Raw genomic sequence first — 44,781 nt, 5'->3', positions numbered from 1 at the left:
GTTTTTGCCCTAGTTGTTGACACCAATGGGCACCCACCAAAAAGGGGGGGACAAGAAGTTGCTCTTGCGTCCCCCTTCTTAAGGGGGATTTAGGGGGATCTCCGGGGAATTAACAGTGTTAACTGAACCGTATTGTTCGATCGCGGTGAAAAGGGGGGGACAAGAGTCGGCTCTTGCGTCCCCCTTAAGAAGGGGGATTTAGGGGGATCTAGGCTCCGCGACAAACGAGAGATATAAAGGTTTTTGCCCTAGTTGTTGACACCAATGGGCACCCACCAAAAAGGGGGGGACAAGAAGTTGCTCTTGCGTCCCCCTTCTTAAGGGGGATTTAGGGGGATCTCCGGGGAATTAACAGTGTTAACTGAATCGTATTGTTCGATCGCGGTGCAAGATGTATCAACAAAAATTCAGCGGTGGTAGCATTCCCCAACAGGGCGCTATCTCAGATAAATCTGGATAGATAGGGGTCGGCATTTCTTGATTTCCCGCTTCCTGCAATTGGTTAATTTTTTCAATTATCAGCGGGGGCAAATCAAGAGTAATGGGACAGCTTCGATATCCTTCTTTGATGTCTTGAATCCACTTATTTATCATTTGATTCAGGTGATTATTGTTGATTAGACATTGACTTTGGTTTTGCAAGCTGGTTCGCATACTTTGTTTGATTTCTGAGGTGAATATTTTGTCTGGGTTGTTTTCCTGGTGCAGATTGAGGCTGAGACTATATTGATACTCCTCGTTAGGGTTTGGGCAGTCTTTAACTTTCAGAGCAAGGGTGTATTTGATCATGTTTTTATTTCATTGAGTTACCTACAAATATCTTGCAAACTGCGCGGGTTCCCAGAAACCGGGTTTTTTACGAAAATACTTCATTGCTACCCACAAATTAAGTAAAAACCCGGTTTCTTTGGTCGGAGTCGGTAAATCTTGAATGAATATCCGAAATTTAGTCCGATCGCCTTTTTTACAATTCATGGCAACTTCTCCATAGCAGTTTTTACTTCAATCATCACCTCTCCGATTTTTCTCCTGTCGCCGTTGGCTAGTTCGTGCCTTAAAACTTTCATGCCTTTTAGTGTTTGCATTTCCTCATCAAACTGCATAATGATTTTTCCTGATTCCAGGTAGATTTTGGCTACAACAGGCGGATAACCTAGGTCTTTTCGCAAGTAGATGTGAGCATCTTCAGAACTGCCAAAAATTACAGGTGTTGTACCTAAATTGATGCAGGGCTGTTCTGTGGCTGTCCAATGGACGATTAGCCACGCTCTTCGGCTCAAATCTTCAATTAGGCCGATCGCCAAACCAATGAAAAAACCGACGATCGCAGCACCTACCAGTCGCCCTACCAAATCTCCAGAAGTGGCAGAAACTAATAGGAAACCGATCGCCCCAGCAGCACCACCAATACCTCCAGCTTGTAGGGCGCGACGAATTTCGAGATTGGGGACAAAGAAGGACATTCCGCCGCCGAGGAAGGTGCCGAGGATAGTCCAGCCAATGACTCTGCCACCAAGGGCAAGAATCGGGATGCTAGCGACGGGTAAAAATAAGAGTTGCCCGATCGCCCCTGCTGCAACTCCGGCGGCGAGGCTACCCCCAGTACCCATAGTTCCTTCGCTGGGTGTGAGGAGGCGGCGGCGCAGGTAATGGTTTTGACCGGCAATCAGAGCTAAAGATGTGCCGATCGCTAACAGGGCAGTCCATCCGCCAATTCGCAGCACGGAGTAGAGCAAGCTGTAATCGCCTGTGGGCCCCGATTCCACGAGTTGGTTGCTGTAAATGGCTTGTTCTGCTTGGCGAAATGCTCGATCGAAGTTGCCGGAATTGGCATAGAAAACAAGGGAGCGATCGCCTGTCAGGTTGGTCAAAAAGTTGGTGTTGGCATCGCCGGTAGCCACAGCAACCAGGTTGATTCCTTGAGCTTTGGCTGATTTTCCTGCGGTGAGGGTATTGGCTTCTTCTTGTCGCCGGTTAGCTCCCGTATAGCCCGGTTGTCCGTCAGTAAATAGTAGGATGTGACGTTGGAGGGGATTTGTCTTTAGTTCTCGTGCTGCGGCTTCAATGGCGATGTCCATCCTCGTGCCGCCACCATCGGAAAGTTGGGCGATCGCTTGTTCGAGCATCAGTTTATTGCCGCTCAGGGGCGCTGCAACTTGAACGTTACTGCCAAATCCGACGATGGCGAGGCTATTTTGTGAAAGGTTTTGTCGCTGTACAAAAGCTTTGGCGGCGGATTTGGCTTCTTGGAGTTTGTTGTTTTCATTCATGCTCCCGGAGCAGTCGATTAATAAAACGATGGCTTGGGGCGATCGGGGTGTTGGTGGAAGTTTGGTTAGTGCTAGGAAAGCTTCACCTAATAATGTTGCAGCACCTAGGCAACCCACTGCTCCATAGAGGCCGAAAAGTATGGGCTTGCTAAGTTTTTGTCTTAATTGTCCGAAAAAGTTTTGCACAGTCAAATCTCCTTATTTTCGCAAAATGATTACTCAGAATTATTTTGTCTGTTGGTAATATTGGGGTTCACTTTTATTTACTTCTTGGCTATCTGTAACTTTGGAAAAAATTGTAGCTGCGCGAGATGAACCTATAAATCGCCAATGCCAAGGTTCAAACAGAACGCCTTGAGAGTTGTTGAGAGGAAAAGACATTTCAAATCCATATTCTTTGGCGTATTGGTTAAGCCAACGATAGGCGTCAGTATCCACAAAAGTATTTGTAATGTCTTGTTTGGGAAACCTACCATCACCTAGATCCACAGCATAGCTAGTATGATGTTCGCTGTAGCCTGGAGGAGCGCTGACTTTTGAAGCAGTTTCAACAGAGCCGAGACGCGCTATTTGGTCATCAAATATAATTTTTTGTCTCTCAATGCTACGAAAACCTGAAACAGGAACAATCCAAACTCCTTGATCGCGAGCAGCGTAAATGAGTTTCATCAGTGCTTTTGCAGCTTCTTGATCGAGGTACTCGAACCGCTGATATTGCTGTTGAGCGTAGCTGGCTATAATAATCAAATCGTTTTGATTGGCTTCTTGATAATACAAATGCCCCATCAAGTTAGAAGAATTTTGTTCCTGAACTGGGGTTGCGACGGTTGACAATTTGACTGTTGAAACCTGCCTCATAGGTTTTGGATAAATTTGTGGTAGCAGTAGCCATGTTGCAGCTATTGTAGTAATAATTGAAGCAATTATCGTTGTTGCAAACAGAAAACTTTTAAATGAAAACTTATGACTGGATTTTTTCTTCATGCTTTATTACCTATAGATTTTCAACATTTTCTATTTTCCAAGTACCTGCATCTAATTTTAAGAAAAATCGATACGCCGTTGTTTTAACGCCATTAGTAGTAACGCTTGAATCGACTTGATTGTTGACATACAACACTAAATCTTCACTGATATTAACGTCTATTTGCGCTTGATCGGAAGAAACAGATAAGTTATTAGATGAGTCAACTTTAGCTATTTTGTAATCATAGTAAGCGTTGTTGTCTCGCAGCCATTTAATAGCACCAGTGGTTTTAATATAACGTTCGCCAATGGTAAAATTAGCAGCTAATTGCTCTTCATAGGGAGGAGCGAATAGCCGTTTTTTAGCATCCAGCCAATTTTGAATAACTTGACTAGCTTGTTGTTGAGTCAACGCGCTACTGTTGGTATTAGATGAAGGTGAATTTGGAGTATTATTAGATGTCGTCTGGGGACTAGCACGTACCGCAGGAATTGCAGATGTTTGCAAAGTGCCTAAACTCATTTCTAAGTTAAAATTTGCGATCGCTTTTTGTGCCTCAACTTGGATAGTATATTTTCCTGACTTGGGCAAAGCAGCAGCGTATTCTTCTGACTTGGGAAAAGCTGTATGGTTCACAAGAGTAATATCCTGTGTAAAAATCCAAATACAGACATTGTTTGTAGGTTTGTAGCTGAGTTTTTGACCTGACTGAGCTTCAAAGGTATAACCTAAAGATTTGCTGGGATCAAGGTTTTTATTTGACTCCGTAATAGTTCCAGAAGTATTCAGGGAAATAGCTTTGACATCTTTTGAGTCTAAAGTGCTTGCAGGTTTTTCGGGGCAAGTGCTACCAGCCAATACTGAATTCAAGTTGGGATTGGAAGAAACTGCACTGCATCCACCAATTATGATTAACACTAGATAAAGCCAAAGTTTGTTCATGTTGTTTTAGCTGACAATTTCTGGGATTGACCGTCATTTAAATTCGGATAATTTTCAAGGCTTATTTAGCCATCTTGTAGAAGCGCCTATAGTAGAACCGCTAGTTTCAGAATTTAAAAAATCCCTAAACTCTATGGCTCTTTGATAGTTACTAAAGGAAGCTACTTGAACTACTATGCTTCCAGTATCTTTTCGTTGTTTAAATAAGGCATCTTGGCAAAAGCGCGATCGCGCTAGTTGTAAATTAGCTTCGCTGTCGGGTAGGTAAACCGGATAAAAATCCACCGGATAATCATTAGGATTGGTAGGTAGAGGATCTCCGCAACTGGCTTTGGGAAAATTCGATCGGGAAGTTCGAGTAGCAGTGGTATTTGCAGGCGGGGCAGAATTAGGTGTATTTTCTGGAGAAGGCGCGGATGTCACTGCTGAGGAATTAGGTGTATTTTCTGGAGAAGGCGCGGATGTCACTGCTGAGGAATTAGGTATACTTGCAGGAGTTGCTTGTGCAACATCTAAACCCATTGATAAGTCAACAGTCGTAGATCCTTGCGGTGCAGATATTTGAATTGTGTACTTTCCAGTGGTGGGTAAAACCCCAGTATTCAAGAGTTGATTATCGGGTGTGAAAACCCAAATACAAACATTTTGATTAGTTGTATAAGTCAGTTTTTGATTAGCCTTGGCTTCAAAGGTGTACCCCATTGATTTACTCTGATTAGCAATTACTGATTCTCTTAACATCTGCTCTCCTAATACGACAGATTTAACATTTTGAATTTCTAGTGACTGTTCTGGTTTGTCTAAACATCCCTTTGAACTTGTTGATGCTTGATTTTTACTGTTAGGCATAGGAGCGCATCCAAAACTTATTAAAAGTAGACCGTTAGCCAATAATTTGGTGAAGTAATGAAGGCTTTTCATCTCTAATTCTCCATTTCTTGCTTTAAATGGTTCGCCCACAGCCAAAAGGGTAAAACACCCCCAGCACCTATGGCTACCAACACCCCTAGCAGCATCATCATGCGGGTGGTCAATGGGAGCGGTGTCTCAAAAAATTCGATCCTATAAGATGCCGATTCTGACTGCACCTTAGCCGCGAGATCGGATTGAACTACCACCTCAACATCGTGCTTAGAACCCTTCTCTGCATTCGGCTGCTCGTAGCTAATTTCGTACTCGCCCAAAAGAGCATTCAGAAATAATTTCAACTTCTCAGCCACCGCTTGAGAATTGGGTGAAAACTCAGCGATACCGCCCGTCACTTTCGCTATTTCAGCTAAGCGGTTTTCGTCAACAAATACCTCTTCAGGAACTTTGCGATCGCCCTTACCAATATCAGAACGCTTAGCCGGTCTCCCCAAACCATACTTCTGCCCCAACTGAGCTGGTGTGAAACCATAACCCAAAGTATGAACAGTGATTTTTTCATTGCGCTTCAATAGCGCTAATAAATTATTGAAATCTCGCTCCTCATTAGGTTTATTGTGATAGCCATCCGATAACAAAACTACAGACAATCTTGGCTGCGGTTGCTTAGAATCTTCTGGTACAGAAAAACTCGGATCGGTAGCCAAAAACTGAATCGATTTACTCAGAGGCTCATAAATATTTGTAGAAGCACAAGGTTTTTGAGCCGCCAGAGAATCCAGATAATCATTTAATTGGAAAGAATTAGCAGGCAAAAAGATTTTTTGTGCTAATACCTTCTGATTAACTGGATTCCCTTCACAAGCAGGTCCGGGGTCGCCAAAGGGGACAATTGACACCTTGGGTGTGGGACATTCAACCGTTGAATTCTTGGGACAACGATTGCCAAGTTCTGTTGTGAACTCTTTAATGGCTTTCAGAGCTCCTTCTATCTTGCTAGTACCCTGGCTGTCTTTTTGCTGCATACTGCCGCTGTAATCTAGCAGCACAATAATGAAAGCCGGAGGTGGTATGGTTTCATCGGGGCTTTTCCAATCTTTGCCGCGAAATTTCAGTGGTTTGCGATCGACTATCAAGCTAAAGTTTGTATCCTGTAAACCCATCACAGGTTTATCGTTAGCATCTTTGACTTTTATGCGGACAGTCACTCGAGCCTTTGCCACGGTGGGTTTTCCGACAATTTCCGCAGTTTTTGCCTGACTCCAGGCGGGATTTCCCAGAGAAAGAGCTAGCAGTGCAGATAGACTAAGCTTGCGGATCGAGGAAGCGATTGTAGTAAACAAATCGGTAGAATTTTTGTCCATTGGTTGTATATTCATCTTCGGGGTAAAAAGTTAGGAGATAGTTGTGTTTGAGAGAAATATTGTCGCGGGAATTAAGCTGTATGCCATTCACTTCGATACAGCCGTAGAACTTAGCATTAGGTTTCAGAATAGCTTCACGGGCTTTCATTTCTAAATCAGCAACATGAAGGGGCAGTCCCGGAATTTGGATATTTGCTTTGGGAGCAGAACCAATTCTGATAATGCCTTTTTCTGGCAGTTGAATTGATAAACCTTCCTCAATTTTGTCGGATTCACTATCGCTAACAAACTTGAGTTTTGCCTGCTGTTTATCAATGGCGGGATAAGCAGGTGCGATGTTCGAGCTACCAAATCGATCGTCATAATTTTCTCCTGTGTATTCAAAACCAGTACCAGCCCTGAGAGCCGCCATGTAGCTAGGAGATGTCGATCGGCTCAATCCAAAACCCAATAACATTCCCAATATCGAAAAACCCAAGGGGTCTTCCACACCCTCCAGTACCCCCGAAAAAACTCCGATTTGCCCCAGGATTTCCAAAATCAAAACCGCCGCCAAACTCGCTGCAACGCTGGCAACTACACTTGTCTGGAAGCGCTGCCAAAAACGCTTGGCATCTCCCGCCTCGGTGCTGTGCCACCGCCAAGTAACCCCCTCAGCAATGCCCGTGGAAGCGCCGATGCACAGCCAACAAACGATTCTCAAAATTCGACGATCAAACGGATTTTGTGGCAACAGAAAAATCTGGGCAATGCCCCCAGAAATCAAGCCAAAAAATATCCCTAATCCCGCTGCAATGCTCAGGGGAAACAAGGCAATTCGCCAGCACAATTTAGGTCTAGTGGGGGTACTGACAAAAATTTCAGTAAACACCATTGCAACACTCAGTGCCACTCCGATGCAGGGAAAGAGTATCAGTTCGGGAAATTGCTTCAGTAAACCTAAGTCAGTGAGGAATACTTGACCGAGGTTCCAGCCAATTAAGGCTGATGTAATGCCCGCGAGTATGTACAGGTAGCTTCTCATCATAATTCCATATCAATCTCATTAATTTCCTTGTAGATTCCGAATTTACAACTTTTTTTGGATATCTTCTTTTAAAAGCTTACCTGTTTCTTTCTCTGCACCATCAAGAAAGCCATAACCAATCTTCAATGTAGATTTTTCTTGGTATGAATAAATAGCTTTTACCAACTTAATTTGCTCTTGGCGATCGTAATTTTTTGCTCCTTTATAATCTAGCTCAGGAACATCTAAAACTTCCTTAAGTGCTGTGATAATCTCATTGTCAGATTTATATCGCTTTTTTCCCACCTCTTTGACAATTCGCTCAATAGAATCAATAGTTGTCTCGAATCTGTTTTGTTTCATCCCTTCTTTGTACTCAGGCTCAATTTCCGAATAATTAGGGTTTGAGTCTGGAGGTGTGGTTGGTTTTTTTGCAGGTTTGGCGTAATCACTTTCTCTTTCATCTGGATATGATGGCACATCAGATTGCTGAACATTCTTTGAGTCACTTCTAGTAGTTTCTCCTGGTTTTTTGGAACTATTTAATGCTCCACCTGACCAAAATCCTCCGATAAAGGTCAAGATGAGCAGTACAAATACAATTGCAAGTGGCACGTTTATACCTCCTATTTCAATTAGTGAAACCAACAAATACTCTGCTACACCAACTTGTTTTTTGACTCTCAAGCCATAAACAGGAACATTAGGCTTCCAGCCTTCCTGCTTGAGTCGATAAAATATCTTTTTGGGAACACAACCCAAACTTACCTGATAAAAAAATGCAGCCATTTCTGCCTCATCTAACCCGCCAAAAAGTTCAGCTAATGGCAAATATTTTTCATCATGTGGATAAGGACGATTCTGCCAGTAAACTCTTAATTCGTGGAATAGTTGTTTCCACTGAGGGTCATCAGTGATACTGGGTTGAGGGTTTTGCGTCCTGGTGGCGTTTTGCGAAGTATTGACCCGCTTACTCATCAAAATCAATTCATTCTTAATGTTTTGGCTAACAAATTGATAATAGAATTTCCTCCAAATTCCAGAGGGCGCACTCAAAATCCAGACAGTAGGATTTAAGAGTTCTGGGTGCTGGATAATTCGAGGAATTATCAACATAACTCCTTCAAATACTTTTCTCAAAATATGCTGTGACTGCCCCACATTTTGAGTAAAAAAGTTATTGACTTCAGATTGAAAAACCTCCGATACTTGATAATGATCCTCCTGTTTTCCCCGCTGCTGCATCCAATCCAAAAAATCAGGCAATGTCTGGGGAATTACCATCGCTCTCAGGGTCAAAAGACGCACCATTTGAGGGCTGTAAATTCCCTGTCTGAGAGCCTGGGAAGACCCTTGTCCGTTGAAAATTACTTCCCAATCGCTATCTTTAACTTGGTTAATTGATGTTTCAATTACTTCCACTTGCTCCGGCTTGACCTTATCCCGGCTAATCAAACCTTTAATTGCGGATTTAATCTCGTACTCCCTAGCAATGGGGGCGGTATATTGAGGCGTGCTAGCCATCGCCCTGTGCAACAATTCTTGGGCTTTTTCGCTAGCGGGCTGAATCACCAAAAAACCTCTGGGTTGCTCCAAGGCTTCTACTTGAAAAGCCCAGGAGACAAGCTGACTGTTTCGTCTGGCTTTTTCCGTCGCCATTCGATCGACAATCCATGTGGTACACGCCTTCCCAAAGGGAACAATAACTGGAGCATCATTAGCCAGTAATTGTTCAAGTTCTGAACCCAGAGGAATTTGAGGTTGATTGGGAGCAGAAAATTGATTGGGCTGCCCCATATATTTCGTTTCAAAGGGGTCGAAAACAGGCATCCGTCCCCCTTGGCGTTCAGACTCGATCCAAGCCAGAATCTTCCATAAATTGCCCTTCCCTTCGCAGAGAAAGTAACGATACACACTAGGTGCTCGACCTCTATCCTCTTTGACCCTAGTAACAACAGCAACGACTGACCAGTCTTCGCCATCACCCTGCACTTCGCGGCCAATGATTGCAGGATTGTCCCTGGATGCACCTTCCGCAACGGCAAATTCTCGATTGACAATCGCGCTTTGGACTGCTGCGGGAGGATCAATGGTTTTGTTCATGTACTGCCCCGCAAATCCCTGGGACTCCCACCCGCCATCGGAGGTCTTTTTTGCTTGAATGCTAGTGCTAAATTCGTGAATTTTAACGATTGATGAATTCATTTTTTTAGTCCTTATCTAGTTCTTTGTGTCGTTCGCCGGTACAAAGCCAGTAAATGGGAGCTACTAAACCAAAAGGTCGCCAGCGTTTCGGGTCTTTAATACAAGAACTCGTGCCGCCGCGATCGCGCTTGATCCGTACTGAATTTGGTTCTGGATACTTGCTCCCCAACACACCGAAAGCAGAAGTAGTAAAGTAATCTACTTGACCGCCTCCCGTTTGTTGCCATGCTTGTAATTTCCTAAAAGTTTGGGGGAAACGAGCTTGGGCTAATTCTCTCGGCTCATGGCGGTTCACCCATAATTCCGACTGTTCGCACTTAGTCATTACAAAGGCAATGCGTCGCTGGCTGCTGCTAATATCAGTGCGATCGAGGGCTATTAAAAACTTATCTAGACCGCTAGAATATTGAGAATCTTTCTGGTGGCTTGTGCCATCTGCGAGAAACATAATTCCCGTTGCTCTTACGCAATCTTCTAGGTAGTCTCCTAGCAGCGCATCTCCGTTTCTGTGAAGCAGGTCGCTAAAAAATTCACCCGCATAGTCTTTGCAGCTTATGTTTAACCGGACAAGCTGCGGTTGCAAGTTGACTTTCGGCGTTTTCCAGCTAAATTGCCCTTTAAGCACAATACTTAAGGTGTAATCTCTGATATCATCGACACTTGTATTCAGATCGGTTGGTTCAAGCTGTAGTCCTTGCTCCAAGATATTTTGAGCATTATCAACCAATTGATTGGTGTCATCATTCAGAGGCGTGACAGTCTGAACGGGACTAGAAGCATTGGCATTGGGCCAATAAGCTAGGGATGCCATGTAAGCGGTTTTGCCAGAGTTGCGATCGCCTATTACCCGAATTACGCCACTGCGATCGATCGGCTCAGTAACACTCGATTTTGTTGATTTATTTTGATTAAACCAATCCACCATTTATTTCACCTTTCCCTTTAATTTAGTAGTTTGACTTAGCCAATGAAGAGGTTCAATCAGGTTATAAGACAGCCAGCGAGGGGCATCTCTCAAAACCGAAGCTTTGCCAGATTTTCCCTGTTCATCAATGCGATTTGGTCTGGGGTCATTTCGCTTCAATACTCCAAAGGTAGAAATGGCATAAAACCGTAGAAGATTTTGGGATAGAATTCTGTTATTTCGCAAAGCATCTGTTGTTTTAGGGAGATGCAATCTAAATAAATCTGTTTCTGGGTCTAATCTTCCCGACCAAAGTTCTCCCCTTTCACACTTGCTCATGGCCACCGCTAGGCGCAAGTCATGGGTGCGATTGTGAGAATCCATTAATTTTATAAATTGGTTCATTACTCGACCATAAAAACTATCATTTGCTCTGTCCCACTCGGTTAAAATAATTAAGCACCCTACGACATCTTTCATCAAACATTCATTAATAAAACCTTCATAGATAGCATCAGAGAAATTGGAATCTGCTATTTTTTCAAATACCTCCCCCGGATAATCTCTAACGTTTACTTGAAATGATTCTGGATTCACAAACCAAGATTTAGCAATTTCCAACTGAAAAGAGTAGTATGGCAAATCATCAACGCTTTTAATTTCTCCTCCAATGACTGTTGGCTCTAAACATTCTCCTTGGCAAATAATATTTTCAGCTTTATCTGCGAGTTGTCTTGCATCATCATTTAAGGGGATAATGTTAAACTTTTTTGACTTACCCATTGTTTGCTTTTTATATGCTAAAGCAGCTAAATAGGTAGTTTTTCCCGATCCTCTCGGCCCAATAACGCAAATGTTTCCCATGATTTTTTCTCCTTTACTTGGCTAAAAATGTAGCTAGATAAATCCAAGGCAATTCTAATAAAGAGCGATTGTGAATGCTAGTAACGAAGCAACGAACAGATCCAGATACACTTTTTTTGATTTCTGTGATATGAGGCTTGATAGGACTGAAATAGGGTAGATCGATGATGTATTCTTGCCGTTGGAGCCAGTTCTTTTTAGAACGGTGGGGAATATATTCTAGTTGTGACTCTTCTTTTGCAATATCACAAAACATATCAGCTTTGTTTAAGCAGATTGTTAAATGTCGGACTTTATTACAATCATGACGAAAAAACTCTACCCAGCGCTCGAACCTATTGCACCACTGTTGCTGAGTAATAAAATCATCATAATTAACAGCAGCACTGGGCTTAATAATTTCTCGATATGGTTCAACTATTAGCAAAATTCCCTCGCTTTGCAAAATAGTGTTTAAGAATTTATTCCACTCATCTGGGTTAGCTGATTGCCAACTATTTCGCCATATTTCTCCTGGTGTGTCTATCCAATCTAAAGTAATTTGCTTGTGTCCAGTAGGGAGTTCTACCTGAATTTCTAAATGACGACTATGAATTGCGGATACTGCATCCGTGGCTTTTGTACTATCTAATTCGGAATCATAAAGCATCGCTTTAAGATTTTCGTAATCAGGATAAGTAACTTTGACATATTTACTTCTTGGGTTTGCTAACTCCATTGCTAAGTGAGTTTTACCTGCTGCCCGATCGCCAATATAAATCACCCCCATCGCTATCACCTCCTAAGCTGAATAATCTGTTAAAAAAGGTTTAGTTGTCGGCGTTTCCGCAGCATTCACCCGGACGATCGCACTCAACCCACTCGGTAATGCAGGTAAAGGCCGATTGCTAATCTCCCGAATCCCCAAAACAGGAACTCGTTCGTAGCCGACATTTGTACCAGGACTGGGACCAAACGCCCCTCCAGATACAGTCATAGTCATCACCTGCCTTTGATATTCTCCTAAAGGTTTACTCAGCCAATCCGCTGTTTTGTGACTCACTCCCTGCAAAAAGATTTGCGTCCGACAGTTGTTGAGTGCCGGCAGAGTTTTTTCAGGAAATTGGTCTATGGATTGGCACATCAAAAACACACCTGCTTTGGCATTGCGGCCAATTGCTGTTAACTCTTCATAGTCAATATTTTTTAACCGAGGAGCTTCATCGCAGATAATATAAGTCGGCATCCAACTATGCTGGGGTTTTTTCATCCGGCGATACATCACATTCATCACATAGCTAATCATTACTGCCGCTAAAGAGGAGCCAAATTTGCCATCGGCGAGGGATTGACCAACTACTAATGTGTGTCTGGAAGTGCCGTTTAAGGCTTGTAGTAAAAAAATGTCGCTTGCGCCATCGCAAATTTTTCTGACACCTGGATCTTTGAAAGGGCTGAGCTTATTTTGCAGGAAACTAATATCTAATCCAAAGCGATCGTCCGGGAGACTCAAGTATGAATAAAGATCGCAACCCCACTGTGTATTTGTTGCTTGAGGCAAATTAGTTAACAAAGCTCGCACGGCATCCCGATCCATCACCAAATCTGGTAAATCGCTAGGGTTAAGTTTGATTAAATTTTGTCGTCGGGCTTCCACAACTACTCCGAGAATGGCAGTCAACCACATGATGTCCCGGCTCCAGAAAGCAGCGTTGGCATCTGTCGGCTCAAAATTGCCGTATAAAGCTTGGGCGATCGCCCTAATTTCCTTTTCAGTCCCAAATTTTTCCAATTCCTCCAAAAAGTTCCAAACAACTTGATTTTTGGTAGCACTCAAATCCCAGCAAACTAACTTTGACCCCGCACTACGAGCGAAGCTGGCAAGGCGATCGCCCAAAAATCCCGCTGCATCAACACAAACCAAATTGCCTTTTTGCATCAAATTTTCAGCGGATTTCAGCAACAGTTCAGTTTTCCCTGCTCCCGGCGGGCCGACAACCAAAACGTGCTGGTGCAAAAAATCACTGGGAATCCAAACATCGGTTGTCAATCTAGCTTTGCTATTACTAAAAGTGACATATTTTCCTAGCCAAAAATCGCCATTTTTACCATCGCCATGCGCTAAGTTTATGACTTCTTTGCTATTGGCTGTTTGGGAATAATCAAATAACTCTCGATATCTTACCCCTGGTTTTAGAGACTCTCCTGGGCCGAGAATTAGAAGGTTTTTACTACGAGCACCTAAACTCCACACTTTTTTAGCTAAATAGCATAAAAATTTGACGTAAAGTTCGATTGTGCATTTAAACAGCCAAATGAGAATTTGCTCCATGTTTGTGTTCCTGGATCGAGGTAGTGCGATCGGGCTAGAGAGAGGCAGATGGTGGTTTAGCAGTTGGAGTAGACTGGGATTTTTGAGGAACGCTTTGTTTTTTTAGGGCTGCAAGGTTTTGTTGATTTGGACTTAGCTGTGTTTGCTGTTGTTGAGTAGGGGTTTGCGCTTTCAGATCGGCTAACTTTTGCTTGAGTTCAGCGATGTTTGGGCTGCTGGTTGTCTGCTGTCCCTGAGTTGCAGTTTGTTGAGTTTTTGGTTTACTCTCGCGTTGGCCAACTTCTGGTATTCGTTGCTCTTTATTTTGAGTAATTTGCTCTTCAAAACTCAGATCTTTTGGTTTGGGTTTTTGTGGGAATTTTTCCATGAATATCATTCCTTTTGTCAAACTAGAATTTGAGAGTGCGATCGGACTTGAGGGCGATCGGCCCAGAAGCACGCAAATTAAATGCTGACTGTTTATCTAACTTTTGGTAGCGGGAATATCTCCAGGGGATGGGAGGGGAATCTAGACTATGGTAAAAACAATATCAATAGACCTCTCCCATCATTTCTGTGGAACACGCATCATGCCTGTTCTGGACTGTCTTTTTGGGAGCTGTCTCATGGTTTTAGGCGATTGTTGACACCTCTGCCCCTGACTGACTCCACAACCGTACTGAAATTTGTAGCCAGTACATACGTAAGCATAACATACTTGTGCGTGTAATGGCATGACATAAGTCAGTTAGCTAAAAAGCTTTGTTAACTTAGGGTTATGGTGAAGTCAGTCAGGACACTAAAACACAACCTCTAACAAAGCAATGGATTTTGAAGAAACTCTCAAACTTATGGATCTCGTGGTTTTTGCGGAAACCGAAAGACACCTCAGCGACCCGGAAGTAACGATTCTGCGCGGGGCGTGTCTGGGGATGACCTACGAGCAAATGGCGGAAAATTCTCAATATAAGATGAATTACCTGATGCGAGATGTCGGGCCCAAGTTCTGGAAATTGCTTTCGGAAATTTTTCGAGAAGAAGTCAGCAAAACCAATTTCCGTGCCGCTTTGGGGCGACATTTACGATCGCCCTTCGTCAAACTACCAGCCCACATGATGTCACCTCCAGCACAACGGCTGTCTGACTCTGGCTCGATGTCTGGGGGAATTCCTCAGAGCACCCTGGTTGATTGGGGTGAAGCTCCAGATATTCCCGTTTTTTGCGGCCGCACCAAAGAGTTCAACTCCCTGGCGACGTGGATTCTCGCAGAACAATGTCGGTTGGTAGTTTTGAGTGGAGTCGGTGGGATTGGGAAGACAAGTCTCTCGGTAAAGTTAGCCCAACAAATTCAGGGAAAATTTCAGTTCGTGATTTGGCGATCGCTCCGTCAAGCACCAACTATCGCTCATTTGTTAACTTCCTTGATGCCAGATTTTGAGCGATCGCCCCAAATTAACTTACCCGTTGATGTAGATCAAAGAATCTCCCAACTCATAGAAAAGTTGCGAGAGTTCCGATGTCTGATGGTGTTTGATGGGTGGGAAACAATCTTAGAACCGACTAAGTTAGCCGGACATTATCGAGAAGGCTATGAGAAGTATGGGGAATTAATCCAAAGAATTGCAGAACAACAGCATCAAAGCTGCTTAGTCGTCGTCACGCGGGAAGTACCGGAGGCGATCGATCTGCTCGTGGGCGATCGTTCGCCGGTGCGAGCTTTAAAACTGCCTGGTTTGAACGAGATAGAAGCACGAGAACTGTTTAAAGCTCAAGGCTTATCTGATGAGAACAAATGGACAGAACTCATTAAGATATATCAAGGAAATCCCTTGGAGTTAAAACTTGTAGCTCCCGCCATTCGGGAATTATTTAACGGCAAAGTTTCCGACTTTCTCAAACGCCAAACTTTTGTATTTGGAGGAATCAAGGCTTTATTAAACGACCAGTTTGAACGATTGGAAGATTTAGAAAAAGCAATTCTGTATTGGTTGGCGATCCAAGCTTCCCCCGTTTCCTTAGAACAGTTAGTGGAATATCTGTTATTCCCGGTATCTAAATCGGAAATTTTAGAATCCCTATCTTCCCTGCTGCGCCGGGAGTTGATTGATAAAAACGCGGGCAAAGGTCAAACTGAGTTTGTGCTGCACCAAGTCTTAATGCAGTACGTCACGGAGCAATTGACAACTAAGGCTTGCAGGGAAATTTTGGGGATGCTCAAAACTCAAAAACCAGATGGAAATAAAATTGAAATACTCAAAAGTCATCTGGTGTTTAAAAATACCCAGCTAAATCCAAATACCAAAGCTGCTAGGGTAGAAGACTCCATTGCTATTACTCTCAAGGAGCATTTGACCAAGTTGTTTAAAACTAATAGCAAAGCTTACGAGCAGTTAAATAAAGTTTATTCTGTGCTCCAAAATCAGGATTGGCTAGAAAGAGGATACACTGAAGAGAATTTCCAAAATTTGCTAGCAGTGATGCAGCCAGAGGAAAAAAATCTCCCACCGGGCGATCGCAAACAAGAGGAAAACTTACCTGTGTAATACCAATTTCATAAAGTAGCGCTACATATCTACCCCCCCATTGGTGTCAACTTAAGCCTGAAAGCCTTGGTATCTCTCGTTCATAGCCAAGTCTAGATCCCCCTCGCATCCCCACCCCCCCCTAGCCCCCCCCTAGCCCCCCCACCCCCCCCTGCCCCCCCCAAGGGGGGATGGGGGAAGGGGGACGAAAGATCGGACTCTTATCCCCCCCTTCTTAAGGGGGGCTAGGGGGGATCTAGATTTAATAGTCAAACAGCAGTCTGTGGCTACCTTTGACCTTAAGTTGACACCAATGGCTGGAGGGCCTGTTACACAATTTTAAAATCGATGGGCTGTTTGGTTTTCCCACTTCCAAACACAGCTAGAAATCAGATTTGTACAAATATGAGCTAAAATTGGGACTAACAAGTTTCCAGTATTTAAAAAACTGTAGCCTAATAGCAATCCCACAGCAGTTGCCCAAACTGCGTAGGGCCACTGATCGATGCCTCCTAGGTGCAAAATGCCAAAGCAAAAACTGGATAAAATTAAACCGGTAGCATTTAATCCTAAAGCCGACATCATCACGCCTCGAAATAGCAATTCTTCGCTAAGTCCGGGTAATAATCCCAACCAAATTAAATCTGGCCAAAATAAGGGTTTGAGGACTACTTCTAGGTAAACGTTGGCACTGCGCCGATAACCGGGCCAGAGGTGATAAACGATCGCACTACCGCCGGAAATGACTAATCCGATCGCACATCCTTTGAGTAAGTCAATTCCGATTAATTTGACTGGCAAAAGCGATACCGATCCAAATAGCAACCACAATTTAGCTACCGCCAGCAATATAATTGCTGTCACGCCCATTGCTACTAAAACTTGGGTACGTGTCAATGGTTCAAATTCGGGATTTTCGGGAATTTTTTCTGCCACTTAATCAATTTTAGATTTAAGATTTGAGATTTGTTTAGTTGAGTCCGACAAACACCGCAAGGGGGAAATGTCTGCACCCAAGGCAACTGGTGTGATGCCTGCTCGTAAAGCAACCAATACTCCGATCGCCTCTAAATATGAGTTTACCTGCAAAGCTTTGATTCCGAGTTTTTCTGGAGGAACTTGCATTTGGGTTTTGTTATCGGCCACTGCAATGATTTGTACAGCCGATCGCCCGCTTAAACTCAGGATAGCACTGCCACCGCAGGCTGTGGCGGGTATCACTACGGCATCAACTCGATCGGCAGTAATTGGTAATTGGTAATTGGTAATTGGTAATTGGCTATGCTTTCTTTTTTTGTCTGTGTCTCTCTCTGCGGTTCCCTGGGTGACAAACTGCGGTGCTTTGCTGAGCCCTGCGAGCACGCAGGGTAGGAAAGTATAGCCGATTTCTTCCGCAGCCGATCGCGGTGACAGATGCGGATCGAGGGGTAGCGGCAACAGCGCAGGAGCGTGGGCACAGGGGATTTTAAATGTTCTGACAATGAGGTGACTGATCGCTGCTTCAGCGCCAGCGAGAGGGTCAACTCCTTTGCCGTGGCGGTAGTTGGCGAGGGCGAGACTGCCTTCGTCGTCAGGAAATCTGGCTACAACAGCGATCGCCTCTACTTTTGCTTGGGTAATTAATTTTTCAGCGGCGCGTAATAGACTGTCTGGATTCGCGATCGTCCCCCAAGATGCCCCTGATTCCGACATTCGCAATTCTACATTCAGGGGAACATCGGTTAAAACATAATCTGTTATGTTCAAACCTAATGTAGCTCTAGCAGCATCAACGGCTTGCAAGTGGCGCAACTGCAAGTCTGGTTCGATGCCGCGATCGAGGATTAAGCCAATCCGATTTTGATGTACTGGTTGTAGACCCCAGCATCCTTGTGCAAATTTGTCAAGGCCATAGCCTTCGACGTAAAGAGCGTTAGGTATGGGCCAATAGAGTTGAGCGCCGTTGAGGACGTTGGGGTGAGTAATCAGGGTATCTGAAACTTGGGCGATCGCCCTAGCAACAGGTAGTGCATCGCCTGCAAAGCCCCCGATGGACGCTCCAACGCCTGTTGGCACTATCAAAACCACTGTGAAAGGACGGAGGATCACGCTGTTGCCGGGGATGGTGCTACGGGGGATTCTAGGAGGACGTAGCCTTCTACGACTGCTTTTTGGCGATCGACATCAACGTCTGTGACAGCCCAGCGCAGTGGTTCGCCGTGCTTTTGCAGTTCAATTTCGATCGCCGAGTGGAGTTCTTCGGCTGTATCGTGGAGGTGGACTTCTGCGGAAATGAAATGGGTAGTCATAGGCTTGTCCGTAATTCCTGAATGGTGATACCGCGATCGGTAATTGTATCCATTTTAACTTAATTCTAGGGTTTACCGAACTGGCGATGGTAGACAATATCTTCTTTTTCGGTTTCTATCTTCAAGTTCGATCGAGGAAAAGCAACGCACAGCAACACGTAACCTTCCGCTTGCAGATCCGGACTGACACCCATACAATCGGTTTGCTCGACTTCACCTTCAATAACTTTAGCAGCGCAGGTGGTACAAACCCCTGCATTGCAGGAACTTGGCAACTCAATGCCGGCGGCGTTGGCGGCGCGCAGAATTTGTTTGTCTTCGGGTACTTCTACGGTGTAGGTGCTGCCTTGGTGGAGAAATTCTACGGTGTAAGTCTTGGACATATTTTTATTATTGGTTTTAAGGGCGATCGGAATTTACGTTATATCTGCCAACAAAGCAATAAATATCTTACCGCCCTTCGAGATTTTGTGCAAATTTACAAAATTTATACTCCAGAAGGCATAGGTGCTCATAAACCGGGTTTGATGGAGGAAAATACACAGGTTGCAGCCCTGAGATTCGGTAAAAACCCTGCTGGTTGAGCGAAGTCGAAACCCGGTTTATGAGAGTGGGAGTGCGATCGTGAACTGATTTATCAACTTTATCCTGCAAAAAATTGCCATCTTGTCAAGCATTTTGATCCAAAATATTAGAATCTTTTAATAACTAATTTTTCCTTTCAACCCAACAACTCATCAACCGCAACACTAAAACCCAGTAGGACTAACTGAGTGCTGATTACGTCACCGGAATTAAACGCTAACTTTTGAGTTTGAGTCATTATCATTATCCACCGACTTTCTGGAAAAACTATCCAAACTTCCCAACAACCAGAATCCAAATACTCTTGTGCTTTCAGAAAAACATCTTCCGCAATATCAGTCGGAGAAACTATTTCAGCAACTAACAGCGGACTTTGAGGAAAAGTAGGAACATCACCATATTGATCAACAAGTTCAGAAGTCAGATAAGCTACATCAGGACGGCGTACTCGCCTGTCAGTACGACAAGGAACCTCCGTATAGACTTCGCCACCTTGTCCGCTAGAATTTTTGTAGCTTCTCCAAGAATAATCTAGTCTGGATTGGATGCGACTGTGTTTTACTGTCATGCCATTTTTCTCCGCGATTTGCCCATCCACCCATTCCATATCGTCGGGGGGACTGGCTATAAAGTCTTCTAGAGAAACATTTTCTGATAAAACGGCTGCCATTACCATAGCCATTTACTCCCTTTTGCAGAATTCACTTATATTATAGCAATCTTTGGACACTTCGACTACGCTCAGTGACCGTCCTCAAAGTGTCCAAATGCCCAACCATCTTGGCGGTTACTATAGTAACAAATAACCAACAATGAATAACCCTTCGACTTCGCTCAGGGTACGGCCAATAACCAATACCCAATTTACTCAATATTAATTTGATTGGGAGGTTTTGGTTGATTCCGATTATCATCCTTCAAAGTTTTACGCCCCGATGAAACATAATCCTTATATAAATCCACAAACATCTTTGTTAACTGCTGCAAAGAAAGTTGTTCCCCATTAATTTGAGATTTCATATAAGTTTTAAGCACTTCAATATAAGCCAAACCGAGAGCAAGGGTGAGAGTAGCCGCCGTCGCACCAGAGATAGCACCACCCACAATTGTACCCGCACCGGGAATCATTTTAATCAAATTAGTCACAATACTTCTGCCCACAGCAGTCACCCCACCAGCACCGCTAATAGCAGACAGCATCGCCGAGATAAATCCCTTATCAAAGGGCATTCCAAAAATCACAGTAATATTCGCAATCATTGCCGTTTGCATCGTCATCAAAATTGGCGCATCAGCAAAGGGTATAGGAGTCGCACCGATAATCGCAGAACCTGCAACATAGGCACTGAGATATTTAAATGCCATATCAGACTTAAGTGCAATATTGGCAATTTGCTCTTTAACAAAAGCTTTTTTAGCTACTTCCGGTAGCAGTTGAAAAGTGGCATCGACCAACTTGTCTAAACCGTGAGATTTTACTGTATAGTCCTCATCAATTTCTTCCGGTTCCGCCATGACGGGGATGATTTGACTGACTGGCAAATTCATGTGTTCCAGTTGCTTGAAAAACTCGCTCGGTTTTTTCGATGTAGTTTGAGTCAGCACTAAAATAACTGGTACATCCATGATTTCCATTTCTCTTAGCCAGCCTTCCTCCACAGATTCTATGCGATTTGCGCCGTGATTGATGCAGTACCAGATGACGTGAATGTGTTCTTTGGGGTGCAGGAGTCTTTGGTCTTCAATCAGTTTAGCAACGTTTAATTGAATTATTTTAATTTGTTCGGCGTTGAGTTCGAGTCCAGGAGTGTCGTAAACTGCGATCGGGCAATTCGGTTTGGTATATTGGCGAATACCATGAGTGACGGGGCGGCCGACTCCGGTTTCTGCTAAGCGCTGGCGAAAAACTGCATTGATCAGGGTACTTTTGCCGACACCTGTTTTGCCAATGACTAAAACATTGCACTGTCCCACATCATTTTCTGCGTCTTTGAAGGCATCGTAGCTATTGATTAAAAGCTCGTCTAGGGAAAAGTCGTTTGACATGGTGGTTTCTAGAATGGTGGGATATTAAGGATTAAGCATTCATTTTTAATTTTAAGCCCGCCGAATAGAATTCGGGGAGTTTACGGGCACACAAACGAAGTTGTTAATGTTAAGCCCGCCGAATAGAATTCGGGGCTACACAAACGAAGTCCGCCTACGCGGACTGAGGAGTCTTAAAGATATTGTAGCAATTTAGTTTGATGTTTAAGCTAGCAATCGATCGACCTCAATGCTAAAACCGATCAGAATTTGTTGAGTGCTGGCGGTATCACCGGATCTAAATGTCAATATTTGATTTTGAGTCATCACGAATATTAAACGACTTTCGGGAAAAACTAACCAGACTTCCTGACAGCTAGATGCTAAATATTCCTGTGCTTTGAGAAAGACATCTTCAGCGATATCGGTGGGTGAAACTATTTCGGCAATTAAAGGGAAACTTTGGGGTAAAGTGGCAAGATTGCCAAATTGTGCAACTAATTCTGGTGTGAGATAGGCGACATCGGGACGGCGAATTTGTCGGTTGGTGCGGCAAGGAACCTCGACATAAGCTTCTCCTCCTTGTCCGCTAGAATCTTTGTAGTCTCCCCAGTAACGACTTAGCCTTGACTGAATTTTACCCGTCTTGAGTGTCATGCCATTTTTCTCCACAAGTTGGCTGTCTACCAATTCCATGTTGTCGGGCGGCTCGATGATGAATTCTTCTACAGTAAAATTATCCTGTACAGCAGTAGCAGTGACCATAGTTATTGCCTCGCTTTTGCATATTCGCTGATCCTATTATGACCGATCGGCACAGAGAAGGATATCTGATTCAATTATTGAATATTTTCAGGATTTTCAGACATATCGCACTCAGGCGGTAAAAAATCAGGATTAAGAACTTCTTCTCCAGTAAATGGAGACTCTGGGGGAAATGTCGCAATAGATAAGCCAGTTTCACCTGCGGCTAGTTTCCTAGCATTTTGATAAGATTCATTAAAAATATCTTCAAAAAAACGATATAAACTCGGACTGGTTTTGAAAGTATCTCCGAGGCGTATCCGATGTTCTATAATGGTGTAATGCCAACTATTTGTTCGTTTTTCGGGCTGATATTTATACTTAAGTAAGTGCATCAAAAGTATCCTCAAATTACTTTTTAAAGCATTTTTATCGCTTCTCCCCATACTTTCCAGTTCCTCTAGTAAGTTCTCTAAATCTATTTCAGAAAACTTTCCCTCTTTTAATAAATTGATAGTTGTCTGTAACCACAGATAAAAATCCTGTTCATAAAGGGATGTTATTGCAGTTGTCATTGATTGGATAGTTGTCATTTTGTTTGACTCCCTTTCTCTTCTCTACACATAAGTGTAACATATTCGATAATTTATCGCTGAAGTTAGCTTTACGGGCTGAAATGAGCCGAATTATGCAATAAGTGCGATCGCACTTTATGGTAGTTTCTCACGCAGGGAAAGCCAAGTGTTGAGTTCTTCATCTAAAACACATTTATCAGTTTCAGCAAGTGCTGCGATAACTTTCAATCGATTTTTAAGTTGTCTTAACTCACGAATTTCTGCAATGGGTAGCGTTTTCCAATTACCAACCTTTTTTTCGACATCTTCCCGCGACTCTTTGATGTTATGCCAAAACCATTGTAGAATTAAGTTAACATCGAGAACAGGGTCGTCGGAAATTACTCCAAGTTTGGCAATCGCCCCAGCCCGCAGCATCATTGAAGAAATTGTAAAAGACTCGCCGCTACCTGGTTTTTTCTGTTCTGCGGCTTCCGATAGGCGATCGTAAATTGTGGTTGCTACTTGTGCCCATGTGCGATCGCACAAACCGGAACAATTTTCACCTTTTCGAGCCTTAGCAGAGGCAACATCGGCTAATAACAGCCAGTTAAAGTCTTGCGGTTGGGGGGTTTGACCTGAAAATATGTTGTTTACCCAGATCAGTACAGATTCGGCATTTTGTTCTAGGATGCGATCGACGGATATTATCGTAGGAGATTGAGTCATGATTTATCTACTCCACATATTCGATATCAGCATTATTTGTATCAACTCCTTGCTGCCTAAAGGCTGTAATTCCTAGTTCTAAACTTTCTGAAGTGGGTCTAAAATGCCCGCTGTGATTGCTGATTGTTAGCAAAATATACGAACCGTCACTGCCGACAATCTCGGCTTCTCCCGCAGCCAAGACAGGCTGACCGCGAGTTATAACCGTGTGGTAGATTTCATTGCTAACATCTAAAAATTTCGGAATTACAAGGAGTTCTAGGTTTTTTGTTACTGCCCATTTGACAGTCCCTTCATTAATTATATCGTCAAATCCTGATTCTCCCACTTTAACGGGTCTGATGCCTAACTCATCTGCCGATCGAAGTTCATCATCTAGAGTCCCTGGGGACTGATTGGAAAAACGAGGGCTGGGGACATTATTTGAAAATGATTGTGTCACAACAGAATTTAACGATAATCCACTACTAAGATTAGTGGCTAATGTTACTTTTGGCAATAAGGGCGATCGTACCTCAGTCAAGCTATCGAGAACTTGACTGAGCATTGACTTAAGCACATCCCACTCTTCGTTAATTCCCATTATCGACGATCTCCGGGAGTTACATAGTCAAACATAAGTCTATCTCCTTCAAACCTTCACCAATGGCGCAAACTCCTCTAACTTCACTTGTAGGTCATCCACCAGCATTAAACGATAGCTTTCTGTAGCTTTCAACTTGTGGAGAACATAACTAGCAAACTCATCTCGCCACTTGTTTCTATCAAGTTCATTAGAGATATTCAGCGCTCTGATTGATAGGTTATAAGGGTATTCTTCAAATTTGATATCTCGATCGTTTTCAAAATCATGCTTTCCTACAGTAAGAGTGATTGTTGAGTTGTGAAACTCATACCAGTGGTCAATGCCATCAGAAACCAGCTCTAATTTAAGAGCCAATATAAACTCTAATTCTTTGATTAAATGTTCGAGTCCTTGGGGAAAGTCTACAAAAATATCTAGTGTGCGAGACATAAAAAACCTCCTTCATTGAAACTCAGTAAAAGTGATGTCATAGCTATCGCCAATAATTCGGACGCTATCAATCTTTCCGCGTGTAATATTTTTCGCCCTCTGCAAACCTCGTTCAGCCTCAGCCTCTATCAACCCAGATTCCCTAGCATCTATAATTATATCTCTAGCCTGTCCCCCTCGTCTAATCGAGTTGTTGATCTGATTTTTTACTGTCGCGCTTGTAGCACCGGCATCCAGACTTTTGAATTCAATGCGTTTTCCATCTACCTCAGCATCGGGATTTCTACCTCCATCGGTTTTTTCCACCAAGGCTTTAACATTCTTTCCCTCTCTTTCCAGAAATTCAGCGATCGCTCTTTCTGCTGAACCAAAAGCTCTTTCTGATTCATCAATACTGCCACAATTAGCCGAATTTTGCTTAGGGGTTTGGTTAGTCCCGTTATTCACCATTTTTTGTCCGTTAAAATTTGGATGCCATCGCACATTATGAGCCAAATCACTTGAGAAAAAGAACCGGGTTTCTCACTTAGTCAATACAATGATTCCTCTCCCATCAGGTTCTACTATTACCTTAATATTAAGACTATCTCTAGTTCCTTCAATCTGCCATCTTACGGGCTTACCAGCAAAGAAGTTACTTAAACTTTTAGCAAAGACTTAAGATAAGGATAAACTCTGAAACAATAAATTCTCTTTGATTTTCTGACAATTAATGGCACTTTTGCAAGAAGCCTGCTATTACTATTATGGCCGGTAAAGACGATGACTTTATCCCATAATTTTTGTAAAATTAAGTTAGCATTGAGAACACAATGATCGCTCATTAAGTGGATTGAAGGATTTTTATTATCTGTTCCTTCATTAAAGGATCAATTTCTAATTCTAATATTCTGTCAATTTTTGATTGCATCTTCTGCATATTCTCCTCACCTTTTTTTAGCCCTTCTTTATAATTCTCATCGTCGAGCATGTTCAGATATTTATTAACTTCGTTTTCAAACATATTTAGAGTTGCATACTCTAATTCAGGGCATTGATTCCTTTCTCTATATTTCTCATACTCTTCCTCAGCTATTTTTATCTTTTCATACTCTTCTTTCTTTTCAAGGAGTTCACGATAAATATCATAAGAAAGCTCACAAGTTACGTTTTTTGTATATGTTACAAAACATCCTTCTGTCTTTTCTTTATCGGAAATGTGATCCCCGATTTTAACAATCCAGAATATCTTGTTTTTTGTTGAAAATAAGAGGCATAAAGAACCTTTGGGAAAATCCACTTTCGCTTGCTTTATAGCTGTGGGTGCAGGCAAGTGGAAACAACTTATCTTCTCCCTATCATTAACTAGATTAGTTGCCTTGGCAAGAAGAACACTATCAGTCAGGACACCTAGTTTAATGAATTTACCAGCTTGTGGTGTGCTGGTTATCGGTGCTTGATCTTGAACATACTTAGATTCTGCTTTAACGAGAGGTTGGGGAGCTTCATTTTGATTGTCAGAAGACTCTCCATTATATTTAGTAATTTTTTCTTCAAATTCCTTAATTCTTTTTCCCCATGAATTATATTGATCGTTCTTGTACTTGTTAATTATTTCTTCCCATAAATCATATTCATTAGAATCAATATATATCTTGGACAAACGAGCAATTAATGTTTTTGTCAAGTTGAAATTGACGATACTAATACATAATTCTCCCTGACATTGAAGACCTGGCTTGGTTAGATTAGATGACCCTATGATCGAAACACCTATCTGAATGTCAGCTTTTATCTTGTTCCGATTCCGACCTAAAAAACAATAGGCTTTGATATGAAAGTTATTCTTAGGGCATATAAACTGAACAGTTTTAGTCTTAAGTTGTTTTGATTTTTGTGATTCGATAAAACTTAATATTTCTTTAATATCTTCACTGCCATTAAAAAAGTTTTTGCTGCCGATGGCAATCACAACTTTCGCATCTTCTGTTAAAGAATCGTCTGAGAGAATTTGTTTTACTTTTTTTACTCCCTCCTCATCAAAAAAAGCAGAAAAAATATAAATTTCACTCCAATAAAATTGTTTGGACTCTAATAAAATGTTGATTTTCTTTTCTAAGCTTTCTTCGTAATTCCACAAAAACTGGTAATTCATCGTAAATACCTCCAATTAATTGATATAAAACTTTTTAGGTAAGATGTAAACCACAATTTGATTATCTTCCCTAAAACTGCGCGATCGCACCTAATAAAGTTGACTAAAAACATAATCAGCCAACTCAATCAAAGCCTACTTCGACTCCGACGGCGGGAACCCCACCAAACGCATAACCGCAGACTGAGCGGACTTAGCCTGTAATTCCCGCGATCGCCCTCTGCTGGTTGGATGTCTGAAAGGTTACTTATGGGCTTAACAAGGGATAGAGAGGGAAGCACATTGAGAAATTATAACTGTTGCTGTTGAGCTTGAACCAATTTTTTGAATATTTGTGGCAGAACCCTAGCGGGCGGGCACGGGGGCACCGCCCCTACATGAGGGGACTGGAGTAATTCCTGTAGGGGCAATCCCCCCGTGGTTGCCCTGATCCTTGGGGCGGGCACGGGGGCACCGCCCCTACATGAGGGGACTGGAGTTTATGGGAGTTACGCACAGCAAAGAAACCGGGTTTTTCACTTAGTTAAAGGCTGGGATGCCGTATTTTCTCAAAAAAACCCGGTTTCTAACTACTCGTGTTTTAGTCATAATTTAGAAATGTTCTAGCAGAGATTTCTCTTGTGCATAAACCTTTCGCAGCGACTCCAGGGCGATCGCACTTAACATCAATTTAACCACCCCAACTAACTCTCCCCACTCCAACAATTCAACAACAGAAACCGCCTCCCGAAATTTATCCCCATAAAAATCCACCCAAAAATTCGGCGCGTATCTCTCCTTCAGACTCGCCATCCGCCGCTTCCAATAACCAAAATCTAAACCAGATGGCGATTCCACTCCCACCACTGGCGGAAAGTCGGCATAACTCACAAACCGACTCATCCCTTGGGCGTGCACGTACAGGATATGCGCCCAGCACTCGAAGCGATATATTTGTTCTACTTTGATTTTCAGCAGCCGCGCGATCGCCTCTTTTGTCACAAACCGGCTCAATCTGTTTCTGGGGGTTGATTTTCGCGAAAATTTTGTTAACATAGTTCGTACATCCCAATTGATGGGAATTTCAGATGGTTAATAAATCTCAGTTGATGGGATTGAATTTGGATAGGCGATCGTCTTTAAGTTTTGCAGACGTTGGGGCGATCGCTTTTTACGATATAATTATAATATACTAAATCTAGTGGTCTGTCAATGGGTTTAATTAGATTGCGGGTTAGAGAATTTGCTGGTGAGAAAGGCTGGACGATCAAAGAGGTTTCTGACCGATCGGGAGTCAACTACAGCACCCTCAGCACCTATTCACGTTCTCCAGGAATGGCAATGGTTGATTTTACTTGTTTGCTCAAGTTGGCACGTACTTTTGACGTGATGGTGGAAGATTTGGTTGAGGTCGTCAAAGAATAGCCGATCGCCTTTTGTCGTATAATTTTGTGACTGATATTAGTCAGGTTTCAATAGCTTATGGGCTTAATTAGATTGCGGGTTAAAGAATTTGCTGCTGAGAAAGGCTGGACGATCAAAGAGGTTTCAGAGCGATCGGGCGTAGTCTACAGTACGCTCAGAACCTATGCCCGATCGCCCGGATTAGCAACAATTGATGTGACAGCCTTGGACAAGTTGGCGAGGACTTTTGATGTGATGGTCGAAGATTTGTATGAGATTGTCCAAGATTAGTCGATCGCCTTTTGGAATAAAAATATCTTATGATGGTACACCATCATTTGTCAAGTATGGGTTTAGTCAGACTAAAAGTCAGGGAATTTGCTGCTGAGAAAGGCTGGACACTAAAAGAGGTTTCAGAGCGATCGGGAGTAATTTACAGCACCGTCAGACACTACGCGCGCTGTCCGGGAGTGTCAACTATTGATTTCATTTCTATACACAAATTGGCCCGCACCTTTGATGTAATGATCGAAGATTTGGTGGAAATTGTGCAGGAATAGGCGATCGCATTTTACTATTACTCGACAGTTGCTAGCATTTCATTGACAGACTCGCTTTGTGTTAGGGCTTCCCAATCAGATGCAACAGGTTGGTAAGAACAGTAACAAACCACAATGCGTTCCTCAGTATCCAAAGCAGAAAACTGCTGAACGCGAGTAACTACCCAGTCTCCATCTTTCCCGTGAGTAACTCCATTACCAGGCTCAGATAGATTCTCGTAATCGCGAGTTTTGTCCCCTACTTGAGGAATTTCTGGATTTTTTTCCCAAGTCCAATTCTCCCAAAGTATATTAGTTAGACCGCCCCTCGGCATGAGTTGACGTTCTTCCCAGCCGGGAGCACTCATGCTTTCTGTTTTGTAGACAATCCAGATTTTTTTAGCCATTTTTTTAAAGACGATCGCACAATCAGGTTCAATAATTCGACTATATCAGAGATGAAAGCTCGTGCATCGGTTAAAATAGAGAAGTAATTTTGCCATCAATAAGCCTGAATGCCTACGTTACTCCGCGTCGGCCCATACCGTTTCTTTTGCTATGCGGGCGATCGGGATGAACCACCACACGTTCACGTTGAGCGCGATCGAGAAGAAGCTAAGTTTTGGCTTAGTCCGGTTCGCCTTCAAAATAACAAGGGCTTCAGCCGTACAGAAATCAATGGTATTCAGAAACTTGTTGAAGAACATCAACAGCAATTATTAGCAGGTTGGAATGACTTCTTTAATGGTTGAGTTAGTAGAAATTCCCCAAGCACAAAACGTAGTCGTTACAGACGACGCGCTAACAGTCGATCTATCCGATGGTCGTACTATTTCTGTTCCTTTAGCTTGGTATCCTCGGCTATTACACAGCACACCAAACGAGCGCAATAATTGGCGATTTATTGGTGGAAATCAGGGAATCCACTGGCCCGATATTGACGAAGACATTAGCATCAAAAATATCATTCTCGGTAAACCATCTGGAGAAAGTCAGAAATCATTTCAGCGGTGGTTAGAAGAACGTGGGAACACAGTCTAATTTAAATATCCTTCTTATTCTTAGTCCGCGCAGGCGGACTTCGTGTGTGTAGCAGCGGTTTCAACCGCCGAATCAACCGCCGAATTATCTCAAAAAAAAAGCGCCTGAGTTCCCCCAGACGCATAGCATAAAATCAACAAATTGTCAACCCCAACCTAACCATTCAAAGCCTCAGCACCGCCGCAAACTTCCAGGATTTCCTGAGTAATTGCCGCTTGCCGCGCCTTGTTATAAGTCAGCGTCAAACTACCAATCAAATCGCTAGCATTCTCACTAGCATTGTTCATCGCCGTCATCCGCGCAGCCAACTCACTCGCAGCAGACTCTTGCAAAGCCCGCAGCAATTGGTTGTTCAAATACAAGGGCAAAAGAGCATCCAAAATTTGCGCTGGATCTTGCTCGAAAATCATGTCGCGTGGCAAACTCTTTGTAGGTGCTGCAACCTTATCTCGCGAGACTTTAAACTCTCCACCTTGCGATGTCAAGCGGAAGATTTCATCATCAGGAGTTTCCAAGCCTTGTGGGTCGAGAGGTAGCAAGGTTTGAATCACTGGACGAGAACTAATTAACGACACAAACTTGGTGTAAATTAACTCAATTCTGTCCACAGTTCCTGATAAGAATAGCGACAACAATTCGTCAGCAATCATCGCTGCTTCCGGTGCTGTTGGAATTTGTTCCAAGTTAGTGTAAGTCGCATCAATGGGCTGTTCCCGGCGCTGGAAATACTGAGTAGCTTTCCGTCCTACCAACACAAATTTGTACTCTACGCCTTCGGCTTTCAGTTCTTTGGCACGATTTTCGGCGTATTTGATGATGTTTCCGTTGTAGCCACCGCACAAACCCCGATCGCCCGAAACGACCAAAAGCCCCACAGTCTTAACTTCCCGTTTCTTCAACAGCGGCAAATCCAGGTTTTCAAACTGCAACCGTTCCGCCAAACCGTACAATACTTCTGCGAGGCGATCGGCAAAAGGCCGAGTTGCAGTAACCTGTTCTTGAGCGCGGCGCACCTTTGCAGCAGCCACCAAGCGCATTGCTTCTGTAATCTTTTTAGTGTTCTTGACCGACTTAATGCGATCGCGAATAGTTTTCAGATTTGCCATAATTTTCTCCTTTTTCCTTAGCTTTTATTTCTGAGTTCTTAGCCACGGTAGGAACACGGCAATCCCCATTGGTGTCAACAAACACGTTAAACCCACAGTCCGGCAGGGGTTAAAACCCCTGCCTCAAAGCTAAAGTCCTCTTAAGAGGACTGAAGACCCAGAAGAAGAATCTTTAAACTCATTAGTCCTCTTCAGAGGACTTTCGCTATTAGACAGGGGTTTCAACCCCTGGCGGACTAGCGGGTGGGCGAGAGGACTGACGGACTAAAAGCTTAAGTTGACACCTATGGCATTGCCGTGTCCCTACAGATTTCGTGCTAATTACGCAGAAACTAAGAAACTTTGCTTAAATTCAGTGATACCTTCCTTCAGCAATTTCTCAGCTTCCTCAGTCAAGGCCTTAGCACCACCTTGAACAATTTCGCCGTACTTCGGCTTGCTAGTCCGCAAATAATCACGCAAACCAACAGTAAACTTGCTGACCTGATCTACTGGAATTTCATCCATGTAGCCATTAATCCCAGCATAGATTACAGCAACTTGTTCGTTCATCGGCAGAGGAGAACTTTGTGCCTGTTTCAACAGTTCGCGCAACCGTTGACCACGGGCCAATTGGTTTTGAGTAGCTTTATCCAAGTCAGAAGCAAACTGAGAAAATGCTGCCAATTCTTCAAACTGTGCCAATTCCAATTTCACCTTACCGGCTACTTTTTTCATCGCCTTAGTTTGAGCCGCAGAACCTACCCGTGATACCGAAATACCAGGGTTTACTGCTGGACGCAAACCAGCGTTGAACAAGTCGGAAGAAAGGAAGATTTGACCGTCAGTAATCGAAATTACGTTGGTAGGAATGTAAGCAGAAACGTCACCAGCTTGAGTTTCGATAATTGGCAAAGCAGTCATGCTACCTTCGCCCAAATCATCGCTCAATTTAGCAGCACGTTCTAGCAAGCGAGAGTGCAGATAAAACACGTCTCCTGGGTATGCTTCGCGACCTGGAGGACGACGGAGCAACAGGGACATTTGGCGGTAAGCTTGTGCTTGTTTGGAAAGGTCATCATAAATGACCAAAGTGTGCTTGCCTTTGTACATGAAATACTCGGCTAAGCTAGCACCTGTGTAAGGAGCCAAATATTGCAGTGTGGCGGGGTCGCTAGCGTTGGCTGCGACTACGATTGTGTAGTCCATTGCGCCTTTTTCTTGCAGCACGTTGACAATGTTAGCTACTGTAGAAGCTTTTTGCCCGATCGCCACATAAACGCAAATTACATTCTCAGACTTTTGGTTGATAATCGTGTCGATCGCGATCGCAGTCTTACCAGTTTGTCTGTCACCAATAATCAGTTCCCGTTGTCCTCTACCAACTGGAATCATCGCATCAATAGCGGTAATCCCTGTTTGCATCGGTTCGTAAACAGAACGGCGAGAAACAATCCCCGGTGCCGGAGATTCAATCAAGCGAGTTTCAGTAGTTTTAATTTCTCCTTTGCCGTCAATCGGACGCGCCAAAGCATCAACTACCCGTCCCAACATGGCTTCTCCCACGGGGACTTCAGCAATTCTGCCAGTAGCAATAACTGCCGAACCTTCTTCAATTCCCAAACCTTGGCCCATCAGCACTGCGCCGACGTTATCTTCTTCCAAGTTCAGTGCAATACCAACGGTGCCGTCGGCAAATTCTAGCAATTCACCGGACATCGCTTTATCCAAGCCATAAATCCGGGCAATGCCGTCGCCTACTTGCAAAACAGTACCAACGTTAGAGGTTTTGACCTCTTGGTCGTACTGCTCAATTTGCTGGCGAATAATGTTGCTAATTTCGTCGGGTCTGATTGCTGCCATGTCAGTTGTTATGTGTCAGTTGTCAGTTGTTAATTGTCAGTTGTCAGTCGATGTTTCCGGTCAGAAAGCGTTGGGATTTGGTACTAAGAATTTAGGATTGACAACTAGGTAATAGAAATAAATTAATTTCTAATTCCTATTTTATTTCTTCCTTCTTCCTTCTTCCTTCTTCCTTCTTCCTTCTTCTCTCAAGAAGCCAAGCGAATTCCCAGACGGCGTAATTGTCCTCGCAGGCTGGCATCAATCACTTGAGAGCCTACTTTAATTACCACACCGCCAATTAAATCTGCGTCAATTTTGGTTTCAATTTCTACTTGCCTTGCGCCGGTCATTGCCTGTACTTTTTCGCTAACAGTCTGCTGTTGAGCTTCTGACAGCGGTACAGCCGAGGTAACTTCAGCCAATACAGTTTGGTTGAGTTCTCGGAGTTGGGTCAAGTATTGTTTACCAATTCCTTCTAAAAAAAGAATTCTTCCTTTGTCTACTAACAGGCTTAGAAAGCTTCGCATCAACGGGTTTATTTCTTCCCCTGTTATTTGCTGAATTACTGCTTTTTTAGCATCTGGTTTAACCAGAGGATTAGCTAAAAATTGACGCAGTTCCTCAGAACTTTCTACCATACTCAGTAAGGAACGAATATCATTCCCGAACTGTTCTGAAAGATTGTTAGACTTAGCCAATAACATCAAAGCCGATGCGTAAGGCTGTAAAACTTGTGTGTTGATTTTACTCACGTTTTAGCCTCCCAGTAAGGCAATGCTGCGATCGATTAATTGGTGTTGAGCGTTTTCGTTCAAGCTAGTTTTTAGCTGGCTTTCCACCTTTGCTAATGCCATAGATACAACCGCAGATCTGATTTGGGCGATCGCTCTTTCCCGCTCCGATTCCAACTCTTGACCTGCTGTTGCTTTCATGCGTTCAACGTCCTGCGCCGCAGTTGCTAGAATTGCTTCTTTGGCTTTCTGGGCAGTTTCTTGAGCCGAAGTACGAATTCGTTCTGCTTCTGCTTGCGCTTGAGTCAATTTTTGCTGTTGCTCTGCGAGAGCTGCTGCGGCTTCTTTTTGGCGTTTTTCTGCTTCTAAAATCGCCTCTTCTATGCCCGTGCGCCGCTCATTTAGGATATTTCCTAAAAAACCGCGCCCGAAATAAAACAGCACTGCAATAATAATGACCAGGTTAATCAGATTGGTTTCTAAAATATCAAAATTGAAACCGAAACCACCTTCCCGGCTAGCTTCTGTGGCTAGCAATAAAACAGTCCCCATGATAGTCTTCCATAATTGCGCGTGCAGGTTGGCTGAACCAATTTGAGATTTTAGATTTCTTCCAAAATCTAAAACCATTCAATTTCACTATTTGACCAGCTCCGGCCCTAATAGCTTCTCTAGAATTTGGTGGCTCAGGGAGTCCACTTCTTGTTCTAGCGATCGCATTGCATCTTGCTTTTGCTGCTCAATCTCTTGTCCTGCTTTTTCTCGCGCGACTTGAGCTTCTTTTTGAGCCTCAGCTACTTTCGCCGCAGCGATTTTCTGAGCATCTGCTTGAGCCTGAGCAATTACCTTTTGAGACTCCCTGCGAGAATCTCCCAGTTTTTGCTCGTACTCCTGCGCTAGTTGCTGAGCTTTTGCCAAGCGTTCTTTCGCTGCAACTTGAGTGTTCCGAATGTAATCTGCCCGTTCCTCAATTGACTTGGTGAGTGGCTTATAAAAAATTACATTCAAGACTGCGACTAAAATCAAAAACTGCACCGCCATCAGAGGCAGCGTAGCATCAATATCAAAAAGTCCGCCTTCCTTTGCTGCTTCTTCAACTGCTAGTAATACTGTCCAGTGCATCATTTTTTTTGACGGCTCCCACCTAATTCTATTTGAGATTATAGATTTTGGATTTTGGAGTTTAATTACCATCCAAAATCCAAAATCTCCGACCCCAAATTATTATGCGAAGGGGTTGGCAAACAATAGCACTAGGGCTACAACCAAACCGTAAATTGTCAGCGCTTCCATGAACGCCAAACTCAACAGCAAGGTGCCGCGAATTTTACCTTCTGCTTCAGGCTGACGGGCAATCCCTTCTACAGCCTGACCTGCTGCATTTCCTTGACCGATGCCAGGGCCGATTGCGGCTAAACCTACTGCCAAGGCGGCGGCAATTACGGAAGCGGCAGCAACTGTTGGGTTCATGATGATTTTCCTTATCTAAAGTACAAAATTGAGAACAGAAAGTCTACAGAATCGTCCGATTTTACGACGGCAAGTTTGAACTGAGAAATTTAATTTTTTCTCTTTCATTCTGCGTCGTTTATCGTTAGTTAATCGTGATGTTCTTCACCGTGACCGCCCTCTAGAGCTTCACCAATATAGGCTGCTGCTAGGGTAGCAAAAATCAAAGCTTGAATGGCACTTGTAAATAGTCCCAGAACCATTACTGGCAAAGGCACAAATAAAGGCACTAGCAACACCAGCACTCCGACAACCAATTCGTCAGCGAGGATGTTACCAAACAAACGGAAACTTAGCGAAAGAGGCTTAGTAAAATCTTCTATGATTTTGAACGGCAACATAAAAGGTACCGGTTCTACATAGTGGGCGAAATACCCCAAGCCACTTTTGCTGAGACCTGCATAAAAATATGCTAGAGAAGTCAGCAGTGCAAATGCTACCGTCGTGTTGATGTCAGCCGTAGGTGCTCCCAATTCTCCCGATGGTAGCTTAATCAGCTTCCAAGGAATGAGAGCGCCAGACCAGTTTGACACAAAGATGAACAAAAATAATGTACCAACAAAAGGTACCCAGGGGCGATATTCTTTTTCCCCAATTTGGTTTTTAGCCAAGTCGCGAATAAATTCCAGCGCATACTCCATTAAATTCTGCATTCCGCTGGGAATTCGTTGGATTTTGCTGCTTCCTAAAAGCGAAACAATGACTAAAACGGCAATTACAAACCACGAGGTTAGAAAAACCTGCCCATGGACTTTCAGATTGCCCAGTTGCCAGTACAACTGCTGGCCAACTTCCAATTCTGCCAGGGGGAAACGATTAAAGGTGTTTAGAACGTCAAGCATTGCCATTCAACGGGTTTCCCCAAATCTATGAGTTGAGTATTGCTAGATTGCCTGACCTACCTGTAGTCTGGTGCTAATGCACTTCGCAACACGTAAATCATCAGCGAAATTTTGTAAGTCAGAAATCCCAAAAATATTGGTAAAATCTGTAACTGGTCTAACCGAGCTGCTACTATCATCAACCCAATAAGCAGACCGAGCCTTGTCTTACTAATCTTCTGATTTTGGCTACCGATTCGCTCAACATCTCTAGCCAACATCTTTAAGTAAACCACACCTGCGATCGCCCCTAGCAAATAATTCAGGGCAATGTTGAGCGAATAAAAAATCCAAACGGAGATAAAAATTATCCCTGTAAACGCAAGGGTGTAAACCAACAACTCTTGTTGAAGGCGATAGAAGTCTTGCATGGAATTACCTGTCTCTGACGAGACTGTCGAGACAGTGCCAGTTTGAGGAAGCTCCTCGGTTGCTGGTGCGGGTTGGGTGGGTGTGTTTTGCGTGTTCACGAAGCTCAGAAACTAATGCAGGTAGCAGGCGTGTGCTTTGCAAGCTCAGAAAAATATTACCACGCTGCGGTAACAATACTTAAAATTAAATTAATAATATTTTTAGGTTTTGGTGTCGAGGGAGTCAGAAATCTTTTTTACTGGTTCCCAGGCTCTGGCCTGGGAACCGATGTCCAGAGGCTCTGCCTCGCGTGGCGAAGGGTAAATAGGAGGCAGAGCCTCCGGATCTGCGTTACCAGGCCAGAGCCTGGTAACGAGTAGAACGAGTTACTGGTTCCTAGGCTCTGGCCTGGGAACCGATGTCTAGAGGCTCTGCCTCGCATGGATAACGAGTAAAAGTTGGGTTGCTGATTAAATCAGGCCAAACTCTTTAACCGCCGGGAGAAAGTTTTTATTCTCGTGGCTCGATCGACTAAGTTTAATTAAAGCAAATCGCTCGATCGCCCCCAAAGCCATCCATTGTGCCCCCGTAATAGTCAATCCGAACTCTTGGGCTTTGGCTGTGACAGATTCGGGTATGGTTGCAGCATCCATCCAGGGCGGATGTTCATCGATGGGTAAATCAGTTCCCGATTCACCAGTATGTTGAATCAGTATTTGGTTGAGATATTCTCGGTAAGTCGCAATTTCTGCCGTTGTCACGCAAGGAAGCTCGACGAGTGTTTGGCGTTCTGTTTGGCTAAAATGATTCCAATCCTGCAACTTGAGTTTAATGCCGCAAGTATCTAACTTGAGGCGTACTTGCATGGGAATGCAGCGCAGGGCTTCTACAAAGTCGGCTTCAAATTTAAAGAATGTCATGGGTATATGGATTTGCTAACTAGATTTTTTTTTTAACCGCAGAGAGCGCAGAGAGCGCAGAGTAAGAGAGTTAATAGAGCATAATTTGAGGTTTCTATCAATAATTGCACAAAATCAAGTCGGGATTTATAATTAAATAATATTACAAACTCTTGACATGAACCCTGTAGACTACCTTCGGATTAGTTTGATAGACCGCTGCAATTTCCGCTGTCTCTATTGTATGCCGGAAGGTAGCGACTTGGACTATGTTTTGCAGCAGCAGTTGTTAAGTCACTCGGAATTGCTAACTCTGCTGCGGGAGGTTTTTATACCTGTGGGATTTACTAAGTTTCGGTTGACTGGTGGGGAACCGCTGTTGCGCCCTGGGGTGGTTGATTTGGTTGGGGCGATCGCCTCTTTGCCCCAAACGCGCGATTTGTCAATGACTACTAATGGCTTTTTGTTGGGGGAAATGGCGGCAGATCTCTATAGTGCTGGTTTGCGCCGGATTAATATTAGTTTGGATTCCCTGGAACCGGAGACTTTTGATAAGATTATCGGTAGTCGCGGTCGATCGCGCTGGATGCAAGTTTGGCAGGGAATTCAAGCGGCTTATCAAGTTGGATTCGATCCGCTGAAACTGAATGTGGTGGTGATTCCCGGTGTTAATGACGGGGAAATATTGGAGTTGGCAGAATTAACTATTAACCGGAATTGGCACGTTCGTTTTATTGAGTTTATGCCGATCGGGAATGGCGATTTATTTGGCGATAAAGGTTGGGTTGCTTCGGCCGATTTGCGGCAACAAATTAACGATAAATACGGTTTGGCTGAGTCGGGAATTCGGGGAAATGGGCCGGCGGATGTGTTTCAAATTCCGGGGGCGAAGGGTACTTTGGGATTTATTAGTCAGATGTCTGAGTGTTTTTGCGATCGGTGCAATCGGATGCGTTTGTCTGCTGACGGGTGGCTGCGGCCTTGTCTGCTGAACGAAACGGGGCAAATTGATTTGAAAACTGCTTTACGGAATGGGGTGTCTACGGTTGAATTGCGCGATCGAGTGCAGCAGATATTGGAGATTAAACCAGAGATTAATTTCAAGCAGCGAGATTCGGGAACTACTCAAGGAAATTATAGCCGCACTATGTCTCAAATCGGCGGCTGAACTAACCGACATAGAGCGCTGAAGAAATAAAATACTTAAGGCAATACTTGAGTATAATTGTCACAGTATTCGATTCTCAACAAACTCGATGACCATCAAGCCGATTCGGTGGGTTGGCCCGGCCCGCGAAGAAATCCAATCTCTTCCTGAAGAGGCCCGAAAAGAAGCCGGTTTTTCACTTTGGACTCTCCAGCAGGGCATACAACCACCAGACTTTAAACCGATGTCGATCGTAGGTAAAGGCGTTGAAGAAATTCGGATTCGGACAGAAAATGCCTATCGGGTTTTCTATATTGCTAGATTTAACTGGTTCCCAGGCTGTAGCCTGGGAACCGAGATCCAGAGGCTCTGCCTCGCTAGCGGACAAAAACATGAGGCAGAGCCTCAAGGAATGCGTTCCCAGGCTCTAGCCTGGGAACGAGCAAAACCGGAACAATGAGCGAAAATACTATTACCCAAGCAGTCGATAATATCTTTCTAGACCTCGGATTCTCATCTGAAGAAGCTGATAACTTACTAATCCGATCGCAACTAATTCTCGCCCTGACTCATCAGATTAAAGAGCGCGGTTGGACTCTCGATCAAACGGCTCAACATCTCCAACAGTCCAACGATCGAATCAAAGCTCTAACTCAAGGTAAAATAGGGCAGTTTTCCGTTGACAGTCTGATTGCAATGCTCAATAAAGTAGGTATGACTGTCAAAGTCGAAATTTGCCCCAAGGTAGCTTAGGTGAAAATTATGCAATTTGGCGCATTCTACAACTGAAACTCTCCTCCCAAAACTTGTCCAGCCGTTAAATTCAACTGCGGAAATGTTGGAGAAACAAGTGTTTGTTCCCCTTGAAACATCCCAACTTCGACATACTCACCTGATTCTAGTCGTAGTACCGCTACTATCTCCTCTTGAGGGTCAACAATCCAATATTCAGGGATACCCCGCGCTGCATATTGAGCTCGTTTACTAATGTAATCGCGATCGCGCCCAACTCGACCTGGACTAACAACCTCGACAACCAACTGAGGGGGCGGCATAGTTCGGGTGATGGTTAGCCGGGAGGCTGTCAGCAAGATGTGTTCGGGGCGCAAAACCACCAAATCGGGGTAGCGGTTAGCTGCGTCGCCCTCCCGCAATATAGGAACCTGGATTTCGCACATATGTGTTCTGATCAGCCTCAGTGGGATGAACCCGCTACTAGCCAGAGTGAATAGTAGATAGTTAGCAATGAAATTGTTGGGGCCCGATTCTGGTGGCAATGTTACTAACTCTCCGTCAATTAATTCGTAGCGGTTGTCGGTGTCGTCCTCATAGGTGAGGTACTCTTCAAAGGTAAGTTTCTGTTTGTGGGCTTGTGTCATCTTTTACCTTCCAGGATTGCTATTGTTATTAAAATATTTACACATCCGAGGGAAGCGGCGGCCGCAGTTATTTTCATTGAATTAACAAGCTGGGTAGCACTGTTTCAATTATATTATAAGGCTGCATCTGAGAGGTTTTCTTCAAATAGTAGTTTCACAGGGATGCGACAAATAAATTTTTTTCACGATCTGCGGCAAAAGCAAGGCAGGCTTTGATGTCTGCCGAAGTTAGTTCGGAAAAATCTTCCAGAATTTCTGTTTCCGTCATGCCACCTGCGAGATATTCTAAGATGTCGTAGACGGTGATTCGCATTCCCCGGATACATGGTTTGCCACTGCGTTTTCCCGGTTCAATTGTGATGATGTTGTGGTAGTCCATAAAGCAATATTTAGTAAAACTTTGCCGTTAGATGAATCGACCCTAAAAGATTGACCGTCTCGGCGACTAGCGAATCTTGGATGACCTGCTTGGACAGAGCGATTGCGTTCTCTGTGGTTAACTATAAATCAGGTATTTAACGAACACCATCTCGATCGCTCTTTTTCAACCCTAGAGCCATAATTTATAGCAGATTCGAGATTAATGAAGGATACGTGCGATCGATCTATCACCACTAGCCTTTCAGGACAGGACCGTGCCCAAAGCGTGTCAACTTAAGCTGTCAGCCCGCCAAGTCTGTTAGTGGGTTCACGAGTCCGACAGGGGTTGAAACCCCTGTCTAATAGCAAAAGTCCTCGCTATGAGGACTAATGAGTTGAAAATTCTTCTCTTCAGTCCTCTTTGAGAGGACTTTCGCTTTGAGACGGGGGTTGAAACCCCCGGCGGACTATCGATTCTACCTTAAGTTGACACCAATGGACCGTGCCGTTTTCCTACAAACTTGGAATACGCTATATTTGTTACACTACAGGGATAATACCAATTTTTTGTGAGGCTGCTCCCGAATTTGATCCCCCCTAACCCCCCGCGAGTTCGGGGGGGACAAGAGCGCGTTCAAAGTCCCCCTTATTAAGGGGGATTTAGGGGGATCGGAATATGTGCAACGACCCATTAAATTGGTATAAAACTCAACTCCACCTTAACATAAAATTCCCCCAAACAATAACAATTATGCCAATAGATGACGAAGATTTTCAAATCGAAATCAGCGACGATCGCAAACTCCAACTCTTCACAGACAGACACGAATTTACCCGCCGATTTGCCTCTTATTTAAACGATGACCCCCCTCCCGCAAAAATTTTGTATTTTTTCGGCGATGGAGGCAACGGCAAGTCATTGCTCTTAAAACACTTGCAGTATCACTGCTGCAAAAAATTTCCGCCGCAGGTTTGGCAACAATGGGGCGCACTCCCAGAATCACAAGCCGCCGAAGTTGCTGATTTCGTCCGCAATGCAGAACCCAAAACCTACACTCCCATCCCCGTAGTCAAACACGATTTCGGATTGATACCGATTAAAGAAGATAAACCGCAAGATAGATTTTACGGCTTGCTGATGTTGCGGCGAAATGTCGCAGCAGTCACAAAGAAATATAAATTTAAATTTCCCAATTATGATTTTGCTTGCTTTTGGTATTTGCTGAACAAAGGCGAATCAAATGCAACTCTCAGCCAACTTTTCCCCGATGATGTGATGGAATTGCTGACACCTGCAATTGAAACTTTTGCCGAATTTCCGGTGGTGGCGCAAGCTGTAGCAATGCTGAAAGGGATAGATAAATTGGGCGGGATTAAGCGGGCGATGAAATTAATTCAAAATCGCTTGGGTGTCAGCGACGAAACGGCCGATCAAATTCGCCGCAAAGATATTGATACTGAATTAATCGACTGTTTGCCGAAATTATTTGCTGGGGATTTGAATGCGGCAATGACTGGTAGAAATAAACCAGAACGCCTCGTGATGCTGTTCGATACTCACGAGAAAATGTGGGATGAAAAACGCAATTCTCAGGGAGCAACTTTTTGGTATCAAGATGAGTGGTTTCGGCGGTTGTTGAGGGCATTGGATTACAAATTGGGGATTGTGGTTGCTGTGGCGGGGCGAGATTGTCCTGTCACACAATTGCGGTGGCCGAATGCGCCGAGGTTTCCGATTCCCGCAGATTATATAGATGCACAATTGGTGTGGCATTTGTCTCCCGCCGATGCTAGGGATTACTTGCACAAAGTGGAGATTGACAAGGCTGATTTGGCTGATGCTGTGATTAAATATGCCAGCGTCAATCCTGATGAGAATTGGGAAAATTTGCAGGTACATCCGTTTTATTTGGGTTTGTGCGCGGATGTCGTGCTGGCAGAAAGAAGGCGGGGAATTGAGTTGCTGGCGTCGGATTTTGCGCGGATTCCGAAGTTGGAAAATAAGACTGCGGAGTTAACGGATCGGTTGCTTTTGTATGTGGATCGGGAAGTGCGATCGGCGGTGCATTCGCTGAGTGCTTGTCGTGCTTTTGATGAGGATTTGTACGTGAAATTGGGAGCTGGTTGCCACTTCCAGGCAAGCAGTGCAAATTTTGAGATGTTGACGGGTTTTTCCTTTGTGTGGAAATCGCAGAAGCGGGGGGATAACTGGTATCGGATTCACGATTTATTGCGGCGTTTGGATGCCGATCGGGATAATCCGAAAACTCGCAGGGCTCATGAGGTTTTAGAGGGGCATTATCGGGAAGTGGGGGATGCGGCTGAGGCCATTTTTCATGCTAATCGCTTGGATTGGCTGCGGGGTGTGAAGGAATGGGAAGAGGTGTTTCGTAAAGCGTTGGAGTTGAGTCGTTATGGGGAATGCGAGTTGCTGCTGGGAGTTAGAGATGAGTTGTGGATAAAAAGTGATTTTCGGCTGGGCGGAATTTCGCGATCGGAGGGAGATTACTATGCTCAGTTGGCTCGATACGCAGAGGCAAAACAGGAATATTTAGAGGCAGTTGCAGCTTACGATCGCGAACTTATCCTCACTCCCGATAATCAAGCTACGCTCAACAACAAAGGAATTGTACTGCAATCTCTTGGTAATTTACAGACACAACTAAGTGAATATGAGGGGGCAAAACAGTCTTACTGTGATGCGATTGCTGTCTTGAATTCTGCTTTACTTATTGCACCGGATAATATCTCTCCTCTCAACAACAAAGGGAGTGCGCTGAAATCTCTTGGTAATTTACAGACACAACTAAGTGAATATGAGGGGGCAAAACAGTCTTACTGTGATGCGATTGCTGTCTTGAATTCTGCTTTACTTATTGCACCGGATGATATCAATGCTCTCAACAACAAAGGGGGTGCGCTGATAAGACTGGGTGAGTTGCAGGCAGGGCTAAGTGAATTTGAGGTGGCAAAACAGTCTTACTGTGATGCGATTGCTGTCTTGAATTCTGCTTTACTTATTGCACCGGATGATATCTCTGCTCTCAACACAAAAGGGAGTGTGCTGCTAGGATTGGGTAATTTGCAAGCAGGGCTAAGTGAATTTGAGGCGGCAAAACAGTCTTACTGTGATGCGATCACAGCCTTGAATTCTGCTTTACTTATTGCACCGGATGATATCAATGCTCTCAACAACAAAGGGATTCCGCTGCTAGGACTGGGTAATTTGCAAGAACGGCTAAGTGAATTTGAGGTGGCAAAACTCTCTTACTCAGAGGCGATTGCTGTCTTGAATTCTGCTTTACTTATTGCACCGGATAATATCTCTGCTCTCAACAGCAAAGGGGTTGCGCTGCGATGTCTGGGTAATTTGCAAGCAGGGCTAAGTGAATTTGAGGCGGCAAAACAGTCTTTCTGTGATGCGATTGCTGTCTTGAATTCTGCTTTACAACTTGCACCGGATGATATCAATGCTCTCAACAACAAAGGGATTCTGCTACGATGTCTGGGTGATTTGCAAGCAGGGCTAAGTGAATTTGAGGCGGCAAAACTCTCTTACTCAGAGGCGATCGCAGCCTTTAATTCTGCTTTACTTATTGCACCGGATGATATCTCTGCTCTCAACAACAAAGGGGGTGCGCTGATAAGACTGGGTGAGTTGCAGGCAGGGCTAAGTGAATTTGAGGCGGCAAAACAGTCTTTCTGTGATGCGATTGCTGTCTTGAATTCTGCTTTACAACTTGCACCGGATGATATCAATGCTCTCAACAACAAAGGGATTCCGCTGCTAAGACTGGGTGATTTGCAAGCAGAGCTAAGTGAATTTGAGGTGGCAAAACAGTCTTACTGTGATGCGATCGCCGCCTTTAATTCTGCTTTACTTATTGCACCAGATGATTCTATATGGCTTAATAACAAAGGGAATTCGCTGCGAACTTTGGGTGAGTTGCAAGCAGAGCTAAATGAATTTGAGGCGGCAAAACAGTCTTACTGTGATGCGATCGCCGCCTTTAATTCTGCTTTACTTATTGCACCGAATTATATCTCGGCTCTCATCAACAAAGGGAATGTGCTGCGATGTCTGGGTTATTTGCAGACAAGGCTAAGTGAGTTTGAATCTGCAAAACTTTCTTACTGTGATGCGATCGCAGCCTTTAATTCTGCTTTACTTATTGCACCGGATGATATCTCTGCTCTCAACAATAAAGGAATTGCGCTGGGATCTCTGGGTAATTTGCAAGCACAGCTAAGTGAATTTGAGGTAGCAAAACAGTCTTACTGTGATGCGATCGCAGCTTTTAATTCTGCTTTACTTATTGCACCGGATTCTAACTATGCTCTTAACAAAAAAGGGATTGGACTGCGATGTCTGGGTGATTTGCAGACACGGCTAAGTGAGTTTGAATCTGCAAAACTTTCTTACTCTGAGGCGATCGCAGCCTACAATTCTGCTTTACTTATTGCACCGAATAATATCAATACTCTCAACAACAAGGGGATTGCACTTCGATATTTGGGTGATTCGCAAGCACGGCTAATTGAATTTAAGGTGGCAAAACAGTCTTACTCAGATGCGATCGCAGCCTTTAATTCTGCTTTACGAATTGCACCGGATTATATCAATGCTCTCAACAACAAAGGGATTGTGCTCAAAATACTGGGCGACTTACAAGAACAATTATCTGAGAGACAGGAAGCACTCAAGAATTGGCAAGAGGCACTGGAAATGTTTAATCTATCTTTAGCCATTGCTCCTAATGAGGATTCAAATCGATCTTTAGCCATTGTTCCTAATGAGGATTCAATTCGCAATAGACGCGATTCGCTGCAAGAACTTCTCGATAATTTGGGTGAGGATACTGTCAGCAGTTAGCTCGATGCGAAGTAGTAAAGACGTGGCATTCAGGAGGCGGAAGTGTCGAGTTAACTTACACCAAAAGTTCACAGGATTTACGCACTCCGACAAAGAAACCGGGTTTTTGGCCGCATCTACGCATCACAACCAAGAATTATCGAAAAAACCCGGTTTCTGGCCACCCGCACTCCGACAAAGAAACCGGGTTTTTGGCCGCATCTACGCATCACAACGAAGTATTGTCGAAAAAACCCGGTTTCTGGCCACCCGCGCGTCAGCCTTCAAAAAGAAATCATCAGTCCTCTTTCAGAGGACTTTCGCTATGAGACAGGGGTTTTTAACCCCTGTCGGACTATGTGGCTTACCCAAAATCTTTCGCATTCAATAGTTTTTGCATTCATCCACAAGCCCGCCGGGGAATCAATTCCCCGTCTCATAGCGAAAGTCGGTTGAAACCGACTGGCAAATCCAATTCAATTATTATCAATAAATTCTCTAAAA

50 protein-coding genes are annotated in these 44,781 nt (G+C 43.8%); 10 read left to right on the top strand and 40 right to left on the bottom strand.

Annotated features, from left to right (window positions below; all coding sequences use genetic code 11):
* Positions 1-396 precede the first annotated feature (396 nt).
* The 14 genes from ACBR23_RS00710 to ACBR23_RS00645 form a co-directional block, all read right to left on the bottom strand.
* On the bottom strand, positions 397-789 hold the full coding sequence (locus ACBR23_RS00710) for a hypothetical protein (RefSeq protein WP_371119380.1): 393 nt from the start codon (positions 787-789) through the stop codon (positions 397-399).
* 21 nt (positions 790-810) lie between these two features.
* Entirely contained in the window at positions 811-975 is a 165-nt protein-coding gene (locus ACBR23_RS00705) for a hypothetical protein (protein WP_371119381.1), read from the bottom strand.
* Positions 972-2,456: a VWA domain-containing protein gene (locus tag ACBR23_RS00700; protein ID WP_371119382.1), complete on the bottom strand. Its 1,485-nt coding sequence runs from the start codon at positions 2,454-2,456 to the stop codon at positions 972-974. Before ACBR23_RS00700 ends, ACBR23_RS00705 begins: the two co-directional genes overlap by 4 nt.
* A gap of 39 nt (positions 2,457-2,495) precedes the next feature.
* Positions 2,496-3,128, bottom strand: a complete 633-nt coding sequence (locus ACBR23_RS00695; RefSeq protein WP_371119383.1) for a D-alanyl-D-alanine carboxypeptidase family protein — start codon at positions 3,126-3,128, stop codon at positions 2,496-2,498.
* A 136-nt stretch (positions 3,129-3,264) separates the two neighbouring features.
* Positions 3,265-4,179 (bottom strand): ARC6/PARC6 family protein, encoded by a 915-nt coding sequence (locus ACBR23_RS00690; RefSeq protein WP_371119384.1) that lies wholly within the window; start codon positions 4,177-4,179, stop codon positions 3,265-3,267.
* Between the two features lie 54 nt (positions 4,180-4,233).
* The gene (locus tag ACBR23_RS00685; RefSeq protein WP_371120854.1) at positions 4,234-5,100 is read right to left on the bottom strand and encodes a hypothetical protein; all 867 of its coding nucleotides are present in this window, start codon (positions 5,098-5,100) and stop codon (positions 4,234-4,236) included.
* Positions 5,101-5,102: 2 nt separating this feature from the next.
* Positions 5,103-6,410, bottom strand: a complete 1,308-nt coding sequence (locus ACBR23_RS00680) for a VWA domain-containing protein (protein ID WP_371119386.1) — start codon at positions 6,408-6,410, stop codon at positions 5,103-5,105.
* Positions 6,352-7,437, bottom strand: coding sequence for a hypothetical protein (locus ACBR23_RS00675; protein ID WP_371116159.1), 1,086 nt, complete (start codon positions 7,435-7,437; stop codon positions 6,352-6,354). The genes ACBR23_RS00680 and ACBR23_RS00675 overlap by 59 nt, the downstream gene beginning before the upstream one ends.
* Positions 7,438-7,479: 42 nt before the next feature.
* The gene (locus ACBR23_RS00670) at positions 7,480-9,621 is read right to left on the bottom strand and encodes a hypothetical protein (protein ID WP_371119387.1); all 2,142 of its coding nucleotides are present in this window, start codon (positions 9,619-9,621) and stop codon (positions 7,480-7,482) included.
* 4 nt (positions 9,622-9,625) lie between these two features.
* Entirely contained in the window at positions 9,626-10,546 is a 921-nt protein-coding gene (locus ACBR23_RS00665) for a hypothetical protein (RefSeq protein WP_371119388.1), read from the bottom strand.
* Entirely contained in the window at positions 10,547-11,389 is an 843-nt protein-coding gene (locus ACBR23_RS00660) for a hypothetical protein (RefSeq protein ID WP_371119389.1), read from the bottom strand.
* 13 nt (positions 11,390-11,402) lie between these two features.
* Complete coding sequence (locus ACBR23_RS00655; RefSeq protein WP_371119390.1) at positions 11,403-12,158, bottom strand: hypothetical protein; 756 nt, start codon at positions 12,156-12,158, stop codon at positions 11,403-11,405.
* Positions 12,159-12,170: 12 nt separating this feature from the next.
* The gene (locus ACBR23_RS00650; protein WP_371119391.1) at positions 12,171-13,700 is read right to left on the bottom strand and encodes a type IV secretory system conjugative DNA transfer family protein; all 1,530 of its coding nucleotides are present in this window, start codon (positions 13,698-13,700) and stop codon (positions 12,171-12,173) included.
* A gap of 34 nt (positions 13,701-13,734) precedes the next feature.
* Positions 13,735-14,067 carry a hypothetical protein gene (locus ACBR23_RS00645; protein WP_371116165.1) on the bottom strand — a complete coding sequence of 111 codons (333 nt, stop codon included), beginning with the start codon at positions 14,065-14,067 and terminating at the stop codon, positions 13,735-13,737.
* Between the two features lie 436 nt (positions 14,068-14,503).
* On the opposite strand from ACBR23_RS00645, the gene ACBR23_RS00640 reads away from it, so the two are divergent.
* Positions 14,504-16,222: an NB-ARC domain-containing protein gene (locus ACBR23_RS00640; RefSeq protein ID WP_371116166.1), complete on the top strand. Its 1,719-nt coding sequence runs from the start codon at positions 14,504-14,506 to the stop codon at positions 16,220-16,222.
* 318 nt (positions 16,223-16,540) lie between these two features.
* Here the strand turns inward: ACBR23_RS00640 and ACBR23_RS00635 are convergent, their stop codons facing one another.
* From ACBR23_RS00635 to ACBR23_RS00570, 14 genes are all read right to left on the bottom strand, one after another.
* Positions 16,541-17,137 (bottom strand): CPBP family intramembrane glutamic endopeptidase, encoded by a 597-nt coding sequence (locus ACBR23_RS00635; RefSeq protein WP_341735848.1) that lies wholly within the window; start codon positions 17,135-17,137, stop codon positions 16,541-16,543.
* Positions 17,138-18,286, bottom strand: coding sequence for a DUF3326 domain-containing protein (locus ACBR23_RS00630; RefSeq protein ID WP_371118407.1), 1,149 nt, complete (start codon positions 18,284-18,286; stop codon positions 17,138-17,140).
* Positions 18,286-18,489, bottom strand: a complete 204-nt coding sequence (locus ACBR23_RS00625) for a hypothetical protein (RefSeq protein ID WP_096831487.1) — start codon at positions 18,487-18,489, stop codon at positions 18,286-18,288. Before ACBR23_RS00625 ends, ACBR23_RS00630 begins: the two co-directional genes overlap by 1 nt.
* Positions 18,490-18,554: 65 nt before the next feature.
* Positions 18,555-18,872, bottom strand: a complete 318-nt coding sequence (locus ACBR23_RS00620) for a 2Fe-2S iron-sulfur cluster-binding protein (RefSeq protein ID WP_371118350.1) — start codon at positions 18,870-18,872, stop codon at positions 18,555-18,557.
* Positions 18,873-19,210: 338 nt separating this feature from the next.
* Positions 19,211-19,756, bottom strand: coding sequence for a Uma2 family endonuclease (locus ACBR23_RS00615; protein ID WP_371118349.1), 546 nt, complete (start codon positions 19,754-19,756; stop codon positions 19,211-19,213).
* A 182-nt stretch (positions 19,757-19,938) separates the two neighbouring features.
* The gene (locus tag ACBR23_RS00610; RefSeq protein ID WP_371118348.1) at positions 19,939-21,120 is read right to left on the bottom strand and encodes a YcjF family protein; all 1,182 of its coding nucleotides are present in this window, start codon (positions 21,118-21,120) and stop codon (positions 19,939-19,941) included.
* Between the two features lie 204 nt (positions 21,121-21,324).
* Positions 21,325-21,864 (bottom strand): Uma2 family endonuclease, encoded by a 540-nt coding sequence (locus ACBR23_RS00605; protein WP_371118347.1) that lies wholly within the window; start codon positions 21,862-21,864, stop codon positions 21,325-21,327.
* A 74-nt stretch (positions 21,865-21,938) separates the two neighbouring features.
* Positions 21,939-22,436, bottom strand: a complete 498-nt coding sequence (locus ACBR23_RS00600) for a DUF29 domain-containing protein (RefSeq protein WP_371118346.1) — start codon at positions 22,434-22,436, stop codon at positions 21,939-21,941.
* Between the two features lie 117 nt (positions 22,437-22,553).
* Positions 22,554-23,126: a hypothetical protein gene (locus ACBR23_RS00595; RefSeq protein ID WP_371118345.1), complete on the bottom strand. Its 573-nt coding sequence runs from the start codon at positions 23,124-23,126 to the stop codon at positions 22,554-22,556.
* Positions 23,127-23,133: 7 nt separating this feature from the next.
* On the bottom strand, positions 23,134-23,709 hold the full coding sequence (locus ACBR23_RS00590; protein ID WP_371118344.1) for a hypothetical protein: 576 nt from the start codon (positions 23,707-23,709) through the stop codon (positions 23,134-23,136).
* Between the two features lie 48 nt (positions 23,710-23,757).
* Positions 23,758-24,141: a hypothetical protein gene (locus ACBR23_RS00585; RefSeq protein WP_371118343.1), complete on the bottom strand. Its 384-nt coding sequence runs from the start codon at positions 24,139-24,141 to the stop codon at positions 23,758-23,760.
* Between the two features lie 12 nt (positions 24,142-24,153).
* Positions 24,154-24,591: a hypothetical protein gene (locus ACBR23_RS00580; RefSeq protein ID WP_371118342.1), complete on the bottom strand. Its 438-nt coding sequence runs from the start codon at positions 24,589-24,591 to the stop codon at positions 24,154-24,156.
* 373 nt (positions 24,592-24,964) lie between these two features.
* Complete coding sequence (locus tag ACBR23_RS00575; protein ID WP_371118341.1) at positions 24,965-26,275, bottom strand: hypothetical protein; 1,311 nt, start codon at positions 26,273-26,275, stop codon at positions 24,965-24,967.
* A 591-nt stretch (positions 26,276-26,866) separates the two neighbouring features.
* A complete protein-coding gene (locus tag ACBR23_RS00570) occupies positions 26,867-27,310 on the bottom strand; it encodes a hypothetical protein (protein WP_371118340.1) in 444 nt (147 codons plus the stop codon).
* A gap of 156 nt (positions 27,311-27,466) precedes the next feature.
* Between ACBR23_RS00570 and ACBR23_RS00565 the strand changes: the two genes are divergently transcribed.
* Genes ACBR23_RS00565 through ACBR23_RS00555 form a run of 3 tightly spaced genes read left to right on the top strand, consistent with a single transcriptional unit; the run spans position 27,467 to position 28,218 of the window.
* Positions 27,467-27,679, top strand: coding sequence for a helix-turn-helix domain-containing protein (locus ACBR23_RS00565; RefSeq protein ID WP_106149040.1), 213 nt, complete (start codon positions 27,467-27,469; stop codon positions 27,677-27,679).
* 57 nt (positions 27,680-27,736) lie between these two features.
* Entirely contained in the window at positions 27,737-27,949 is a 213-nt protein-coding gene (locus tag ACBR23_RS00560; protein ID WP_293154889.1) for a helix-turn-helix transcriptional regulator, read from the top strand.
* 56 nt (positions 27,950-28,005) lie between these two features.
* Complete coding sequence (locus ACBR23_RS00555; protein ID WP_106149042.1) at positions 28,006-28,218, top strand: helix-turn-helix domain-containing protein; 213 nt, start codon at positions 28,006-28,008, stop codon at positions 28,216-28,218.
* Positions 28,219-28,235: 17 nt separating this feature from the next.
* Here ACBR23_RS00555 and ACBR23_RS00550 read toward each other — a convergent pair whose 3' ends face one another.
* The gene (locus ACBR23_RS00550; protein ID WP_341735832.1) at positions 28,236-28,604 is read right to left on the bottom strand and encodes a hypothetical protein; all 369 of its coding nucleotides are present in this window, start codon (positions 28,602-28,604) and stop codon (positions 28,236-28,238) included.
* A 108-nt stretch (positions 28,605-28,712) separates the two neighbouring features.
* Between ACBR23_RS00550 and ACBR23_RS00545 the strand changes: the two genes are divergently transcribed.
* Positions 28,713-28,949, top strand: a complete 237-nt coding sequence (locus ACBR23_RS00545) for a DUF4160 domain-containing protein (protein WP_371118339.1) — start codon at positions 28,713-28,715, stop codon at positions 28,947-28,949.
* A complete protein-coding gene (locus ACBR23_RS00540; protein WP_371118338.1) occupies positions 28,930-29,238 on the top strand; it encodes a DUF2442 domain-containing protein in 309 nt (102 codons plus the stop codon). Before ACBR23_RS00545 ends, ACBR23_RS00540 begins: the two co-directional genes overlap by 20 nt.
* A 155-nt stretch (positions 29,239-29,393) precedes the next feature.
* Here ACBR23_RS00540 and ACBR23_RS00535 read toward each other — a convergent pair whose 3' ends face one another.
* The 9 genes from ACBR23_RS00535 to ACBR23_RS00495 all read right to left on the bottom strand — a co-directional run bounded on the left by ACBR23_RS00535 (position 29,394) and on the right by ACBR23_RS00495 (position 36,560).
* Positions 29,394-30,344, bottom strand: coding sequence for a F0F1 ATP synthase subunit gamma (locus ACBR23_RS00535; RefSeq protein ID WP_341735830.1), 951 nt, complete (start codon positions 30,342-30,344; stop codon positions 29,394-29,396).
* Positions 30,345-30,665: 321 nt separating this feature from the next.
* Entirely contained in the window at positions 30,666-32,186 is a 1,521-nt protein-coding gene (atpA, locus tag ACBR23_RS00530) for a F0F1 ATP synthase subunit alpha (RefSeq protein ID WP_371113755.1), read from the bottom strand.
* Between the two features lie 188 nt (positions 32,187-32,374).
* Positions 32,375-32,920 carry an ATP synthase F1 subunit delta gene (atpH, locus tag ACBR23_RS00525; RefSeq protein ID WP_371118337.1) on the bottom strand — a complete coding sequence of 182 codons (546 nt, stop codon included), beginning with the start codon at positions 32,918-32,920 and terminating at the stop codon, positions 32,375-32,377.
* A 3-nt stretch (positions 32,921-32,923) separates the two neighbouring features.
* Entirely contained in the window at positions 32,924-33,451 is a 528-nt protein-coding gene (locus tag ACBR23_RS00520; RefSeq protein ID WP_371113781.1) for a F0F1 ATP synthase subunit B, read from the bottom strand.
* Between the two features lie 87 nt (positions 33,452-33,538).
* On the bottom strand, positions 33,539-34,024 hold the full coding sequence (locus ACBR23_RS00515; protein ID WP_371113756.1) for a F0F1 ATP synthase subunit B': 486 nt from the start codon (positions 34,022-34,024) through the stop codon (positions 33,539-33,541).
* 99 nt (positions 34,025-34,123) lie between these two features.
* On the bottom strand, positions 34,124-34,369 hold the full coding sequence (gene atpE, locus ACBR23_RS00510; RefSeq protein ID WP_006631105.1) for an ATP synthase F0 subunit C: 246 nt from the start codon (positions 34,367-34,369) through the stop codon (positions 34,124-34,126).
* A gap of 128 nt (positions 34,370-34,497) precedes the next feature.
* Positions 34,498-35,256 carry a F0F1 ATP synthase subunit A gene (atpB, locus tag ACBR23_RS00505; RefSeq protein WP_340524580.1) on the bottom strand — a complete coding sequence of 253 codons (759 nt, stop codon included), beginning with the start codon at positions 35,254-35,256 and terminating at the stop codon, positions 34,498-34,500.
* A gap of 50 nt (positions 35,257-35,306) precedes the next feature.
* Positions 35,307-35,759 carry an ATP synthase subunit I gene (locus tag ACBR23_RS00500; RefSeq protein WP_371113757.1) on the bottom strand — a complete coding sequence of 151 codons (453 nt, stop codon included), beginning with the start codon at positions 35,757-35,759 and terminating at the stop codon, positions 35,307-35,309.
* A gap of 351 nt (positions 35,760-36,110) precedes the next feature.
* The gene (locus tag ACBR23_RS00495; RefSeq protein ID WP_371118336.1) at positions 36,111-36,560 is read right to left on the bottom strand and encodes a nitrate reductase associated protein; all 450 of its coding nucleotides are present in this window, start codon (positions 36,558-36,560) and stop codon (positions 36,111-36,113) included.
* Positions 36,561-36,717: 157 nt separating this feature from the next.
* Here ACBR23_RS00495 and moaA point away from each other — a divergent pair, with 157 nt between their 5' ends.
* The 3 genes from moaA to ACBR23_RS00480 all read left to right on the top strand — a co-directional run bounded on the left by moaA (position 36,718) and on the right by ACBR23_RS00480 (position 38,439).
* Positions 36,718-37,707: a GTP 3',8-cyclase MoaA gene (gene moaA, locus ACBR23_RS00490; protein WP_371118335.1), complete on the top strand. Its 990-nt coding sequence runs from the start codon at positions 36,718-36,720 to the stop codon at positions 37,705-37,707.
* Between the two features lie 88 nt (positions 37,708-37,795).
* Positions 37,796-38,146, top strand: coding sequence for a type II toxin-antitoxin system RelE/ParE family toxin (locus ACBR23_RS00485; RefSeq protein ID WP_371113760.1), 351 nt, complete (start codon positions 37,796-37,798; stop codon positions 38,144-38,146).
* Entirely contained in the window at positions 38,143-38,439 is a 297-nt protein-coding gene (locus ACBR23_RS00480) for a helix-turn-helix domain-containing protein (RefSeq protein WP_242717105.1), read from the top strand. The genes ACBR23_RS00485 and ACBR23_RS00480 overlap by 4 nt, the downstream gene beginning before the upstream one ends.
* A 26-nt stretch (positions 38,440-38,465) precedes the next feature.
* Here the strand turns inward: ACBR23_RS00480 and ACBR23_RS00475 are convergent, their stop codons facing one another.
* Both ACBR23_RS00475 and ACBR23_RS00470 read right to left on the bottom strand, forming a co-directional pair.
* On the bottom strand, positions 38,466-39,065 hold the full coding sequence (locus tag ACBR23_RS00475; RefSeq protein ID WP_371113761.1) for a Uma2 family endonuclease: 600 nt from the start codon (positions 39,063-39,065) through the stop codon (positions 38,466-38,468).
* Positions 39,066-39,219: 154 nt separating this feature from the next.
* On the bottom strand, positions 39,220-39,444 hold the full coding sequence (locus ACBR23_RS00470; RefSeq protein WP_371113762.1) for a DUF433 domain-containing protein: 225 nt from the start codon (positions 39,442-39,444) through the stop codon (positions 39,220-39,222).
* 732 nt (positions 39,445-40,176) lie between these two features.
* Between ACBR23_RS00470 and ACBR23_RS00465 the strand changes: the two genes are divergently transcribed.
* Positions 40,177-44,298, top strand: coding sequence for a hypothetical protein (locus ACBR23_RS00465; RefSeq protein WP_371118334.1), 4,122 nt, complete (start codon positions 40,177-40,179; stop codon positions 44,296-44,298).
* Positions 44,299-44,781 lie beyond the last annotated feature (483 nt).

The organism is Microcoleus sp. (assembly GCF_041354475.1).
Classification (GTDB): domain Bacteria; phylum Cyanobacteriota; class Cyanobacteriia; order Cyanobacteriales; family Microcoleaceae; genus Microcoleus.
This window is presented reverse-complemented; position numbering and strand designations above follow the sequence as displayed.

Coding starts and splice junctions, on each gene's coding strand:
- ACBR23_RS00535 (WP_341735830.1), bottom strand. CDS start 30,344: ATGGCAAATCTGAAAACTATTCGCGATCGCATTAAGTCGGTCAAGAAC.
- ACBR23_RS00610 (WP_371118348.1), bottom strand. CDS start 21,120: ATGTCAAACGACTTTTCCCTAGACGAGCTTTTAATCAATAGCTACGAT.
- ACBR23_RS00555 (WP_106149042.1), top strand. CDS start 28,006: ATGGGTTTAGTCAGACTAAAAGTCAGGGAATTTGCTGCTGAGAAAGGC.
- ACBR23_RS00475 (WP_371113761.1), bottom strand. CDS start 39,065: ATGACACAAGCCCACAAACAGAAACTTACCTTTGAAGAGTACCTCACC.
- ACBR23_RS00675 (WP_371116159.1), bottom strand. CDS start 7,437: ATGATGAGAAGCTACCTGTACATACTCGCGGGCATTACATCAGCCTTA.
- ACBR23_RS00645 (WP_371116165.1), bottom strand. CDS start 14,067: ATGGAAAAATTCCCACAAAAACCCAAACCAAAAGATCTGAGTTTTGAA.
- ACBR23_RS00660 (WP_371119389.1), bottom strand. CDS start 11,389: ATGGGAAACATTTGCGTTATTGGGCCGAGAGGATCGGGAAAAACTACC.
- ACBR23_RS00550 (WP_341735832.1), bottom strand. CDS start 28,604: ATGGCTAAAAAAATCTGGATTGTCTACAAAACAGAAAGCATGAGTGCT.
- ACBR23_RS00615 (WP_371118349.1), bottom strand. CDS start 19,756: ATGGCTATGGTAATGGCAGCCGTTTTATCAGAAAATGTTTCTCTAGAA.
- ACBR23_RS00680 (WP_371119386.1), bottom strand. CDS start 6,410: ATGGACAAAAATTCTACCGATTTGTTTACTACAATCGCTTCCTCGATC.
- ACBR23_RS00600 (WP_371118346.1), bottom strand. CDS start 22,436: ATGACAACTATCCAATCAATGACAACTGCAATAACATCCCTTTATGAA.
- ACBR23_RS00480 (WP_242717105.1), top strand. CDS start 38,143: ATGAGCGAAAATACTATTACCCAAGCAGTCGATAATATCTTTCTAGAC.
- ACBR23_RS00520 (WP_371113781.1), bottom strand. CDS start 33,451: ATGGGGACTGTTTTATTGCTAGCCACAGAAGCTAGCCGGGAAGGTGGT.
- ACBR23_RS00685 (WP_371120854.1), bottom strand. CDS start 5,100: ATGAAAAGCCTTCATTACTTCACCAAATTATTGGCTAACGGTCTACTT.
- ACBR23_RS00595 (WP_371118345.1), bottom strand. CDS start 23,126: ATGACTCAATCTCCTACGATAATATCCGTCGATCGCATCCTAGAACAA.
- ACBR23_RS00545 (WP_371118339.1), top strand. CDS start 28,713: ATGCCTACGTTACTCCGCGTCGGCCCATACCGTTTCTTTTGCTATGCG.
- ACBR23_RS00495 (WP_371118336.1), bottom strand. CDS start 36,560: ATGACATTCTTTAAATTTGAAGCCGACTTTGTAGAAGCCCTGCGCTGC.
- ACBR23_RS00540 (WP_371118338.1), top strand. CDS start 28,930: ATGACTTCTTTAATGGTTGAGTTAGTAGAAATTCCCCAAGCACAAAAC.
- ACBR23_RS00580 (WP_371118342.1), bottom strand. CDS start 24,591: ATGGTGAATAACGGGACTAACCAAACCCCTAAGCAAAATTCGGCTAAT.
- ACBR23_RS00585 (WP_371118343.1), bottom strand. CDS start 24,141: ATGTCTCGCACACTAGATATTTTTGTAGACTTTCCCCAAGGACTCGAA.
- ACBR23_RS00465 (WP_371118334.1), top strand. CDS start 40,177: ATGCCAATAGATGACGAAGATTTTCAAATCGAAATCAGCGACGATCGC.
- ACBR23_RS00655 (WP_371119390.1), bottom strand. CDS start 12,158: ATGGGGGTGATTTATATTGGCGATCGGGCAGCAGGTAAAACTCACTTA.
- ACBR23_RS00710 (WP_371119380.1), bottom strand. CDS start 789: ATGATCAAATACACCCTTGCTCTGAAAGTTAAAGACTGCCCAAACCCT.
- ACBR23_RS00515 (WP_371113756.1), bottom strand. CDS start 34,024: ATGATGCACTGGACAGTATTACTAGCAGTTGAAGAAGCAGCAAAGGAA.
- ACBR23_RS00570 (WP_371118340.1), bottom strand. CDS start 27,310: ATGTTAACAAAATTTTCGCGAAAATCAACCCCCAGAAACAGATTGAGC.
- ACBR23_RS00650 (WP_371119391.1), bottom strand. CDS start 13,700: ATGGAGCAAATTCTCATTTGGCTGTTTAAATGCACAATCGAACTTTAC.
- ACBR23_RS00695 (WP_371119383.1), bottom strand. CDS start 3,128: ATGAGGCAGGTTTCAACAGTCAAATTGTCAACCGTCGCAACCCCAGTT.
- ACBR23_RS00640 (WP_371116166.1), top strand. CDS start 14,504: ATGGATTTTGAAGAAACTCTCAAACTTATGGATCTCGTGGTTTTTGCG.
- moaA (WP_371118335.1), top strand. CDS start 36,718: ATGAACCCTGTAGACTACCTTCGGATTAGTTTGATAGACCGCTGCAAT.
- ACBR23_RS00690 (WP_371119384.1), bottom strand. CDS start 4,179: ATGAACAAACTTTGGCTTTATCTAGTGTTAATCATAATTGGTGGATGC.
- ACBR23_RS00470 (WP_371113762.1), bottom strand. CDS start 39,444: ATGGACTACCACAACATCATCACAATTGAACCGGGAAAACGCAGTGGC.
- ACBR23_RS00575 (WP_371118341.1), bottom strand. CDS start 26,275: ATGAATTACCAGTTTTTGTGGAATTACGAAGAAAGCTTAGAAAAGAAA.
- ACBR23_RS00620 (WP_371118350.1), bottom strand. CDS start 18,872: ATGTCCAAGACTTACACCGTAGAATTTCTCCACCAAGGCAGCACCTAC.
- ACBR23_RS00670 (WP_371119387.1), bottom strand. CDS start 9,621: ATGAATTCATCAATCGTTAAAATTCACGAATTTAGCACTAGCATTCAA.
- atpA (WP_371113755.1), bottom strand. CDS start 32,186: ATGGCAGCAATCAGACCCGACGAAATTAGCAACATTATTCGCCAGCAA.
- ACBR23_RS00565 (WP_106149040.1), top strand. CDS start 27,467: ATGGGTTTAATTAGATTGCGGGTTAGAGAATTTGCTGGTGAGAAAGGC.
- ACBR23_RS00705 (WP_371119381.1), bottom strand. CDS start 975: ATGAATTGTAAAAAAGGCGATCGGACTAAATTTCGGATATTCATTCAA.
- atpE (WP_006631105.1), bottom strand. CDS start 34,369: ATGAACCCAACAGTTGCTGCCGCTTCCGTAATTGCCGCCGCCTTGGCA.
- ACBR23_RS00590 (WP_371118344.1), bottom strand. CDS start 23,709: ATGGGAATTAACGAAGAGTGGGATGTGCTTAAGTCAATGCTCAGTCAA.
- ACBR23_RS00625 (WP_096831487.1), bottom strand. CDS start 18,489: ATGACTACCCATTTCATTTCCGCAGAAGTCCACCTCCACGATACAGCC.
- ACBR23_RS00605 (WP_371118347.1), bottom strand. CDS start 21,864: ATGGTCACTGCTACTGCTGTACAGGATAATTTTACTGTAGAAGAATTC.
- ACBR23_RS00665 (WP_371119388.1), bottom strand. CDS start 10,546: ATGGTGGATTGGTTTAATCAAAATAAATCAACAAAATCGAGTGTTACT.
- atpB (WP_340524580.1), bottom strand. CDS start 35,256: ATGGCAATGCTTGACGTTCTAAACACCTTTAATCGTTTCCCCCTGGCA.
- ACBR23_RS00485 (WP_371113760.1), top strand. CDS start 37,796: ATGACCATCAAGCCGATTCGGTGGGTTGGCCCGGCCCGCGAAGAAATC.
- ACBR23_RS00560 (WP_293154889.1), top strand. CDS start 27,737: ATGGGCTTAATTAGATTGCGGGTTAAAGAATTTGCTGCTGAGAAAGGC.